45 protein-coding genes and 2 riboswitches (2 of these 47 running past the window's edge) are annotated in these 57,671 nt (G+C 59.4%); of the genes, 22 read left to right on the top strand and 23 right to left on the bottom strand.

Annotated elements, in window-relative coordinates; translation table 11 throughout:
- From ASD60_RS04290 to ASD60_RS04325, 8 genes are all read right to left on the bottom strand, one after another.
- Nucleotides 1-92, bottom strand: partial view of an IclR family transcriptional regulator gene (locus ASD60_RS04290; protein WP_056852801.1) — the 5' end (the start) only. It extends 673 nt beyond the left edge of the window; the window shows 92 of its 765 coding nt (coding positions 1-92); the start codon lies at nt 90-92; its stop codon lies beyond the left edge, outside the window.
- Nucleotides 93-263: 171 nt separating this feature from the next.
- On the bottom strand, nt 264-653 hold the full coding sequence (locus tag ASD60_RS04295) for a RidA family protein (RefSeq protein WP_056852802.1): 390 nt from the start codon (nt 651-653) through the stop codon (nt 264-266).
- A 30-nt stretch (nt 654-683) separates the two neighbouring features.
- Nucleotides 684-1,478, bottom strand: coding sequence for an amino acid ABC transporter ATP-binding protein (locus tag ASD60_RS04300; protein WP_056852803.1), 795 nt, complete (start codon nt 1,476-1,478; stop codon nt 684-686).
- Entirely contained in the window at nt 1,475-2,137 is a 663-nt protein-coding gene (locus tag ASD60_RS04305) for an amino acid ABC transporter permease (protein ID WP_056852804.1), read from the bottom strand. Before ASD60_RS04305 ends, ASD60_RS04300 begins: the two co-directional genes overlap by 4 nt.
- An 8-nt stretch (nt 2,138-2,145) precedes the next feature.
- Nucleotides 2,146-2,808, bottom strand: coding sequence for an amino acid ABC transporter permease (locus ASD60_RS04310; protein ID WP_056852805.1), 663 nt, complete (start codon nt 2,806-2,808; stop codon nt 2,146-2,148).
- 51 nt (nt 2,809-2,859) lie between these two features.
- Nucleotides 2,860-3,708 carry a transporter substrate-binding domain-containing protein gene (locus tag ASD60_RS04315; protein ID WP_056852806.1) on the bottom strand — a complete coding sequence of 283 codons (849 nt, stop codon included), beginning with the start codon at nt 3,706-3,708 and terminating at the stop codon, nt 2,860-2,862.
- Nucleotides 3,709-4,095: 387 nt separating this feature from the next.
- The gene (locus ASD60_RS04320) at nt 4,096-5,655 is read right to left on the bottom strand and encodes a TerC family protein (RefSeq protein ID WP_056852807.1); all 1,560 of its coding nucleotides are present in this window, start codon (nt 5,653-5,655) and stop codon (nt 4,096-4,098) included.
- A 312-nt stretch (nt 5,656-5,967) separates the two neighbouring features.
- On the bottom strand, nt 5,968-6,834 hold the full coding sequence (locus tag ASD60_RS04325; RefSeq protein ID WP_056852808.1) for a LysR family transcriptional regulator: 867 nt from the start codon (nt 6,832-6,834) through the stop codon (nt 5,968-5,970).
- Nucleotides 6,835-6,938: 104 nt separating this feature from the next.
- On the opposite strand from ASD60_RS04325, the gene ASD60_RS04330 reads away from it, so the two are divergent.
- Nucleotides 6,939-8,483: an MFS transporter gene (locus ASD60_RS04330; protein WP_056852809.1), complete on the top strand. Its 1,545-nt coding sequence runs from the start codon at nt 6,939-6,941 to the stop codon at nt 8,481-8,483.
- On the opposite strand, the gene ASD60_RS04335 is transcribed toward ASD60_RS04330, so the two are convergent.
- Entirely contained in the window at nt 8,469-8,873 is a 405-nt protein-coding gene (locus ASD60_RS04335; RefSeq protein ID WP_056852810.1) for a MerR family transcriptional regulator, read from the bottom strand. The genes ASD60_RS04330 and ASD60_RS04335 overlap by 15 nt on opposite strands.
- A gap of 77 nt (nt 8,874-8,950) precedes the next feature.
- Between ASD60_RS04335 and ASD60_RS04340 the strand changes: the two genes are divergently transcribed.
- Complete coding sequence (locus tag ASD60_RS04340) at nt 8,951-10,174, top strand: NADH:flavin oxidoreductase/NADH oxidase family protein (protein WP_056852811.1); 1,224 nt, start codon at nt 8,951-8,953, stop codon at nt 10,172-10,174.
- Between the two features lie 72 nt (nt 10,175-10,246).
- On the opposite strand, the gene ASD60_RS04345 is transcribed toward ASD60_RS04340, so the two are convergent.
- The 4 genes from ASD60_RS04345 to cobW all read right to left on the bottom strand — a co-directional run bounded on the left by ASD60_RS04345 (nt 10,247) and on the right by cobW (nt 17,136).
- Nucleotides 10,247-10,858, bottom strand: coding sequence for a vWA domain-containing protein (locus ASD60_RS04345; protein ID WP_442965978.1), 612 nt, complete (start codon nt 10,856-10,858; stop codon nt 10,247-10,249).
- Between the two features lie 53 nt (nt 10,859-10,911).
- Nucleotides 10,912-11,919: an ATP-binding protein gene (locus ASD60_RS04350; protein ID WP_056852908.1), complete on the bottom strand. Its 1,008-nt coding sequence runs from the start codon at nt 11,917-11,919 to the stop codon at nt 10,912-10,914.
- Nucleotides 11,920-12,228: 309 nt separating this feature from the next.
- Complete coding sequence (cobN, locus tag ASD60_RS04355; RefSeq protein WP_056852813.1) at nt 12,229-16,071, bottom strand: cobaltochelatase subunit CobN; 3,843 nt, start codon at nt 16,069-16,071, stop codon at nt 12,229-12,231.
- 3 nt (nt 16,072-16,074) lie between these two features.
- Nucleotides 16,075-17,136, bottom strand: coding sequence for a cobalamin biosynthesis protein CobW (cobW, locus tag ASD60_RS04360; protein WP_056852814.1), 1,062 nt, complete (start codon nt 17,134-17,136; stop codon nt 16,075-16,077).
- A 99-nt stretch (nt 17,137-17,235) separates the two neighbouring features.
- Nucleotides 17,236-17,447, bottom strand: a riboswitch (cobalamin riboswitch).
- Between the two features lie 289 nt (nt 17,448-17,736).
- Nucleotides 17,737-17,961, top strand: a riboswitch (cobalamin riboswitch).
- A gap of 121 nt (nt 17,962-18,082) precedes the next feature.
- Between cobW and ASD60_RS04365 the strand changes: the two genes are divergently transcribed.
- The 4 genes from ASD60_RS04365 (at nt 18,083) to cobM (ending at nt 20,242) form a co-directional block, all read left to right on the top strand.
- On the top strand, nt 18,083-18,277 hold the full coding sequence (locus tag ASD60_RS04365) for a CbtB domain-containing protein (RefSeq protein ID WP_056852815.1): 195 nt from the start codon (nt 18,083-18,085) through the stop codon (nt 18,275-18,277).
- An 11-nt stretch (nt 18,278-18,288) separates the two neighbouring features.
- On the top strand, nt 18,289-19,002 hold the full coding sequence (locus ASD60_RS04370; RefSeq protein WP_056852816.1) for a CbtA family protein: 714 nt from the start codon (nt 18,289-18,291) through the stop codon (nt 19,000-19,002).
- Nucleotides 18,999-19,412, top strand: coding sequence for a cobalamin biosynthesis protein (locus ASD60_RS04375; protein ID WP_056852817.1), 414 nt, complete (start codon nt 18,999-19,001; stop codon nt 19,410-19,412). The genes ASD60_RS04370 and ASD60_RS04375 overlap by 4 nt, the downstream gene beginning before the upstream one ends.
- A gap of 83 nt (nt 19,413-19,495) precedes the next feature.
- Nucleotides 19,496-20,242 (top strand): precorrin-4 C(11)-methyltransferase, encoded by a 747-nt coding sequence (gene cobM, locus ASD60_RS04380; RefSeq protein WP_056852818.1) that lies wholly within the window; start codon nt 19,496-19,498, stop codon nt 20,240-20,242.
- Between the two features lie 163 nt (nt 20,243-20,405).
- On the opposite strand, the gene nfuA is transcribed toward cobM, so the two are convergent.
- A complete protein-coding gene (gene nfuA / locus ASD60_RS04385) occupies nt 20,406-20,990 on the bottom strand; it encodes a Fe-S biogenesis protein NfuA (RefSeq protein ID WP_007959519.1) in 585 nt (194 codons plus the stop codon).
- Between the two features lie 199 nt (nt 20,991-21,189).
- Nucleotides 21,190-23,499 (bottom strand): fatty acid cis/trans isomerase, encoded by a 2,310-nt coding sequence (locus ASD60_RS04390; RefSeq protein ID WP_056852819.1) that lies wholly within the window; start codon nt 23,497-23,499, stop codon nt 21,190-21,192.
- A gap of 155 nt (nt 23,500-23,654) precedes the next feature.
- Here ASD60_RS04390 and metH point away from each other — a divergent pair, with 155 nt between their 5' ends.
- Nucleotides 23,655-27,365 carry a methionine synthase gene (gene metH, locus ASD60_RS04395; RefSeq protein WP_056852820.1) on the top strand — a complete coding sequence of 1,237 codons (3,711 nt, stop codon included), beginning with the start codon at nt 23,655-23,657 and terminating at the stop codon, nt 27,363-27,365.
- A 61-nt stretch (nt 27,366-27,426) separates the two neighbouring features.
- On the opposite strand, the gene ASD60_RS04400 is transcribed toward metH, so the two are convergent.
- Complete coding sequence (locus ASD60_RS04400) at nt 27,427-34,488, bottom strand: NEL-type E3 ubiquitin ligase domain-containing protein (RefSeq protein WP_056852821.1); 7,062 nt, start codon at nt 34,486-34,488, stop codon at nt 27,427-27,429.
- A gap of 152 nt (nt 34,489-34,640) precedes the next feature.
- On the opposite strand from ASD60_RS04400, the gene ASD60_RS04405 reads away from it, so the two are divergent.
- Entirely contained in the window at nt 34,641-34,859 is a 219-nt protein-coding gene (locus ASD60_RS04405) for a DUF2970 domain-containing protein (RefSeq protein ID WP_056852822.1), read from the top strand.
- A gap of 6 nt (nt 34,860-34,865) precedes the next feature.
- Here ASD60_RS04405 and ASD60_RS04410 read toward each other — a convergent pair whose 3' ends face one another.
- The gene (locus ASD60_RS04410; RefSeq protein WP_056852823.1) at nt 34,866-35,951 is read right to left on the bottom strand and encodes an ABC transporter substrate-binding protein; all 1,086 of its coding nucleotides are present in this window, start codon (nt 35,949-35,951) and stop codon (nt 34,866-34,868) included.
- Nucleotides 35,952-36,470: 519 nt separating this feature from the next.
- Here ASD60_RS04410 and ASD60_RS04415 point away from each other — a divergent pair.
- Nucleotides 36,471-38,129: a nitrite/sulfite reductase gene (locus ASD60_RS04415; RefSeq protein WP_056852824.1), complete on the top strand. Its 1,659-nt coding sequence runs from the start codon at nt 36,471-36,473 to the stop codon at nt 38,127-38,129.
- The gene (locus tag ASD60_RS04420) at nt 38,113-38,607 is read left to right on the top strand and encodes a DUF934 domain-containing protein (RefSeq protein ID WP_056852825.1); all 495 of its coding nucleotides are present in this window, start codon (nt 38,113-38,115) and stop codon (nt 38,605-38,607) included. Before ASD60_RS04415 ends, ASD60_RS04420 begins: the two co-directional genes overlap by 17 nt.
- Nucleotides 38,608-38,666: 59 nt before the next feature.
- Here the strand turns inward: ASD60_RS04420 and ASD60_RS04425 are convergent, their stop codons facing one another.
- From ASD60_RS04425 to sohB, 3 genes are all read right to left on the bottom strand, one after another.
- Nucleotides 38,667-42,518: a leucine-rich repeat domain-containing protein gene (locus tag ASD60_RS04425; RefSeq protein ID WP_056852826.1), complete on the bottom strand. Its 3,852-nt coding sequence runs from the start codon at nt 42,516-42,518 to the stop codon at nt 38,667-38,669.
- A 176-nt stretch (nt 42,519-42,694) separates the two neighbouring features.
- Entirely contained in the window at nt 42,695-43,000 is a 306-nt protein-coding gene (locus tag ASD60_RS04430; protein ID WP_056852827.1) for a hypothetical protein, read from the bottom strand.
- Between the two features lie 193 nt (nt 43,001-43,193).
- Nucleotides 43,194-44,216, bottom strand: coding sequence for a protease SohB (gene sohB, locus ASD60_RS04435; RefSeq protein ID WP_056852828.1), 1,023 nt, complete (start codon nt 44,214-44,216; stop codon nt 43,194-43,196).
- Between the two features lie 201 nt (nt 44,217-44,417).
- Here sohB and ASD60_RS04440 point away from each other — a divergent pair, with 201 nt between their 5' ends.
- From ASD60_RS04440 to ASD60_RS04460, 5 genes are all read left to right on the top strand, one after another.
- Nucleotides 44,418-45,128 carry a histidine phosphatase family protein gene (locus ASD60_RS04440; RefSeq protein ID WP_056852829.1) on the top strand — a complete coding sequence of 237 codons (711 nt, stop codon included), beginning with the start codon at nt 44,418-44,420 and terminating at the stop codon, nt 45,126-45,128.
- Nucleotides 45,129-45,207: 79 nt separating this feature from the next.
- Nucleotides 45,208-45,522, top strand: coding sequence for an SCP2 sterol-binding domain-containing protein (locus tag ASD60_RS04445; RefSeq protein ID WP_007987439.1), 315 nt, complete (start codon nt 45,208-45,210; stop codon nt 45,520-45,522).
- Between the two features lie 141 nt (nt 45,523-45,663).
- Entirely contained in the window at nt 45,664-46,527 is an 864-nt protein-coding gene (locus tag ASD60_RS04450) for a LysR family transcriptional regulator (protein WP_056852830.1), read from the top strand.
- 106 nt (nt 46,528-46,633) lie between these two features.
- Nucleotides 46,634-47,779 carry a sterol desaturase/SRPBCC family protein gene (locus ASD60_RS04455; RefSeq protein WP_056852831.1) on the top strand — a complete coding sequence of 382 codons (1,146 nt, stop codon included), beginning with the start codon at nt 46,634-46,636 and terminating at the stop codon, nt 47,777-47,779.
- Complete coding sequence (locus ASD60_RS04460) at nt 47,776-48,864, top strand: SMP-30/gluconolactonase/LRE family protein (RefSeq protein ID WP_056852832.1); 1,089 nt, start codon at nt 47,776-47,778, stop codon at nt 48,862-48,864. The genes ASD60_RS04455 and ASD60_RS04460 overlap by 4 nt, the downstream gene beginning before the upstream one ends.
- A gap of 54 nt (nt 48,865-48,918) precedes the next feature.
- On the opposite strand, the gene ASD60_RS04465 is transcribed toward ASD60_RS04460, so the two are convergent.
- On the bottom strand, nt 48,919-49,152 hold the full coding sequence (locus ASD60_RS04465) for a DUF465 domain-containing protein (protein ID WP_056852833.1): 234 nt from the start codon (nt 49,150-49,152) through the stop codon (nt 48,919-48,921).
- A gap of 242 nt (nt 49,153-49,394) precedes the next feature.
- Between ASD60_RS04465 and ASD60_RS04470 the strand changes: the two genes are divergently transcribed.
- Nucleotides 49,395-49,913, top strand: coding sequence for a DUF4142 domain-containing protein (locus tag ASD60_RS04470; RefSeq protein WP_056852834.1), 519 nt, complete (start codon nt 49,395-49,397; stop codon nt 49,911-49,913).
- A gap of 60 nt (nt 49,914-49,973) precedes the next feature.
- Here ASD60_RS04470 and ASD60_RS04475 read toward each other — a convergent pair whose 3' ends face one another.
- Nucleotides 49,974-50,198 carry a hypothetical protein gene (locus ASD60_RS04475; protein ID WP_056852835.1) on the bottom strand — a complete coding sequence of 75 codons (225 nt, stop codon included), beginning with the start codon at nt 50,196-50,198 and terminating at the stop codon, nt 49,974-49,976.
- 262 nt (nt 50,199-50,460) lie between these two features.
- Here ASD60_RS04475 and ASD60_RS04480 point away from each other — a divergent pair, with 262 nt between their 5' ends.
- From ASD60_RS04480 to ASD60_RS04505, 6 genes are read left to right on the top strand one after another with little or no spacing between them, the layout of a single operon-like run.
- Nucleotides 50,461-51,312: an STAS domain-containing protein gene (locus ASD60_RS04480; RefSeq protein WP_056852836.1), complete on the top strand. Its 852-nt coding sequence runs from the start codon at nt 50,461-50,463 to the stop codon at nt 51,310-51,312.
- A 4-nt stretch (nt 51,313-51,316) separates the two neighbouring features.
- The gene (locus tag ASD60_RS04485; protein ID WP_056852837.1) at nt 51,317-51,679 is read left to right on the top strand and encodes an STAS domain-containing protein; all 363 of its coding nucleotides are present in this window, start codon (nt 51,317-51,319) and stop codon (nt 51,677-51,679) included.
- Complete coding sequence (locus tag ASD60_RS04490; RefSeq protein WP_056852838.1) at nt 51,676-52,080, top strand: anti-sigma regulatory factor; 405 nt, start codon at nt 51,676-51,678, stop codon at nt 52,078-52,080. The genes ASD60_RS04485 and ASD60_RS04490 overlap by 4 nt, the downstream gene beginning before the upstream one ends.
- Complete coding sequence (locus ASD60_RS04495; protein WP_177336553.1) at nt 52,071-53,087, top strand: ATP-binding protein; 1,017 nt, start codon at nt 52,071-52,073, stop codon at nt 53,085-53,087. Before ASD60_RS04490 ends, ASD60_RS04495 begins: the two co-directional genes overlap by 10 nt.
- Complete coding sequence (locus ASD60_RS04500; RefSeq protein ID WP_056852839.1) at nt 53,080-53,955, top strand: sensor histidine kinase; 876 nt, start codon at nt 53,080-53,082, stop codon at nt 53,953-53,955. Before ASD60_RS04495 ends, ASD60_RS04500 begins: the two co-directional genes overlap by 8 nt.
- A complete protein-coding gene (locus ASD60_RS04505; protein WP_056852840.1) occupies nt 53,945-55,888 on the top strand; it encodes a response regulator in 1,944 nt (647 codons plus the stop codon). The genes ASD60_RS04500 and ASD60_RS04505 overlap by 11 nt, the downstream gene beginning before the upstream one ends.
- Before the next feature lie 108 nt (nt 55,889-55,996).
- On the opposite strand, the gene uvrA is transcribed toward ASD60_RS04505, so the two are convergent.
- Nucleotides 55,997-57,671, bottom strand: partial view of an excinuclease ABC subunit UvrA gene (gene uvrA, locus ASD60_RS04510; RefSeq protein ID WP_056852841.1) — the 3' portion only. It continues 953 nt past the right edge of the window; 1,675 of the gene's 2,628 nt are visible here — the last part of the coding sequence; the start codon falls outside the window, past its right edge; its stop codon occupies nt 55,997-55,999.

Raw genomic sequence — 57,671 nt, forward strand, 5'->3', positions numbered from 1 at the left:
CGCAGGGGCTGGCCGACTTCCTTGAGGAAATCGAGGATATCGAACGCCCGGTCCAGACCGCGTGCCCGGCGCTTGATGGTGTCTTCAGTCATGTCAGTGCTTCCCCTTCAAAATGCCGGGAGTTTACCGAGTGTGCAGTGTTGACTGTGAGGCCGCCATCGCTGGCAAGCCAGCTCCCACAGGGATTTAGGGTGTGCCGACAATCTGTGGCAATACACAACACCTGTGGGAGCTGGCTTGCCAGCGATGCAGTCACCGCCGGTTCAGGCCTTTTTCTTGTAGGCAATGCAGTCGATCTCGACCTTGCAGTCGACCATCATGTTCGCCTGCACGCAGGCACGGGCCGGGGCGTGTTCCGGTTTGAAGTACTCGGAAAAGACCTTGTTGAAACTGCTGAAATCCCGCGGATCCTCCAGCCACACGCCGGCACGCACCACATCTTCCAGGCCATAACCGGCCTCTTGCAGAATCGCGATCAGGTTCTTCATGGTCTGGTGGGTCTGTTCGACAATGCCGCCCACAATGATCTCGCCATCCACCGCCGGCACCTGCCCGGAAACGTGCAGCCAGCCATCGGCTTCAACGGCGCGGGCGAAAGGACGGGGCGCGCCGCCAGCGGCGGTGCTGCCGGTGCCGTAACGAGTAATGCTCATGAGTGTTTCTCCTGATTGATAGTTGAAAGATCAAAAACGCGTATTTTTGAGAAATTCCGCCAGACGCGGCGATTGCGGGCGTTCGAACAGTTCCTTGGGTGGCCCCTGCTCTTCGATCCGCCCCTGATTCATGAATACGATTTTGTCCGAGACCTCGAAGGCAAAGCGCATTTCGTGGGTCACCAGCAGCATGGTCATGCCGTCTTCCGCCAGGCCCTTGATCACGTTGAGCACTTCGCCCACCAACTCAGGGTCGAGGGCCGAAGTGACCTCGTCGAACAGCATCAGGCTCGGGTTCATCGCAATCGCCCGGGCAATCGCCACGCGTTGTTGCTGGCCGCCGGACAACTGCCCGGGAAAGTGGTCGCGGCGTTCCAGCAGGCCGACCCGCTCCAGCCATTTCTCCGCCAGGGCCACGGCCTGGTCCTTGTGCAGCTTTTTGACCTTGAGCAACCCGAGGGTAACGTTCTGCAACGCAGTCAGATGCGGGAACAGATTGAATTGTTGGAACGCCATGCCGGTCATCGCGCGATGGCGGGCGATGACTTTTTCCGGGTGACGAATGCGCTTGCCATTGACTTCGTCATAACCAATGGACTCGCCGTCGAGCAGGATCTGCCCGCCCTGGAATTCTTCAAGCATGTTCACGCAGCGCAGCAAGGTGGTCTTGCCCGAACCGCTGGAACCGATCAGCGTCACCACGTTGCCGCGCTGCATGCTCAGGTCAACGCCCTTGAGCACTTCGAGCTGGTCATAACGCTTGTGCAAGCCGCGAATGTCCAGCAGCGGCTGGCCGTTTTGACTATTGGATTGAGTTTGAGTCATGGCAAGGCCACCCGCTTTTCAATGTGCCGGCCGAGTAATTCGATGCCGTAGTTGATGACGAAGAACAGAAAACCGGCGAACAGATAGAACTCCAGGGTCATGAAGGTTCGGGCAATGACCTGCTGGGTGCTGAGCAGCAACTCGGCCACGCCGATCACCGACAATAGCGTCGAGGCCTTGACGATCTCGGTGGACGAGTTGACCCAGGTCGGCAGGATTTGCCGCAACGCCTGAGGTAACAGTACGTAGCCCAGGGTCTGGTTGAATGTCAGGCCTATGGCCTTGCTCGCTTCCATCTGCCCACGGGGCAGTGCCTGCAAGGCACCGCGCACGATCTCGGCGACGTGGGAGCCGCAAAACAGCGTCAAGCCCAATGCACCGGCCTGAAACGCACTGATCTGCCAGCCCAATGCCGGGGCCATGTAAAAGCAGGCGAGCACCAACACGAACACGGGCGTGCCGCGAATCACGTCCACATAAAAACGAAACGGCGCGCGCATCCAGAACTTGCCGTAGGTCAGCACCAGTCCGGCAAACATACCGACCACCGTGCCCAGCAAAATCGCCAGTGCCGACACCTGCACACTGGTCAAGAAGCCTTGCCAGAGCGGCTCGCGCGCGATCCACAACTCATGCAACCAACTGGGGGATTCGTACATGGAGCCTCCTATCGGCGGATTGCCAGACGCTGCTCGAGATAACGCAGCAGCATGGCAATGAGGTAACAGGCCGCGACATACAGCGCCGTAGTCACCAGCCAGGTTTCGATCACCCGGTAGCTTTCGACATTGATCTTGCGCGCGTAATAGGTCAGCTCCGGCACGGCAATCGCCGCCGCCAGCGAGGTGTCCTTGAACAGCGAAATGAAGTTGTTCGATAACGCTGGCAGTACGTTGCGCAGCATCACCGGCACGGTGACATAGGCCTTGACCTGCCATTCCCCCAGGCCGATCGCCAGACCCGCTTCGCGTTGGCCCTTGGGAATGCTCAACAAACCACCGCGGAACACTTCGGTCAGGTACGCCCCGGCATACAACGACAAGGTAATGATGAACGAGGGAATCTTGTCCAGACGAATCCCCAGGCTCGGCAATGCAAAGTAGATCAACAGAATCAACACCAGAATCGGCGTGTTACGGATCACCGTCACATACACCGAAGCCAGCACCCGCAACGGGCGGTGCTTCGACAACAAAGCAAACGCCATCAGCAGGCCGATCACGCAGCCGATGGCGATCGACACCAGCGCCAGCTCCAGGCCCAGGACGAGCCCCGCCAGCAAGGTGTCGAAATCGCGCCACACGGCGGCAAAGTTCAACTGATAGTTCATGGTCAGCAGTACCTGAACGGGGCGATTCAGAACCGCCCCGCTCTCACGGGATCATTGAAATTCGACGGGGAAACCAATCTTTGGCGAAGGCAGATCCACACCGAACCATTGCTTGAATGACGCGGCGTAAGTCGGGAACTCGACGCCGGTCATGGCCTCATGCAAGGTGGTGTTGACGAAGTTCAGCCAGTCCTGATCGCCGCGCTTGACCGCACAGGCATAGGTCTGCGGGCTCCAGGCGTAAGCCGGGCTGCGGTAGCGACCGGCGTTCTGCACCATCAGGTATTTCACCGAAGACTGGTCGGTGGCCGCCGCGTCGGCGCGACCGGAGTTCACGGCCTGGTACATCAGGTCAACGCTGTCGTATTGGTCGACCTTGGCATTGGGCAATGCCTGATGCACCAGCTCTTCGGCGTAGACATTCTGCAGCACCGCCACGGTCAAGCCGTCGCCAGCGGCCTTCATGTCTTCGATTTCCTTGTACTTGCTGTTGGCCGGCAACAGCAGGCCAACGCCTTCACGGTAGTAAGGCAGAGTAAACGCCACTTGCTGCGCACGACTGGCGGTCACGGTGATGAACTGGCAGCTCATGTCGACCTTGTCGGTCAGCAGGTTGGGAATCCGCGCATCGGATGACTGCACAACAAACTCGACCTTGCTCGGGTCGTTGAACAGCCCTTTGGCCACCATGCGCGCGATGTCGATATCAAAACCCTGCAATTTGCCATCTGCACCCTGGAAGTGCCACGGCGCATTAGTGCTGCCGGTGCCCACGATCAACTTGCCGCGGGCCAGGACACTATCGAGCTTGCCGTCTGCCGCCTGGGCCACGCCCATGGCAGCAGCAGAAGCCGCGAACAGAAAAACACACGCTTTGAACAACGAAGGTCGGCGATGCATGGCAAGCACTCCAGAATGATGTTTATTCCGCTATACCGGAACGTGGTATGTAACAACGGAATAGACAGCAGAAAGTGTGCCACAGGATGTGCAGGGAATGTAGGGAGATTGAAAAGTGTTTTGAATCAGGGGGATGCGTACATGCGAAAGAAAGGGTTACCAAAACGAATCAAATAGAAACCGCTACCATCGGCTACAGCCGTCGGGAATCTGATTCACAACAGGGCCCAAGAGAATCAATCAGGTGCATTTTTGTATCGTGGTGATTGATAAGAGTGAGTCGTCTGGCGGTCTGCAATCGCGGGCAAGCCCGCTTCCACAAGCTCAGCGTATAACTTGTAGGAGCGTGGCTTGCCCGCGATGAGGGCATTGGCATCAATACAACATCTACGCGCCAATGCGCGCCAGCCGAACCCGCGTCACCCGCCGCTCTTCCACCGACAACACGGTCAAGCACCAGCCTTCCCATTCGTGGCTGTCGCCGATCATCGGCAGGCGATCCAGCAAGCTGACCACCAGACCGGCGAGGGTCTGGTAGTCGTCGGTAGGCTCGGCAGCAAACCCGGTGTGCTGTCGAACTCGCGCCAGGTTCAAAGCGCCGCTGACCACAAACCCGCCCTTTTCCTCGACCACGTCCGGCCCTTCGATTTCGCTGGCATCGGGTAATTCACCGGCGATCGATTCGAGGATGTCGGTCATGGTCAGCACACCGACGAAGTCGCCGAACTCGTTGACCACGAATGCGATGTGCGTCGACGCCTTGCGCATCTGCTCCAGGGCGTTGAGGATCGAGTAACTCTCCAGCAGGTTGATGGTCTGACGCGCAAGATGCGCAAGATCCGGTTGGTTACCTGCCAGGAACTCTTTCAACAACTCCTTCTTGTGTACGAAACCCAGCGGTTCATCCACCGCACCGTCGCGGATCAGCGGCAGGCGCGAGTAAGACGAATGCATCAGTCGCGTGCGAATCGCCTCGGCGTTGTCGGCCAGGTCGATATGATCGACGTCGGCGCGCACGGTCATCAACGTGCGGATCGGCCGCTCGGCCAGTTGCAGCACGCCGCTGATCATCACCCGCTCGCGGCGATCGAACAGCGCTTCGCTGGGCGCCTCGCCGTTGTCGAGCATGTCGGCAATTTCCTCGCCGACTTCTTCCACCGCCAGTTTGCGCCCGCCCAGCAGGCGCATCACCGCGTGGGCGGTGCGCTCACGCATCGGTCGCAGGCCCATCATCGATCGTTTGCGGCGAGCCCGGGCGATCTGGTTGAACACTTCGATCAGGATCGAGAAACCGATGGCTGCATACAGATAGCCCTTCGGAATATGGAAGCCCAGGCCTTCGGCAGTCAGCGCAAAGCCGATCATCATCAAAAAGCCCAGGCACAGCATGATCACCGTCGGATGCGCGTTGACGAACCGGGTCAGCGGTTTGCTGGCGACGATCATCAAACCGATGGAAATGATCACGGCGATCATCATCACCGCCAACTCATCAACCATGCCCACTGCGGTAATCACCGCATCGAGGGAGAACACCGCATCCAGCACCACGATTTGCGCGACGATTGGCCAAAACAGCGCATAGGCGGCGTTGGAGGAACGCTCACCGACGTGTCCTTCGAGCCGTTCGTGCAATTCCATGGTGGCCTTGAACAACAGGAACACACCACCGAACAGCATGATCAGGTCGCGCCCGGAGAAGCTCTTGTCGAATACCTCGAACAGCGGTTGGGTCAGGGTCACCAGCCAGGAAATACTCGCCAGCAAGCCAAGACGCATCAGCAACGCCAGGGACAAACCGATGATCCGCGCACGATCGCGCTGGTGCGGCGGTAGTTTGTCCGCGAGGATCGCGATAAACACCAGGTTGTCGATGCCCAGTACCAGTTCCAGCACAATCAGCGTCAACAGGCCCAGCCATGCGGTGGGGTCAGCTAACCATTCCATAAAAACGTCTCGATCTCTTCAGTGGATTCAGAATGCCGGGCACGGCAAGGCACGGCACAGACGCCGAGGAACTGCAATGTCATGGGAAAACGCAAGCCAAAAGACCGGGTGCTTCGCGTGCATCAAGACCGCGCGATGGCGCGTGGGGAAAGGATAACTGGGAGGCTCCGTGAGGGTGTTCATGCAAGTCCTGAAAGGAAAAAGAACTTGGATCGTACAAGCAATAGCGACTGTTCCTACAGCCGGAAATCATTTCAAGATCTGTAGCGGCTATGAATCTTCGGTATTTCGAACAACGCGATGCTTGCGCACTCAAGCATTTTTTACGCGATCGATGTACTTGATCACCGCCGGCGACCTCTCGAACCGCCGATGAACCAAGGCCAACCAGGAAATCACCTGGCAATCCGCAATCTGCCGATACACCACGTTCGGCAAACTGACATGGCCGACCACGGACTCCGGCACCACCGCCACGCCCTGCCCCAGCGAAACCAGGGCAATCACCGCGACCAACCCACCCGGCTGCGCCCCCAGCCTGGGTACAAACCCACCCTGCGCGGCGACTTGCAAGGTGCCGACCACTTGCTCGGGAAGAATGAAGTTTTCGTTCTGCAGATGCACTGAATTGATCATCGGCAAACGGTTGAGCCATGAATCGACCGGTAGCGCCAACACAAAGCCTTCCTCGTTGAGCCGCACACTTTCGATACCGTCGGGCAACGTCAACGGGCAGCGGATGTAGCCGAGGTCGAAACGTCCCTCGAGGATCATGTTCGGCAGGCTGGCCATCGGGCTCTCCCGCACATTGAGGCTGACGTCCGGGAATTGGCAAGCAAACCCCTGCACTTGTTTTTGCAGCACTCCTGAGTACACCGCCGACGCCACATAACCGAGTTCGATGTGTCCGACTTCACCGCGACCGGCACGTTGTGCATTACGTTGGGCAGACTCGAATTGCCGGACCGTGGCTTCAGCCTCGATTACCAGCGCCGCGCCGGCTTCGGTCAGGCTGACGTCCCGCGACTGACGAAAAAACAAGCGCGCGCCCAACTCCGCTTCCATGTCTTGAATCTGCCGGGTCAGGGTCGGCGGCGCGATGCCTAATTGCTCGGCGGCGCGGGTGAAATTGCGATGGCGAGCGACGGCGAGGAAATAGCGGAAGTGGCGGATGTCCATGGGGGGCATTAGCTCAAAGGTAATGAAGTGATGAGGCGCGCCTAACAACTACACTGTCAGCCAGGGATAAGCTGCTCGAACCGTCACAGTAGAGAACCCTTGCCATGCCCGTCAAACCCACGCCAAGTGCACGTCAGACCTTACTGACCGCATCCGCCGTGTGCTCGCTGATCGTGCTCGACACCAACATTGTCGCCGTTACCTTGCCCAGCATTGCGCGTGACCTGGGGGCCAATTTCGCCGACATCGAGTGGGTGGTCAGCGCCTACATGTTGGCGTTCGCCGCGTTGCTGTTGCCGGCCGGTAGCCTGGCCGACCGTTTTGGTCGCCAGAAGACCCTGATGTGGGGCCTGGGAATTTTCATCGTTGCTTCACTGGGCTGCGGTGCGGCTCCGAACGCCCTGTTTCTCGACATCGCACGCGCGATCAAAGGCGTCGGCGCCGCACTGCTGTTGACCTCGGCGCTCGCAGCCATCGGCCACACCTTTCATGATGAAGCCGAACGGGCCAAGGCCTGGACATTCTGGGGTGGCTGCATGGGCGTTGCGATGACCGCCGCGCCGACCCTCGGCGGACTGATCACCGAATTCGTGGGCTGGCGCTGGATTTTCTACCTCAACCTGCCAGTGGGCTTGTTCCTGATGTACAGGGTCTGGCGCGCGGTGCCGGAATCACGCGATGCGCAAGCAGCGCGCCTTGATCCCTGGGGCAGCCTCGCCTTCAGCGCCAGCCTGCTGTGCCTGATCTGGGGCCTGATCGAAGCCAATCGGATCGGTTGGAGCAACCCGGTCACTTATGCGCGCCTGATCGGTGGAGCAGCGTTGTTGGGACTGTTCGTGGTGATCGAACGTCTGCAACAGCGCCCGATGATCGACCTGCAGTTGTTCCGTCATCCGCGTTTCATCGGTGCGCTGCTCGGCATGTTCGCGTACGCCGCGTGTGCTCAGGTCATGATGACCATGCTGCCGTTCTACTTGCAGAACGGGCTGGGGTTCACCGCGATTTCGGCGGGCTTGGGCATGTTGCCGTTCGCCGTCACCCTGCTGATTTTCCCGCGCATCGGTGCTCGGCTGACGGGGCGGATCACGCCGGCAAACATGATGGCCATCGGGCTCACCCTGGTAGGCTGCGGCAACTTGCTCAGTGCCTGGGCGGTCAACAGTGGCGGTTATCTGCCGTTCGCCCTGGCGATTGCCGTCACCGGTGCCGGCGCAGGTCTGCTCAACGGCGATACGCAGAAAAACATCATGGCCTGCGTCCCGCGGCAACGCACCGGCATGGCCTCGGGCATGAGCACGACCATGCGCTTCAGTGCGGTGATGCTGGCCATCGGCGTGTATGGCGCGCTGCTCGCTGGCCACACTGAACAACAGCTGCACTTCGGTTTGTCGAGTCTGGCGCCGGAGTTGCTCGAACAGTCAAAGGATGTCGCCTCGCGGGTGGTCGCCGGTGATATGAACGCGGCGATGAGTCTGTTGCCCGAAATCGCGCGGCCGCTGGTCGAAGCCTTGGCCCGGCAGGCATTCGTCGCGGGGTTCAGTCTGTTGTTGTGGGTGGCAGGACTCGCGGCTTTGCTCGGTGCGCTGGTGGTGGGGACGTTGATGCGCAAGCCGATTCCAACCCCTCAGACTGCTTTAGTGCCTGAATGACCCGAGCACCCGCTCGGCATTCGCGTCACAAGCCATGCCTTCCGGCCGGGCCTGAATGTTTTCGATCAAACCCTGCAACTGCGCCTTGCTTTGCGCCAGGTGCCGTTGCATGGCTTCGATCTGTTCGATTTTGCGATGCAGGCCGACCATCAACTCATCATGCTTGAACGCCCCCGTCACCGTGTCCGGTAACAGTTGCTTGAGTTCTTCGAGGCTGAACCCGGCCTGCTGGGCGCACTGGATGATTTGCAGGGTTTGCAGGACCTGTTGCGGGTATTGTCGATAGCCGTTCGCCGAGCGCTGAACCTGTTGAATCAAACCTTGAGCCTCATAAAAGCGAATGCGCGAGGCGCTCAATCCGCTCAGCAGTGCCAATTCACCGATTTTCATTGCGACCTCATTTGCCTGCTTGACATTAAAGTTAACTTTAAGCTTAGCCTCTACTCTTCACTGATGAGGAGTCAAGCATGTCGCCCTTTCAAGCGTTGAATCTGCCCAACGGCCAGACCATCGGCAACCGCATCGCCAAAGCCGCGATGGAAGAAAACCTCGCCGACATCGATCAGGCACCCGATGGTGGGCTGTTTCGCTTGTACCAGGCCTGGGCAGATGGCGGAGCCGGGCTGCTATTGACCGGCAACGTGATGATTGACCGGCGCGCCATGACTGGCCCAGGCGGTGTAGTACTCGAAGATGAGCGGCATCTGCAACGCTTCCGTCAGTGGGCCGACATTGGGCGCAGCGGTGGTGCGCAGTTCTGGGTGCAATTGAATCACCCCGGCCGCCAGACCATGGCCAACCTTGGCCAGCAAGCGTTGGCGCCTTCGGCGGTAGCACTGGATCTGGGACAGTTTTCGAAGATGTTCGCCGAACCGAAACCCATGAGCGAAGCCGACATCGACGAGGTGATCCAGCGCTTTGCCGCCAGTGCCGCGCTGGCTGAAAAGGCCGGTTTTACCGGCGTGCAGATACATGCCGCTCATGGCTACCTGATCAGCCAGTTCCTTTCACCACTGACCAATCGCCGAACCGATCGCTGGGGCGGCTCATTGGAAAACCGTGCCCGCTTGCTGCTTGCAGTGGTCGATGCCGTGCGCCAAGCGGTATCACCGCAGTTTTGCGTAGCGGTGAAGCTCAACTCGGCAGATTTCCAGCGCGGCGGCTTCGATGCCGACGACGCCCGGCAGGTTATCCAGTGGCTGAACGAGCTGCAGATCGATTTGCTCGAACTCTCGGGCGGCAGCTACGAAGCACCGGCCATGCAAGGCGAGGCCCGTGACGGGCGGACGTTGGCGCGCGAGGCTTATTTTCTGGAAATGGCCGGTGAGTTGGCCGCAGTGGCATGCATGCCGGTAATGGTCACCGGCGGAATTCGACGCCTGACAGTTGTCGAACAAGTGCTCGCCAGCGGCATCGCCATGGCTGGAATAGGCACGGCCCTCGCCGTTGAGCCCGGCTTGGTCAAGCATTGGCGAGAAGGTCTGAACAGTCACCCGCAACTGCCGCCAGTTCGCTGGAAACGCAAACCGCTGGCAGCATTGGCAAACATGGCGGTCGTGAAATTCCAGCTGCATCGATTGAGTCGTGGGCGTAAGACCCGACCTGGAGTGTCGGCGCTGTGGGCGTTGATTGTCGACCAGTTGTACCTGGGCAAGCGTACCCGGCAGTATCGGCGGGCGATGGCGAAGTAATTCGATTGAGGCTGGCGGGTACACCGCTATCGCGAGCAGGCTCGCCGTGATCGGCGCGCAGCACAGGAAAAATCACCCCGGCAACAACTCATCGATATGCCGATACTCCGACTGCAACTGCTCCGCCATCACCTTGCAGCGACCCAGCCTGATCGGCCCACGCTCGATATCGATCAGCAGCCCGGGACAATTGAATGGCTGCAATGTCGCCCCGTCCTTGATCCGCCCATCCGTGATCACCAGCAAGCGTTGCTGCTCGGCCGGAAAGCGCTTTCGCCGGGCCGCAAGCCACTGCCCCGCTTCGCTCAAGGCCGCCAGCAACGGCGTGCCGCCACCGGCGCCCAGTCCATCAAGCCAGTGACGCAAACCGCTGGACGCTTTCAACCCTTGAACCTGCCACTTCGGCGCAGCGCCACTGGCAGACAGCAAGGCCAGCCGGGCGCGTTGGCGATAGGCGTCATCGAACAACTGCGCGAGCAAACCCTTGGCATCGCTCAAGGCATGGTGCCGACGGGTCGAAGCCGACGCATCGACAATCACCAGCCACAATTGATTAGCCGAACGTGTGCGCACGTGGAACAACAGATCCGCACGCACACGTGGCCGACCAATGAGCAAGGTCCCCGGCCAGTTGATCGAACCGCTGCAGGCAGCGTGACGCTTGCCCTGTCGGCCATGGTCCAGTCGTCCGGCGCGGGGCCTGGCATTCGCCCCCGCGTCGGATCGGGGGCGAATGCCTAGGGCTTTTTTGGCCAGCTCGGCACTTCCCGGCGGGCGCCGACAGGCGATGCCTGAGGAGCCATTTCACCCCACTGCCCCTGGCCTTCACCCGGATTGGTCGTTTGCGGCGAAGACGACTGTGGCGCTTGCGCCGGTTGTGGCGCCGATGCGGCAAGCTCACGGCGACGATGGCGCAAGGCGAACTCGGCGACCGCGTCGATATCTTCGACGCTGATGGCACGAGCGCCACGCCAGGCTGCGTGGGCACGAGCCGCGCGCAGCCAGACCAGATCGGCGCGCATGCCGTCGACTCCGGCGGCGAAGCAGCGTTCAGTGATCTGCGCCAGCGCGTCGTCGTCCAGCGGGATGCTCGTCAACGCAACGCGTGCCTGCTGGCAACGCTCGCGCAGGCTCGCTTGTTGGCTCTCCCACGCGGCGCAAAAGCGCTGGGGATCGCTGTCGAAATCCAGGCGCCGACGGATGATCTGGCCGCGCTCTGCCGGTGCGGTGTGGCCGCTGAGGGCGACATTCAAGCCAAAGCGGTCCAGCAGCTGCGGCCGCAATTCGCCCTCTTCCGGGTTCATGGTGCCGATCAACACGAATTTCGCCGAATGCCGATGGGAGATGCCATCCCGCTCGATCAGATTGGTACCGCTGGCGGCGACGTCGAGTAGCAGATCGACCAGATGATCCGGCAGCAGGTTGACCTCATCGACGTAGAGCACGCCGCCATCAGCCTTGGCCAGCACACCCGGTGAAAATTGCGCCCGGCCTTCACTCAGCGCGGCATCCAGATCGAGGGTACCGACCAACCGCTCCTCAGTCGCGCCCAACGGCAAGGTAACGAACTGACCGCTGGCGAGCAGGTCCGCGAGGCCTCGGGCCAATGTCGACTTGGCCATGCCACGCGGACCTTCGATCAGCACACCGCCGATCTTCGGGTCAATGGCGGTCAGGTACAGCGCGAGCTTCAAATCGTCGGCGCCGACCACGGCGGACAGGGGGAAATGCGGAGTGTCGGTCATGTCGGGTTTCTCATCATGGTCGGTCATTACTCTGTGGCGAGGGAGCTTGCTCCCGCTGGGCTGCGCAACGGCCCCAAAAATCAGATACACCACGGTTTCGGGTTTTTTGTGATCGTTCCCACGCTCTGCGTGGGAATGCCTCAACGGACGCTCCGCGTTCGGCTCTGGGTGGGACGCGGAGCGTCCCGGGCTGCATTCCCACGCGGAGCGTGGGAACGATCAGCTATACGCCACGGTTTCGGGTTTTACGACTGCTTCGCAGCCGAGCGGGAGCAAGCTCCCTCGCCACAGGTGTCCACTGTTCTCTAGTCAACTGTCTTCTTCTATGTCCAGCAGCAGGTTTTCCAGCGCCTCGCGATACTCGCCCGGCGCTTTCCACATGCCTCGCTGTTGCGCTTCGAGCATGCGTTCGGTCATGTCGCGCAACGCGTGGGGATTGTGCTCGCGGACAAAATCCCGGGTGTCCGGATCGAGCAAATAGGCATCTGCCAGCAAGGCGTACTGATGATCGTCGATCAGCTGTGTGGTGGCGTCGAAGGCGAACAGGTTGTCGACAGTCGCAGCCATTTCGAAGGCGCCTTTATAGCCATGTCGCTTTACCCCGTCGAGCCACTTGGGATTGGCTGCCCGCGAGCGGATGACCCGGTTCAGCTCTTCCTTGAGCGTGCGGATTTTCGGCAAGTCCGGCTGGCTATGATCGCCGTGGTAACTCGCCGCCGCGGTTCCGCTGAGGCTTTCCACCGCCGCGAGCATACCGCCCTGGAACTGATAGTAGTCATTGGAATCGAGCAGATCGTGCTCACGGTTATCCTGATTTTGCACAACGGCCTGCACTTGACTCAGGCGTCGACTGAAGGGTTCTCGGGCCAGGGTGCCCTCGTCAGATCCGCCATAGGCGTAACCGCCCCAATTCAGATAGACCTCGGCCAGATCCTCACGGCTTTGCCACAGCCGACCGTCGATAGCGCCCTGCACTCCTGCGCCATACGCGCCGGGTTTGGCACCGAAAATTCGCCAACCGGCCTGGCGTCGGGCCGATTCCTCATCAACCCCCGATTGCAGCAACGCTGCCCGCTCGGCACGGACCTTGGCCGCCAACGGATTGAGATCGTCAGGTTCATCCAGCGCAGCCACCGCTTGTACAGCGGCGTCGAACAAGCGGATCAGATTGGCGAAGGCGTCGCGGAAGAACCCGGAAACGCGCAAGGTCACGTCCACTCGCGGCCGATCGAGCAAGCTCAGCGGCAGGATCTCAAAATCGTCGACGCGCTGACTGCCGGTAGCCCATACCGGGCGCACGCCCATCAACGCCATGGCCTGTGCGATATCGTCGCCACCGGTGCGCATGGTCGCGGTGCCCCACACTGACAGGCCGAGCTGACGCAGATGATCGCCATGATCTTGCAGGTGGCGTTCAAGAATCAGGTTGGCCGATTGAAAACCGATGCGCCAGGCGGTTGTGGTCGGCAGGTTGCGCACGTCCACCGAATAAAAATTGCGCCCGGTGGGCAGCACGTCCAGCCGTCCGCGACTCGGCGCGCCGCTGGGGCCGGCTGGCACGAAGCGGCCGCCCAAGGCATCGAGCAGGCCGCGCATTTCTGCCGGGCCGCAGGCGTCCAGGCGTGGTGCGACCACTTCGCGCAGATTGTCGAGGATGGCCTGGACCTCGGACCAACCCGGCCCCTGCAGGAGCGAGCCTGCTGGCGAGGGTGTGTCAGCTGCGTTGGCGTCGACTGACACGCCATCGCCAGCCGGCTCGCGCCTACACGGATCGGTCAACGCCTGCGAGATCAGTTGTGCGGCGAACAACTCAAGGCGTTCGCGGGTATCGCCAGCGGTGCGCCAAGCTTCTTGGGTGAGGTTGTGCAGTTCAATTGGTCGCGGCCCAGTCCATGGTTCGGCCAACACGCAATCCAGCGGATCGAAACCCAGCGAGAATGCCTTGGCCAAAGCGCGCAGCAAGCTCGATTGCGCACCACGCCCGTCACCCCGGGGGATTCGCAGCAATGCCAGCAACGTATCGATACGCAAGCGCCCGACCGGCGACTCGCCGAAAACATGCAAGCCGTCGCGGATCTGCGATTCCTTCAAGTCACACAGGTAAGTGTCCAGGCGCGGCAACCAGATCGCCGCATCGACATCGCTGTCGAGTTGTTCGTCCAGTTGCAGTTCGCGGTCGATGTGGGTGTCGCGCACCAGTTGCAGGATGTCGCGCTGCAACTCGCGGGCGCGACGCGGATCGAGCAATTGCGCTTCGTAGTATTCGTCGGCGAGCAACTCGAGATTGCGCAGCGGGCCGTAGGTTTCGGCACGGGTCAGCGGTGGCATCAAGTGATCGATGATCACTGCCTGGGTCCGTCGCTTGGCCTGGGCGCCCTCGCCCGGATCGTTGACGATGAATGGATAGATGTTGGGCAGCGGCCCGAGCAATGCATCCGGCCAACAGTGTTCCGACAGGCCTACCCCTTTGCCCGGCAGCCATTCGAGGTTGCCGTGCTTGCCGACGTGGATCAGCGCGTGGGCGCCATAGGTGTTGCGCAGCCAGAAGTAAAACGCCAGATAGCCGTGGGGCGGCACCAGGTCCGGGTCGTGATACACCGCGCTCGGGTCCACCTGATAGCCGCGCGCCGGTTGAATGCCGACGAAGGTCAGGCCGAAACGCAGCCCGGCGATCATCATTCGGCCGTTGCGGCACATCGGATCGTTTTCCGGCGCCCCCCAGCGAGCCAGCACCGCGGCGCGATTAGCTGCGGGCAGTGCGTTGAACATTTTCAGGTAATCATCCATTGCCAGACTTTGCTGGCAGGGACGCTGGTCGAGAGTGGCCAGGTCATTACTGACACCGCCAAGCAATTGCTCGATCAGCGCGGTGCCGCTGGCCGGCAATTCGACGTGTAGCGGATAGCCTTCTTTATGCAGCGCACGCAGAATGTTCAGGGCAGCGGCCGGCGTGTCGAGGCCCACACCGTTGCCGATGCGGCCGTCGCGGGTCGGGTAATTGGCGAGGATCAGCGCCACGCGCTTTTCAGCATTGGGCAGGTGTGCCAGGTCGGTCCAGCGCCGTGCGAGCTCGGCGACGAAGTCCATGCGTTCGGGTTGCGGGCGGTAGCAGACAACATCCGATTGGCTGCGCTCACTGCGCCACGCCAGATCCTTGAAGCTGATCGGTCGGCTGATAATCCGCCCATCCAGCTCTGGCAGGGCAATGTGCATCGCCAGATCACGCGGGCCGAGGCCTTGTTCGCTGGCGCGCCAGCCCGGCTCGTTGTCCTGGGCACAAATCGCCTGGATCACCGGGATATTGCGGCGAAATGGTCGCAGGTGCGGCGCTTCAGGGCTGGACTGGGCGAAACCGGTGGTGTTGAGAATCACCGCCGCTTCAGCCTCGTCCAGCAGGTCCTCGACCACCGTCAGGCAGCCGGGCTCTTTCAAACTGGCCAGCGCGATGGGCAACGGATTCAACCCGGCAGCCTGCAAACGCTGGCAAAAAACATCGATGAAACCGGTGTTCGCCGCTTGCAAATGCGAGCGGTAAAACAGCACGGCCGCCACCGGTTGACCCGCCTGCCATTCAGCCTGCCAGTCATTCAATTGAACGGTGTTTTTTTGCGGATGGTAAATCGCCGTGCGCGGCAACGCTTGCGGTTCGGCCCAGGCGTAATCCCGCGCCAACCAACGATTGGCCAGGCAACGGAAAAAATCCAGGGCATTGCCCATGCCGCCCTGACGAAGAAACTGCCAGAGCCGATCACGATCCTCGGCACCGACGGTGCTCAGGTCACTGAGTTCCGGGTCCGGGCGATCGTCACCCGGCACCAGAATCAACTGCACTCCACGCTGCGACAATTGCACCAGCCGCTCGACGCCGTAACGCCAATAGGCAATGCCGCCGTGCAGCGAGATCAGAATGACCTTGGCGTGGCGCAAGACTTCATCGACATACAGATCAACCGAGGCATGATTCTGCACCTGCATCGGGTTCGCCAGGCGCACGCTCGGATAATCGTCGGGCAACTGCTGCGCCGCTTCGGCAAGCAACGCGAGGCTGGAATCGCCGCTGCACAGGATCACCAGCTCGGCGGGGGTTTGTCCAAGGTCGGCAATGTTGTCATCCGACACGAAACCGCCGGGCTGGGTCCTGAGCAGGTGCATGGCTTACACGCTGAGCGCGGCGCGCAATTGCGCTTCGAGCAGGCTGGCGTCCAGTGCCTGGCCGATCAGCACCAGACGAGTGACGCGTGGTTCCTCAAGGCTCCATTGACGATCGAAGTGCTTGTCAAAACGTGTGCCCACGCCCTGAATCAACAGGCGCATCGGTTTGTTCGGGATTGCAGCGAAGCCTTTGACACGCAGGATGCCGTGCTGGACCACCAGTTGGGTCAGCGCGTCCATCAGCAGGCTTTCGTCGGCTTGCGGCAGCTCGATGGAGATGGAATCGAAAGCATCGTGATCGTGATCGTCTTCGCCTTCATGGTGGTGATCATGATGGCTATGACGGCTGTCGATGTGCTCTTCAGAGCCGGCACCCAGGCCGATCAACACGTCCAGCGGCAAGCGCCCGCTGCTGGCTTCGATGACTTTTACCGCAGGCGGCAGTTCTTCGGCGACTTCCAGGCGCACGCGCGCCAGGTCTTCAGGGCTGATCAGGTCGGCCTTGTTGAGGATCACCAGGTCAGCGCTGGACAGTTGATCGGCGAACAGTTCGTGCAGTGGCGATTCGTGGTCCAGGTTTGGGTCGAGTTTACGCTGGGCGTCGACCTGATCCGGGAATGCGGCGAAGGTGCCGGCCGCCACGGCCGGGCTGTCGACCACGGTGATCACCGCATCAACGGTGCAGGCACTGCGGATTTCCGGCCACTGGAAGGCTTGTACCAAAGGTTTTGGCAGGGCCAGGCCCGAGGTTTCGATAAGAATGTGATCGAGATCACCGCGCCGGGCGACCAGTTCGCGCATCACCGGGAAGAACTCTTCCTGAACGGTGCAGCACAGGCAGCCGTTGGCCAGCTCATAGACACGGCCACTGGCTTCTTCTTCAGTGCAACCGATTGAACACTGCTTGAGGATCTCGCCATCGATGCCCAGCTCACCGAATTCGTTGACGATCACTGCGATGCGGCGACCCTGAGCGTTGTCGAGCATGTGTCGCAGCAAGGTGGTTTTACCCGAGCCGAGGAAGCCGGTAACGATGGTGACGGGGAGTTTGGCCAGTGTTTTCATCGGATGCCCTTTGGCAAGGTGGCGGGCATACGGGACGAGAACCGGCAACGCCTGTGCGCGCCGGAAGCGTTCGCCACCGGATCACCCCGCCCGGTTGTAGTGAGAATCTGTATCGAGGCAGGTCTCCTGGCTGACGGTGTCCCAGTCGCTTGACTGGCGTTGGCTGCGCCTTCCCGCGGGCTCAGGACTTGAGCGTGCAGTGGCGTGGCAGCGAACATCACCGTTCACAGTTGCGGGGGCAGCCGCGGCATTGACCGCGTTCCCTTCTTAGCTTCGACAAACGCCGAAGAACCTCGAAAGCGCAAGGCTACGCATGGTATTGGGGCGGGTCAATGATCAAGCCAAATCGATCGTTCCCGCGCTTTGCGTCGATCGTTCCCACGCTCTGCGTGGGAATGCCTCAACGGACGCTCCGCGTTCGGCTGTGAAAGGGACGCAGAGCGTCCCGGGCTGCATTCCCACGCAGAGCGTGGGAACGATCTAACGAATGATCAACGCAGAGCGTGGGAACGATCAAACGAATGATCAACGCAGCGCGTGGGAACGATCAACTCAAACGAGAACCCTTGCCAATTGACGCCCAACCTCCGCCCATGCTCTCCTATGCATCTTGTTACGGGTGCCCTTCACAGGGTGAAACGGGAAACCGGTGAATCATGTGCTTTACTCCAAGCCATGTCAGTCCGGTGCTGCCCCCGCAACGGTAAGCGAGCGAAGCGTCAGATCCACTGTGCCGATGAGGCATGGGAAGGTGATGCTTGCAGGAACAGGCTCAGGCCTGCGCCCCTCGTGAGCCCGGAGACCGGCCCGCAACACAAGGTGAATACACCATCACTGAATGACAAACCCGCGGTGGGCGGGCGCTGTTCGAAGCTCTGCGCGCCCGTTCGTGCGGGCTTTCTGCATGCGCTTCTGATTCCCCGCTGACAGACCAGAGGGAAACGCCATGTCGATCACCAGCAGCACCGCTCATAGCAACACTGCCAGCGCCACCAATACCCTGACTCAACGTCTGACCGCCGCTGTCTGCGCGTCGATTCTCGGCGCATGCCTGGTGTACTTCGCCGGTTTCTCGCACATCGAAGCCGTGCACAACGCCGCGCACGATACCCGTCACAGCGCCGCGTTCCCGTGCCATTGAGACCTTCAGACATGATCAAGCGTATTGCGCAAACCGCAGGTTTCAGCGGGCTGCTCGCCGCCCTGCTGCTCACTCTGCTGCAAAGCTTCTGGGTCTCACCGCTGATCCTGCAGGCCGAGACCTACGAGAAATCCGAACCCGCCGCTGTTGAAGCCCACGAACACACCCACTCCGAAGGCGCCGTTGCCGCGCACACCCACGATGGCGAAGCCTGGGAACCGCAAGACGGTTGGCAGCGTGTGCTTTCGACCACTGGCGGCAATCTGGTGGTAGCCGTCGGCTTCGCCCTGATGCTCGCCGGGCTCTACACCTTGCGCGCACCGACCAAAACCTCCCAGGGCCTGTTCTGGGGCCTGGCGGGCTACGCAACCTTCGTGCTGGCGCCAACCCTGGGCCTGCCGCCTGAATTGCCGGGCACCGCTGCCGCCGATCTGGCGCAACGGCAGTTCTGGTGGATTGGCACCGCGGCCTCCACCGCGGTGGGTATCGCCCTGATCGTGTTCAGCCGTCACTGGCTGATGAAAGTCCTCGGCGCGGCGATCCTTGCGGTTCCCCACGTGATCGGCGCGCCGCAACCGGAAGTGCATTCGATGCTGGCACCCGAAGCACTGGAGACCCGTTTCAAAATCGCTTCGCAGCTGACCAACGTGGCGTTCTGGCTGGCCCTGGGCCTGATCAGCGCCTGGTTGTTCCGCCGCAAAAACGATGGCCAATACCGCGCATGACTGAAGTCAGCACAGTGCCGACCCTGGTGGTCGGCCTGGGCTGCCAACGCGGCTGCCCGGTGAGCACGTTGCGCGCACTGCTCGATCAGGCGCTGCAAGCACACCGGATCGAGCTTCATGACATCAAGGCCCTGGCCAGCATCGACTTGAAGCGCGACGAACCGGCTCTGATCGAATTGGCCACGCAACTGGCGTTGCCGTTGATGTTTTTCAGTAGCGAACAACTGGCTGGTTATCAGCCACACCTCAGTCACCATTCACAGATCGCCTTCGAGCGCACGGGTTGCTACGGCGTGGCGGAAAGTGCCGCCCTGGCCTTGGCCGAACAACTGGGCCATGCACCGGCAAAACTGCTGATCCGGCGACAAAAATATGCCCAGGCCACTCTGGCATTGGCCTGCGCTGCGTAAAATCCCCGATAATCCGCGCAATCGATCATGAGCAATCTTCATTTGAAGCCTTGCCCAGCCCCTTTTTTCCACAGGAACCGACGATGACCGTCTATTTCATTGGCGCAGGTCCCGGCGACCCGGAACTGATTACCGTCAAAGGCCAGCGCCTGATTCGCAGCTGTCCGGTGATCATTTATGCCGGCTCATTGGTACCCGCCGCTGTTCTTGAAGGCCATCACGCCGAGACGCTGGTCAACAGCGCCGAACTGCATCTGGAACAGATCATCGAGCTGATCAAGCGCGCCCACGCCAACAACCAGGATGTGGCGCGGGTGCACTCGGGCGATCCGAGTCTGTATGGTGCCATCGGCGAGCAGATTCGCCACTTGCGCGAACTCGGCATTCCTTTCGAGATCATCCCCGGCGTCACTGCGACCGCCGCCTGTGCCGCGCTGCTTGGGGCGGAACTGACGTTGCCGGACGTGTCACAGAGCGTGATCCTGACCCGCTATGCCGACAAAACCGCGATGCCGACGGGCGAAGAGTTCTCCAGCCTGGCGCAGCACGGGGCGACCATGGCGATTCATTTGGGGGTTAATCACCTGACGAAGATTGTCGAAGAGCTTGTGCCGCATTACGGCGCAGATTGCCCGATTGCGGTGGTTCATCGAGCGACCTGGCCGGATCAGGATTGGGTGCTCGGAACGCTTGAGGACATTGCCGACAAGGTTGCCGCCAAAGGGTTTCGTCGTACGGCGTTGATTCTGGTGGGGCGCGTGCTGGGCAGTGACCAGTTCAGCGAATCGTCGCTGTATCGCGCCGGGCATGCGCATTTGTACAGGCCCTGAAACACCTGTGGCGAGGGAGCTTGCTCCCGCTGGACCGCTAAGCGGTCCCTCCATCAGCCATTGCACTCATCACGGGAAATGCATCGGCTGACAGGCGACTGCTTCGCAGTCGAGCGGGAGCAAGCTCCCTCGCCACAGTGTTTTTCATGTCGCAGCGAACACCTTAGTAGTAGGCGTTTTCTTTCTGCGTGTGGTCGGTCACGTCACGGACGCCCTTGAGCTCCGGGATGCGCTCGAGCAAGGTGCGCTCGATACCTTCCTTCAGGGTCACGTCTGCCTGGCCGCAGCCTTGGCAACCGCCGCCAAACTGCAGAACGGCGATGCCGTCCTCGACCACATCGATCAGGCTGACCTGGCCGCCGTGGCTCGCCAGCCCCGGGTTGATCTCGGTTTGCAGGTAGTAATTGATACGCTCGTTGATCGGGCTGTCGGCATTGACCATCGGTACTTTGGCGTTTGGCGCCTTGATGGTCAGCTGGCCACCCATGCGGTCGGTGGCGTAGTCGACAACCGCGTCGTCCAGGAACGCTTCGCTGAACGAATCGATATAAGCGGTGAAGCTCTTGAGCCCCAGCGCCGTGTCTTCGGGTTTTTCTTCGCCAGGTTTGCAGTAGGCAATGCAGGTTTCTGCATACTGGGTGCCAGGCTGGGTGATGAAGACGCGGATGCCGATACCCGGGGTGTTCTGCTTGGACAGCAGATCAGCCAGGTAATCGTGGGCGGCGTCGGTAATGGTAATAGCGGTCATGGAAACTCCTCGCAGGCTTGGGCGCAGTTTACGCCAATCATCGCCGCGGACAAAGTCCTAGTATTTTTGTCGGGAAAGATTCCGACGCTACTCCTCTGTAGGAGCAAAGCTTGCTCGCGATAGCGTCAGGCCAGCCAGCGTTGAGTCTGAATGTGCCGACGTCATCGCGAGCAAGCTTTGCTCCTACAGAATGGGTGTTTCAGAGGTTTTCGTAGCGGTTCATGTCGAGTACGCCCTCTTCCAACGGTTCGGTCTCGTGGATGTAGCGGCTCAAATCATGGAAGTACTGCCAGAATTGCGGGTGACTGCGGCGGATTCCCCAACGCTCGACGATTTTCTCGAAACGATCGGCGTCCTTGGCGTTCTCCATGGCTTCGACGAACGCAGGCACCTGCCCGGCGGGAATGTTGAACATGAAGTTCGGATAGCTGCTGAGTACTCCAGGAAAAATAGTCAACGTGTCCAGGCCTGGCTGATAGCGCAACGACTCGCCGAGCATGAACGCCACATTACTATGGGCTCGATTGCGCAACATGCTGTAGACCACGCGTTGGCCGCTGGCCGTTTCGATACGCAGCATGGTCGCTTCCGGCAGTTGATCGATAACCTTGAGCCCCGCGGCGGGTCGTGCCGTGAGCGTGCTCAGGGCTTGTTCGGCGTTTTGCAAGTCAGGGTCGATGTTCGGCCGGGAACAATAGGCTCCGTTACAGCGGTTGATCGGATCAGGGTTGGCATTGAGGTCGCCATAGCGTGCCAGCAACTGCAGGGCAAAGTCGCGCTTGGGGTCTTTTTCGTCGAGTTTCAGCGCGGTGGGCGTATCGTCGTCGATGGCTTCATAGTTCAACCACATCTTGAATTTGCCGCCGCTCTGATACCAGTCGCTGAGGTAATCGTCCCGCGAATCCGCAGGCATCAGGCGCAGGAAGTTCTGCTCGGCACCATTGCGAATCAGATCGAAATACAGGCGTGTCTGAGCCTGATGGGAAACGTTGCCGAACACGTCAAAATTCACCGCCAGCTGATAGTAAGTACGTTCCAGCAGCGGGAAATCGAACAACCACATGGTTTGCGGCACATCGCCAATCAGGCCTTTGGTCACGGCAGCACTGTCGAAATGACGGAAAATGCTCAGCAGCGCATTGTCGTTACCCGCCCACAGGGTCGACCAGCTCGGTGCCGGCATTTCGGCGTAGTTGTCCCGGCGCAAGGCCTCGTATTCGTTGCGTTTGTCGCGGTAGTCACGCCACAGACTCAAGACACTGCCGACATCGTCGTTCTGCCCCGGCATCGCCAGCAGCGGCGTGGCCTGGCCGCGATAGTTCGGGTCTGTAATGTAAAGGTCATGTTCCGGTGCCTGGAACAGCGCCCAGAAGTTGTCCCGGATCACGTCGGTAGCGATCTGCCCCCGACAAACCGGGCCGCGAATGAAGGTGCGCACGAAATACTCGGCGTTATCGAGCATGAACTGGTAACGCGCCTGGGCCGGGATTGCCTCGAAGGTGGCAAACGGGTTGGCCCGGCTCTGCGGTCCATAGCCGGGCAGCGCATTGGCCTGCCAGTTGCCGCTGTAGAACAGGCTTTTGACCCGCGCCATTTTCGCGGCACTCAAGGGGTAAGTGATGTGGGTCTTGTGGACGATCACACCCTGTACCGGCCACAGCCGGTAATAAAACTGGTTACCTGGGTCATCGTTCGGGCGACGGGTATTGATCAAATCGATGGGCTGGCCAGTCGGTGTGCGCGAGCGCACCCACTGAAAGAAATGACCCGCTTCACCGTCCTTGAAATAGAGGTGCGCGAGAAACCAGTGCTCATACAACCAGCGCCCCACCAGGCTTTGCCGGGCGCCCGCCGAGTTGAGCAGGTTCTCCCACTGCACCACCTGCAACGCTTCTTTGGCGCTCGGCACCAGGCCCTGTTCATCGATCGGCGCACCGGAAGCCAGCCAACGTTGCAGCGTCTGGTACTGCTGATCGGTCAGGCCGGTGACTGCCAACGGCATGCCTTCCTTTGGATGGGCGCTGGCGTACCCATCAAATTCGCCGGGCATCGCGCACATGTTGTCCCGGTTCAAGCCCAGGACGATCTCTGCAGGCAATTTGGCGTTGGGCTGCAGTGGCGTTCGATGACCCAACTCCAGCATCCGCGCCATCAAGGCAGCCTGATTGCTCTGGGCATCGAGCACCGAGTAAAAACCCAGTTCCTGCCAGGCCTGTTTGCCGCTCGCGTCATAAAACAAACGGGTTGGAGTTACCGCCTGGCCACGATCACCGTCATACACCGGGACTTTGGTCGCGCCGCGTGCCGCACCTTCGCCGCTGCCGAGGTTGAGCTGGCAGGCCGCGTCATTACAGGCGTGGCAGGCCACACACTTTTCAGTGAAGATCGGTTGAATGTCACGGGTGTAGGAAATGGAAGAGGAACTGCCAGCAGTAACCGCCGGGTCTTGCGCCGTTGCGCCCCAGCTTAAAAACAGCAAAACACTGCTGATGACGACGCGATACGACATGTCCCTGGTCCCGATCCTTTAAAAAACGCCGCGATTCTACCGGTCCGGCGCCCTCTCCAACATGAACGATATTCATGCAAAACCCGAACATGCTCTAAAAGCGCACAGGTTTGCTATTATCCGGCCCTTCGTCATGGTCTTTCCGAGTAGTCCCAATGTCCGATCGCAGTGTTCGCCTTCAAGCTCTCAAGCACGCCCTCAAAGAGCGCATTCTGATTCTCGATGGCGGTATGGGCACGATGATCCAGAGCTATAAGCTCGAGGAGCAGGATTACCGTGGCAAACGCTTCGCCGACTGGCCGAGCGATGTCAAAGGCAACAACGACTTGTTGGTGCTGACTCGTCCCGACGTGATTGGCGGCATCGAGAAGGCTTATCTTGACGCCGGCGCCGACATTCTGGAAACCAACACCTTCAACGCCACCCGGATTTCCATGGCCGATTACGGCATGGAAGAACTGGCCTACGAATTGAACGTAGAAGGCGCACGCCTGGCCCGCAAGGTCGCCGATGCGAAAACCCTCGAGAACCCGGACAAGCCGCGCTTCGTCGCTGGCGTGCTCGGCCCGACCAGCCGCACCTGCTCGCTGTCACCGGACGTTAACAATCCCGGCTACCGCAACGTGACGTTCGATGAGCTGGTGGAGAACTACACCGAAGCCACCAAAGGCCTGATCGAGGGCGGCGCCGACCTGATCCTGATCGAAACCATCTTCGACACCCTCAACGCCAAAGCGGCGATTTTCGCCGTGCAAGGTGTGTTCGAAGAGCTGGGCATCGAGTTGCCGATCATGATTTCCGGCACCATCACCGACGCCTCCGGCCGTACCCTGTCCGGCCAGACCACCGAGGCGTTCTGGAACTCCGTGGCCCACGCCAAACCGATTTCGGTCGGCCTTAACTGCGCCTTGGGCGCCAGCGAACTGCGCCCGTACCTGGAAGAACTGTCGAACAAAGCCAACACCCACGTTTCCGCGCACCCGAACGCCGGTTTGCCAAACGAATTCGGCGAGTACGATGAACTGCCGGCGCAAACTGCCAAGGTCATCGAAGAATTCGCCCAAAGCGGCTTCCTGAATATTGTCGGTGGTTGCTGCGGCACCACGCCGGGCCACATCGAAGCCATCGCCAAAGCCGTGGCCGGTTATGCCCCGCGCGAAATTCCGGACATTCCCAAGGCCTGCCGCCTGTCGGGCCTGGAACCGTTCACCATCGATCGCAACTCGCTGTTCGTCAACGTCGGCGAGCGCACCAACATCACCGGTTCCGCCAAGTTCGCCCGCCTGATCCGTGAAGACAACTACACCGAAGCCCTGGAAGTCGCCCTGCAGCAAGTCGAGGCCGGCGCCCAGGTGATCGACATCAACATGGACGAAGGGATGCTCGATTCGAAGAAGGCCATGGTGACCTTCCTCAATCTGATTGCCGGCGAGCCGGACATCTCCCGCGTACCGATCATGATCGACTCCTCGAAGTGGGAAGTGATCGAAGCCGGCCTCAAGTGCATTCAGGGCAAGGGCATCGTCAACTCGATCAGCATGAAAGAAGGCGTCGAGCAATTCATTCATCACGCCAAACTGTGCAAGCGCTACGGCGCCGCCGTGGTGGTGATGGCCTTCGACGAAGCTGGCCAGGCCGACACCGAAGCCCGCAAGAAAGAAATCTGCAAACGCTCCTACGACATCCTGGTCAACGAAGTCGGCTTCCCGCCGGAAGACATCATCTTCGACCCGAACATCTTCGCCGTGGCCACCGGCATCGAAGAACACAACAACTACGCTGTGGACTTCATCAATGCCTGCGCCTACATCCGCGACGAACTGCCGTATGCGCTGACCTCGGGCGGCGTGTCCAACGTGTCGTTCTCGTTCCGGGGCAACAACCCGGTGCGCGAGGCGATCCACTCGGTGTTCCTGCTGTACGCAATCCGCGCCGGCCTGACCATGGGCATCGTCAACGCCGGTCAACTGGAGATCTACGACCAGATCCCGGTGGAACTGCGCGACGCCGTCGAAGACGTGATCCTCAACCGCACCCCGGATGGCACCGACGCCCTCCTCGCCATTGCCGACAAGTACAAGGGCGATGGCAGCGTCAAGGAAGCCGAGACCGAAGAGTGGCGCAACTGGGACGTCAACAAGCGCCTGGAACATGCACTGGTCAAAGGCATCACCACGCACATCGTTGAAGATACCGAAGAGTCGCGCCAGTCGTTCGCCCGCCCGATCGAAGTGATCGAAGGTCCGCTGATGTCGGGCATGAACATCGTCGGCGACTTGTTCGGGGCCGGCAAAATGTTCCTGCCGCAGGTGGTGAAATCCGCTCGGGTGATGAAGCAGGCCGTGGCCCACTTGATCCCGTTCATCGAACTGGAGAAAGGCGACAAGCCGGAAGCCAAGGGCAAGATCCTCATGGCCACGGTCAAGGGCGACGTGCACGACATCGGCAAGAACATCGTCGGCGTGGTGCTGGGTTGCAACGGCTACGACATCGTCGACCTCGGCGTGATGGTGCCGGCGGAGAAAATCCTCCAGGTGGCCAAGGAAGAAAAGTGCGACATCATCGGTCTGTCCGGGCTGATCACGCCGTCACTGGATGAAATGGTCCACGTCGCTCGAGAGATGCAGCGCCAGGACTTCCATCTGCCGTTGATGATCGGTGGCGCTACCACCTCCAAAGCGCACACCGCGGTGAAGATCGAGCCCAAGTACAGCAACGATGCGGTGATCTACGTCACCGACGCCTCCCGTGCGGTGGGCGTGGCGACCCAGTTGCTGTCCAAGGAACTCAAGGCCGGTTTCGTCGAGAAAACCCGCCAGGATTACATCGAAGTCCGCGAACGCACGGCCAACCGCAGCGCCCGCACCGAACGCCTGAGTTATGCCGCAGCAATCGCGAAAAAGCCACAGTTCGACTGGAGCACCTACACGCCGGTCAAACCGACGTTCACCGGCACCAAAGTGCTGGATAACATCGATTTGAAAGTGCTGGCCGAGTACATCGACTGGACGCCGTTTTTCATTTCCTGGGACCTGGCCGGCAAGTTCCCGCGCATCCTGCAGGACGAAGTGGTCGGTGAAGCCGCCACCGCGCTGTACGCCGATGCCCAGGAAATGCTCGCCAAACTGATCGACGAAAAGCTGATCAGCGCCCGTGCGGTGTTCGGCTTCTGGCCGGCCAACCAGGTGCGTGACGATGACATCGAACTCTACGGCGATGACGGCAAGCCGTTGGCCAAACTGCATCACCTGCGCCAGCAGATCATCAAGACTGACGGCAAGCCAAACTTCTCCCTGGCTGACTTCGTTGCACCCAAGGACAGTGAATTAACCGACTATGTGGGTGGCTTCATCACCACCGCCGGTATCGGCGCCGAAGAAGTGGCCAAGGCTTATCAGGACGCTGGCGACGACTACAACTCGATCATGGTCAAGGCCCTGGCCGACCGTCTGGCCGAGGCCTGCGCCGAATGGCTGCACCAGCAGGTGCGTAAAGAACACTGGGGTTATGCCAAGGACGAAACCCTCGACAACGAGGCGCTGATCAAAGAGCAATACACCGGCATCCGCCCTGCCCCGGGTTACCCGGCGTGCCCGGATCACACCGAGAAAGCCACGCTGTTCGCCCTGCTCGACCCCGAGGCTGCCGAAATGCGCGCTGGGCGCAGCGGAGTGTTCCTCACCGAGCACTATGCGATGTTCCCGGCCGCCGCGGTCAGCGGATGGTATTTCGCTCACCCGCAGGCGCAGTACTTTGCCGTGGGCAAGATCGACAAGGATCAGGTCCAGAGCTATACGTCGCGTAAAGGCCAGGAGCTGAGCGTGACCGAGCGGTGGTTGGCGCCTAACCTGGGTTACGACAACTGAGGCTGATCCCGGGAGTCGACTCGTGCGACTCCCGGGGTTGTTTCAACGCTGCGGGTTTACGTTACAACCCCACCAGCGTCCGCTCTATTTCAGACAGTTCGCGCAACAGCTTTCCTTGCTCGAAGACAAGGTCTGCCTCGATCGCCTGCATGGCGATCTTGTACTGCTCCTGCGCGCCTTCGCCGTAATTCGGAAACTGCTCATCCACATCGTGCTCTCTGCCTGCGAAACCCTCACGCAACTGGGCAAACCGTTCAGGGTATTTTTCTTTCAAATAATCGCTCCAATATTGGCGGCCGACCAACTCATCAATCAATGCCGGTGATTGTTCTGCCGCGATCACTTCAGCATGGGCCGCCTCCAGCATGGCAGACGAAACGTTGCCGCTGTAGCGCATGCCTCTGGGTTGTCCCGGCAGTTCAAGTCGCTCGGCAAGGCCGATACGATAAGCCAGACGCACTTCAGCCGGATCAGTCGAGCGGCGCTGTGCCCGGCGCTGGGCAATATCGCGGTTGGCGATCTCCTCGACCTTGCCAAGTCGAAACAGATTCCTGCCGAGCCGGAACAAGACTTGGCCATGCTGCCCCGGTGCAATTGACTTCGAGGTTTCGAACTCGAAAACCTTGACCTCTATATTGCTGAACAACAGGATTTGGCCATCGACGCAGGTTGCGCCGGCTCTCGCCAATTCGAAAATCGTATCCCTCAGACCTGCGTCGCTATCGGCCACCCTCAATACGGTGTGGACCCGCCGCACAAGATCAGCACGTCCTGTCATGAAGTCTGTCGTACCTTCCAGCCGGGTCAGCAGATTGAAAAAGAACTGATTGTTTTGCGCTTGCTCAAAATCATTCCAGATCCGTATCAACTCCTCGGCATCTGCAGCTGACGAATCGATCCAACGTTCACGAGCCTCGGCACCCGTCACCTCATCCATATCCACTTCAACGTCACTCACGATCGAGTCATCGCTATCGCTGTCGTCAACACTGCTGCTTTCGCTACTGCTGTCAAACCGCTCCAGTGCCTCGTCAATCTCTGTTGAACGCCATCCCACTATCTGCTCGCCTTCCTGCACTTGATTATGCAACATCAGCAAGCTTGTACCATCGAGGGTCTCGTTGCCGGCCAGATTGGTGCCCGCACGCAATACCCTGTGCGCGTCGGCCATCAGGGCTGGCGGAATGAACTCGATCATGTTGTCGCGCAAATCCAGGGTGCTGAGTGAAGGGAGCTCAAGTGCACCCTGCGGCCAGATGACCAGACGATTGCCACTCAGATCGAGGGTTTGCAAACTTCCAAGGCCGCTGACATCCAGTGACTCGAGCCAGTTTTCTGAGAGGCTCAACGACTCCAGGTTGCTCAACCCGGCAAGCTGACGCTCAAGCTCAGCTGCATTGGAGAAACGGTTATTGGCCGCCGAAAGTCGCTTGAGGCGGCGCAAAGAGGTCACTGACGCTGGCAAGGCATCCATCGCGTTGGCATCCAGCGCCACGGTATGAAGGTGAGTAAACGCGCCAAGAAATTCGCTTAGCCCGTCTTCACTCAGATACACATTATTGAGGTTCAACTCACCGACATGAGCGAAGTCGGCAGTTAGCGTCGGGAGATGGCCCAATGGGATATCGGACAAATCAAGGGTAATGCCTGCCGATGTACCACGCAGGTTCTGCCTCCAGCACGCCATTATCCGGTCAGCTGCCTGGCGGCGTTCGGTGGCGGCGATCCACACAGGAGGTGACGATTCAACGCGGTGCTGTGGCGGGGTATCGATCCATGTGTTCAGGGACTTCGTCAATGCCTGGTGTTGGCTGTCCCACTTGGCCAATTGCTCGTACAGAGGGCCAGCCCCGCCATGGCGCGTGGCGAGCACATCGATGATCCGTATCGCCTCGGCCGCCGGCAAATCCGGATCAAGCCTTTGCAGGCGGGCTTGCGGGGTCAAGCGTGTCAGGTCATTGCCAGGTACAACGGGCAGCGGCAACAACAACTCCGGATTCTGCGCGACCAGCACCGGAAAATACTCGGGTTCGCCCTCTGTAAAGCCTGTCTGCAAGCTGGCCCTGGAAATGCCCATAGGGTTTTCCGACGAACTGCTTGCCAGCAAATCGCTGCGGGCCTTTGCCGTCAATCGGCAACCCTGCAAATCGATTTTTGAAAGGTGTTGAGCGGTCAGAGCCGTCTCGGGAATCGTCGTGATAGCGCTGTTGTTCAGCTCGATCCTGTCGAGGCTGGACAAGCCCCACAAACCCGATGGCCAGTCTTTGATGGCGGTATGCCCCACACGCAAAGTCTGTAAGCGGGACATGGCACTCACGTCCAGCGAATCGACCCGGTTATAGCGCAAGTCCAGGCTTTCCAGGGCAGATAACCGGTTCAGGCGCTGCTGCATGCTCGGGGTGATGGTCAGGTGATTGCGGCTCAGATTCAGCTCACTGAGTTTTGTCAGGTTGCCCAGTGTCGTCGGCAGACTCTGCAGCTGATTGCTACTCAGGTCCAACCGGCGAATGTCGGTGAAGCCGCGCAAAAATCCACTGACATCTTCGGATGAGGCCATGACCCCCGACATTTGCAAGGTTTGCACATGAGCAAAATCTGTTGCCGACAACGTCGGCAGTTCAGGCAGGTCGCCCAGCGCCCAGCCTGACAAATCCAGATTCGATGAAATGATTTGTCCGGGCATGAGGGGCCATGAACGCACCGTCGAAGGGCCGAGCTCCGGTTGCGAAACCGGTACCTCCTGCGCGCCGCCATAACGTTTACGCAGGCCATCACGCCAGCACTCGCGGATTCGCCGGGCAATGACCTCCCGCTCCCGAAGGTTGACTTGCCGGCCATTGGCTTTTGTCGTTTGCTGCTGCCACCGCTCCAGTTGCAGGCGCAGCGCCTGTCCATCCTCGCGCAGCCCATTGATCCGTGCCAGCAATGCCCGCCCTGCCAACCCTTCTGCCTTCATTCGCCCAAGGGCAGCCTTTGAAAGCTCTTCGCTGGTTTCCAAGGCATCATTCAGCGTGCCTCGGCAATATCGATCGAGCATGTGCCCGCTATCCTGCAAATGCGCAGGATGCTCGTGCACATACTCGTACGCCCTCACGAAGTCCTCGGTACTCAGCCTGGCCCAATTGAGTTTCATGCCGGGCCACAGTGCTTCGTGACCGGCAAGCCATTGAGCGGGGAGTGTCTTGACGCTTGAGTGAGTGAGGTCCAGCGCTCTGAGCTGAGGCAATTGCTGGGCGCCCTTGGGCCAAACCTCTGTCGTTCCGTACACACTCAACGAATGCAGGCGAGTCAGACCACTCACATCCAGTTCGCCCGCCATGCCGATCACGTCCAATTGTTGCAGTTGCGGCATGGCGTCTATCGCCGCTTGGACAGTTGCGCTGTACTCCTGCCCCAGCGGCCCGGCGATTCGCAAGTCATGTATGCCTGGCAATGCCTTCAGCTTCGCGGCCAACTGAACTCTGTCGACGCCATCCCGGACGCCCAACTTCAACGACCGGGCGTTGGGGAACTGACGTAAAAAGGCTTGCGGTGTCTGACTCAACATTGCACCCGCACTCATATGCAGTCGACTGACGTGAGGAAAGTTGCCAGTCAGTTCCGGCAAGCTGTCTGCAACACCGATATCCAGGTAAACACTGGCAGCGCCATCATAAATTCCCCGCTGCTGCCAGACGCCTTTGATGTTGCGCGCGACCTGATGACGGAGAGTATGCGGACCGCCGCTTTCAACCCACTGGTCCAGTTGCGCCGACAGCGTCTCGTACTCCTGGGCGCGCAAGTTCAGTAAATGGGCAATTTGCGTTTCGGTCATACCATCAAGCGCAAGCTGAATGACCATCGATTCCGCCATCTCATCGGAGACGTTCGGATAGACATCCCGCAACCTGGAGACCAACGACGGATTGACCATTGCGCCGGCACCTCGCCCGCTCATCGGGTAGCCGACCCTGCCGTCCGCCAGGCGTCGCGGCGCACGGAATCGTGAAGTGCTGGCGCCAGGTGCGAGGGTTTGCATCATCTGCTCACGGTGGCCCATGGCATAGGTGGTCACTGCCTCCTGCAACCTGGCACCCTGCGCGACATTGGGCATGCCCAACCGGGCGCGGGCATCGTCTGGTAACGCATGCATGAGCGAAGAAAAAAAGTTGTCGCCTGCTTTCGGTACGCTATTCAACGAATTCTGGTGCTGGTCAAAGGCCTGGTACTGGTTGGCTTGATGGTGCTGAGAGCCGTCCCTCACCAGGTATTTGACCTGCTCGGCGGTTTCGCTACCGATGCTGTCGAGCAATTTTCCGTCGCAATGGCCCAGACGCACTTCCAGACGCAGGTTGTTCGGCCAGCCGGGGAGTCGTTCCAGGCTGTGCAGAGCCAAACGCTGGCTGTCCAATGACGCCATGCTTTCCAGATGCAGTCCGGCCAAGGCTTTGTTCAGCCGAGTCACCCGGGCGCGCGCCCTCCCCTTGAGTAACAAGCTTGTGGGGAGCCGGCCGGTTTGATTGATGTGCAGCCGCTCCTTGGCTGTGGCATTGGCCAGGACTTCTTGCGCCGCGTCCGTCGACAGGCTCGGGAAAGTGCTGCGCAGCGCCTGAGTTTCACGGTTCGTCGACTTGGCGCTCTGGCTGAGTTTGTCGAACAACGCGGTTTTGTTGCCTGCAAGGTGATCGCCCAGCTGTTGTCGAAATACAGCTTCGCGCTCTGCCTCGACTCGCGCACCTTCACTCCCCAGCAAGCGAACGATTTCGCCCTCATCCAATGCTGCAAGTACGCGTTCAGGGAGTTTCCCGGCAGACACATCCTCGCGGGAAATCCTGATGCCCGGCTTCGCCGGTAGTGACGCCTTACCATAGCGGGACGAAGCTCCCGTCAGGCCTGGATTGTCGAACACGTCGATTACACGTCCATGGGGCCAACGGGGCATTGTGATCACTTGCAGCAAAACGTCGTTGTAACGGCTGTCCGGCACCGGCTGATCGAGACGAATCTGTTCAATCAGTTCATTGAGCTGCCGGTCAGTCTGAAACTGCCGCAACGTATCGGACAACGCAGAGGGCAAGCTCAGGTGATCCATATGGATCTTGCGCAACGCGTCGTCGTCAACGCCGCTGATATCGGCAATTTTCTCCAGCGTCGCTGCATCGATACCTTCGGTGACCGGGCCCAGACGTCGCAGTAATGTCGCTCGATCCCACTCCAGCGGTCGCTCGAAACGATGGCGCCACGCGCCCCCTGCGTAGTGTTCAAGCACCGGGGAGTAAGCATCCGAGACTCTCGGGTTTTTTAGTCGCCATTTGTTCAGCACGGGATCGAAGGTCTTCTCGTAGACGTTACCGTCAAGCCTGATATAGGTTTTGCCATCCACTTGATATTGCCCACGCTCGTTGGGCTTGAGGCCCACCGGCAAGACCCTGTCGCTCAAGTAAGGTCTCAAGCCAGGCCGCCACAACTGTTCGCTGCCAAACGGCAATTTGACTTTGACCAAGCCATCGGCGATGGGCGTCGACAGCACTTTCGGCACTTTACCGGCTACCGTACCTACCGCCGCCATGAAGGCAACGTTCACAGCCACCGACTTCAAGTAACTCCAGGCCTGATCCGTGTCGCCAATGCTCCACGCTTCAACGCCGTGATAAACATCCATGGTCAGTTGCACGGCCATCACGGCCATCATGACCTCGCCCAGGCCAGGGACGAAAAATGCTGCTGCGTTGAGTACGCTCAGCCCCCATTCGGCATACCGGGCGAGTCGTTCATACCAGGCCTCATGATCAACTTTGGCGGTCGGCACCGCCAATTGCTCGGCAGTCTCTTTCAGGCGCTTCTGATGCCGCCTGTACAGCTCGCCGAACAGTTCGGTATCAAAGAATTCTTCACTGATATCCAGAACCGGCTCGTCCCGATACACGTGTTCGTAGATGCCGTCGAGGTGCCCCAGCGCGGTTTGTTTGCGGTAAGGAAAATCCGGGTTCCATTTGAGCGTTTGCAGGGCGGTCTTGATCTTGCCGAGGAACTTCCCCGCATCACCGTGGGGAATCAGTCTGAGAAATGAGCGCTGATAATTGACATCGCGCAGCCTGTAGCACAGGTCATTTTCAAAGGACTTGAGCGAGGCATATTCCATGACCGGCGCCAACGGATCACCGGGAATACAGACGATGATCCGCGAGTCCTGATAACCCAGCACGTCAAACAGATTGACTCCCGGATTGCTCCAACCGAAATCGATCTTTTTACCTTTGCGCCGACGTGCACCGATGACAAACAGCTCACTGACAGGCGACCCCAACACATGCAACTGACTGCAAGTGACGCGCTCGCCGTCCAGTGTTGGCGAGGGCTCGCCATTGAGCACGGCCAGCAAAGTACGGTAGGCCGAAGGCGTGATCAGCGACTTGAGGTGAGCGATATCGGCGTGCACTCGCAGACTGGCCTTCCATGCATCGATGGTCTGGGTGCGCACGGTGGCCGCCCGGTGCCCCGCGTCAAACATCGCCGTCAGGTGTTCCTGATACTGTTTGCCGATATCCAGCTCCCGGCATAACGATGCAAAATCGGCAGGTTTTAGCGCTAGCGGCTTGATCCTGTAGCGCGTTGAAGGCCCCGTTTCCGGATAGTCCCAACCGTAAGGTCCTCCTTGAGTTTCCAGATGGGCTGCGCGCAGTCCCCGCTCAGCAATGACGTCACCGGCATTGAATACCTGGTCTTCTTCAAAATTGCGCAGTGCCAGCTGCAGAAGTGACTGGTGCGTGATCAGAGAGTCTGCGAAAGGCTCGTAGAGCCATGTCTGCGTCACATTGACTTTGAGCCCGAACTTTTTTTGCAACGCCGCCTCAAGCAACGGTTGTGCGAATTCGGTGACGCCCTTGAGCCCGGTGAGGGTTTTTGCCAGGGTTTCGTTGCACGTTCGACTGCGTTTCTGCTGGTCTCGCACAGTGAGTCGTTGGTCACTGGCGGCCTTCTGAAACCATTGCGGCATGGCATCTTCGGCCAGCCCTCCGGGTGTTCTTGCCCGATCCAGAGCCCGGATGTTTGCCGGGGTCAAATGTCGTATGCGTTCGTGCAGCTTTTTTTTGATGAAATGGTTATGAAGGCCCTTTTCCTGGGCTTTTGGAATTCCACTCATGTGGCACTACCTGATGCTGTTGTATGAAGCATCAGTCAATCAGCGGGCCTGTCGTCCAGGGCGGTACATATTTATACCGGGGTAGCTCCCGGCCGATCTTCTTTGGCGCGGGTTGTCTATGCTTGTTTTACTCAAACGGGAGACAAGGGTTTATGGACGATCCAGCCGATAACAAGCCGCCCACTTTCTGGCAGATGTTGCACAGCGTCATGGCGGCAGCGTTCGGGGTGCAGAGCGGCAAGAACCGGGCGCGGGACTTCACCCATGGCAAGCCGAGTCATTTCGTGATCCTGGGGATTTTGTTCACCACGGTGTTTGCCCTGACGCTGTTCGGCATCGTCAAACTGGTGCTGCTGCTGGCAGGGATCTGAAACGGGTCAGTGCATCAGGGTTTGCAGGCTGAACGGATAGCGGTATGACGCGGGTCGTCCCTTGGCCGAAAGCTTGTGGAAATCCACCCCGTAGTCCTGCGTGCGACTCATTGCCAACAGTCGTTTGGCTTGCGAACGGTTGATCAGTTGCAACAGTGGAATCTGTCGGTCGCGACCGCCGTACTGGCTGATGTCGATCCCTTCGTCATAATCATGCAGTTCAACCAACGCCCAGCCGCCCAGGCTGAAATGCCCGCCAAGCAATACGCTCAAGCGATTGTCGAGCAGAGCCTGCAATGCCTCGGGTGAATTGTTGATGGCGCCGAACAACGCGTCCTTGCCCGGGACTCCCCCTGATTCGACATACGCCTGCATGACGCCAAACGCCATTTCGTCGTTGGCCGCCCACACCAGTGAAGTCTGCGGATAGCGCTTGAACAACAGCTTGGCTTGCTCGTAGGCGCGCTGACGGGTCCAGCCGCCATACACCAGCTGGCGCAAACGCACTTGCGGGTGTTCCGCCAGCGCCCGACGCATGCCTTTTTCCCGCAACTGCGCCGAGGGCGTCACTTTCAGTCCGGAAAAAGCCAGCAGATCAATCATTTCGCCCGGCGCTACCGGGGGATGCGAGCGGATCAGTTCCTTGAGCATCAGGTAACCGCCCTCCTCGTCATTGGGCACCAGGCTGCCGATCCAGTCGGGATACTTGTTCGGTCGGGCGCCGAGCAGTTTTATCTGATCCACCGTCAGGGCATTGTTGACCATGAATAACTTCACCCCGCTGCCTTGAGCCAGGCGCAGTACTTCGGGGGCGACCGATTGCTCGTTGACGAACACCAGATAGTCGGGGCGATCGCTGCCCTGCAGGGCTTCGCGTGCCTGCTTGATAATGTTTTCAGGAACCCGGTCGGAATACTGGATGCGCAGGTCCATGCCCAGATCAGCGGCGGCCGCCTGCATGAATTGCGAATAGCTGACCCAAAAGGCTTCCCTGGTGGTCCCCGGGTTGAGGAACAGCACTGACGCCGCTTGAGCACACGGTCCCGCGACCATGCCCAGCGCCAGCAATGCACCCCTTAGAAACTTCAACATGTGTCGTCCGAGCCCCCGGAAATTCGCCACGCATTATAGCCAGCGAACGTCCGCAAAACGGCGTTTATTGCGGTTTTTGTCCGACAATCGTCGGAACGAGGCTCGGTCGGGTCGGTTATTGATGACTTACCCAGAATACGGCGGTGCCGACCACAAGAATGATCAGGAACAGAATCGCCCAGGCATCGACTGTGCTGTCGCTTTTCCTTGCTTTGGTTGGGTTGCTCATTGCATCGCCTCTTGTCGGTTTTATCGGTGATTGCATAAGGACTCGACCACAGTTAAGACGATGATTGCCCGCACGACAAATGTGGGTTATCTAACAACCCTTCTCGTTAGGCGATTTGGTTCTTTATATATACTCAAACATCACTTTTGCGCATAACTGCAAACTGGTATCTTGCCCCGGCTCCATTAGGAGTGCGCGGCCGTGCGCGCAGAATTGCAGAGGCTCTTGGACTGCGGCAAGCAAAAAACGCAGCTGCATCCGAGCGACCCAAGCCTGAGAACAGGACTTATATGTACGTATACGACGAATACGATCAGCGGATCATCGAGGACCGCGTCAAGCAGTTCCGTGATCAGACCCGACGCTATCTGGCAGGTGAGCTGAGCGAAGAAGAATTCCGCCCCCTGCGCCTGCAAAATGGCCTTTACATCCAGCGTTTCGCACCGATGTTGCGAGTCGCGGTGCCTTACGGCCAGCTGACTTCGCGACAAATGCGAATGATGGCCAAGATCGCCCGGGACTACGACAAGGGCTACGCCCATATCAGTACCCGGCAGAACGTGCAGTTCAACTGGCCGGCCGTGGAAGATATCCCGGACATCCTCGCTGAACTGGCCACCGTGCAGATGCACGCGATCCAGACCAGCGGCAACTGCCTGCGCAACGTCACCACCGACCAGTTCGCCGGTGTCGCCGCCGACGAACTCATCGACCCGCGCCCATGGTGCGAGATCGTCCGCCAGTGGACCACGTTCCACCCGGAATTCGCCTACCTGCCACGCAAATTCAAGATCGCCGTGAACGGTTCGACCTCCGACCGTGCCGCCATCGAAGTCCACGACATCGGCCTTGAGCCGGTGCACAACGCCGCTGGCGAACTGGGCTTCCGTGTGCTGGTCGGCGGTGGTTTGGGGCGTACCCCTGTGGTGGGCGCATTCATCAATGAATTCCTGCCGTGGCAAGACCTGTTGAGCTATCTCGACGCCATCCTGCGTGTCTACAACCGCTATGGCCGTCGCGACAACAAGTACAAGGCGCGGATCAAGATCCTGGTGAAAGCGCTGACGCCTGAAGTTTTCGCGCAGAAAGTCGATGCGGAAATGGAGCACCTGCGCGGTGGCCAGACCACGCTGACCGAAGCCGAGGTACATCGCGTCGCCAAACATTTCGTCGATCCAGACTACAAGTCCCTCGACAACCAGAACGCTGCCCTGGCCGAACTCGACCAGCAACACCCGGGCTTCGCCCGCTGGCGCGCGCGCAACACCCTGGCCCACAAGAAGCCGGGTTATGTTGCCGTGACCCTGTCGTTGAAGCCGACCGGCGTAGCACCGGGCGACATCACTGACAAGCAGCTGGACGCCGTGGCCGACCTGGCCGAGCGCTATAGCTTCGGTCAACTGCGCACCTCCCACGAACAGAACATCATTCTGGCCGACGTTGAACAGGACAAATTGTTCACGCTGTGGGGCGAGTTGCGCGAGAAAGGTTTCGCCACGCCGAACATCGGCCTGCTGACTGACATCATCTGCTGCCCGGGCGGCGATTTCTGCTCCCTGGCCAACGCCAAGTCGATCCCGATCGCCGAATCGATCCAGCGCCGTTTCGACGACCTGGACTACCTGTTCGATATCGGCGAACTGGACCTGAACATCTCCGGTTGCATGAACGCCTGCGGTCACCACCACGTCGGCCACATCGGCATTCTCGGGGTGGACAAGAAAGGCGAAGAGTTCTATCAGGTTTCCCTCGGCGGCAGCGCCAGTCGCGACGCCAGCCTGGGCAAGATCCTTGGCCCGTCCTTCGCTCAGGAAGACATGCCTGACGTGATCGAGAAGCTGATCGACGTGTACATCGAACAACGTACCGAAGACGAGCGCTTCATCGACACCTATCAGCGTATTGGCATCGACCTCTTCAAGGAACGCGTCTATGCAGCGAATCATTAAGAACAACGCCGTCGTCGACGAAACCTGGCACCTGCTGCCCAAGGATTTCAACATCGACGAGATCACCAACTGCGACGACTACATCGTCCCGCTGCAATTGTGGCGCGAACACAGCCGTATGCTCCTGGCCCGCGACGGCGGCCTGGGTATCTGGCTGGATGCCGATGAAGAAGCCGAGGAAATCGGAGAGGATGTCGAGAGTTTCCAGGTCATCGCCTTGAACTTCCCGGCCTTCACCGATGGCCGCAACTACTCCAACGCCCGTCTGCTGCGTGACCGCTACGGTTTCAAAGGCGAATTGCGGGCGATTGGCGACGTGCTGCGCGATCAATTGTTCTACATGCACCGCTGCGGATTCGATGCATTCGCGATCCGTGCCGATAAAGACCCGTACGAAGCCCTGGAAGGTCTCAAGGACTTCTCGGTGACCTATCAGGCCGCCACCGACGAACCGCTGCCGCTGTTCCGTCGCCGTTGACAGCTGTAGCCCTGCTCCCCATCGGCAGCAGGGCTATTGGCTACCCGCCCTTGAAATCCTTATTGCTGGATGGGAATCGGTTGCCCCAACGCCGCCCAGTCCCGGTATAACTGCGCACGGCTTTCCAATGCCGTGAACACCGCGACAGGGTTATCCAGAGCGCCCGCCGGAATCGGCGTATTGCGGGTCAAGCGCTCCAGCAGTTCATCCGATGCATCCGCATCGACCAGCAGTCGCCAGACCCGTGTTTGAAGATCCAGGTAATTGACCCGGAAATCCGCGGTGAGGGTCAGGGTATTCATCGTTCCTAAAAATCGCCCACCTCCCGGCCTGAGCGCCAGGCGCTGCCAGACCTCAAGCCGAGCGTTTCGCTGCGTTCCTTCAATCCCGTTCAACCAGGCCAGCGGATCCGAATACGCGGGGCCAGGCGCACCCAGCCACAAGTTGATGCCTGTTTGCTCCCGATGCGTGACCAACCGCCGCAAGGTGTCCTCATCATCCAGCGGGTTATTCCACAGCAGCACCCGATCCCTGGCGATGGCTTGATTCAGCACGGCCAGCGGCACTCGGCGAATGCCGTTGTTGCGCAGATCCAGGGTCGTCAGGTAGGGCTGATCCATGACCCCGATGGGGCACGTGGTAATGCGGGTGTTGTTCAAATTGAGCGAACGTAGCTTGTCCATTCCCAGTATCACCGGTGGAACGCGCAACGGGTTTTCGCTCAAGTCCAGCGATTGCAGATTGGTCAGCGAGCTCAACTGCGCTGCCGTGGTTTCCTCAAAGGTCAGTTGGGTGGCACGCAGATTCAAGGTTGTCAGATGCTGCAACTGGGCAACGGCCGGTGGCAACACAGATTCCAGTTCACCATCGAGGTTGAATAACCGCAGGTCAGTGTCTTGCAGATTGAGTGTCCGCAGGTTCGCAAAACACTCCAGAAAGCCATTGAGCGTCTCTCCTTCCGTCAACTGCAACTGCTGCAGATTCAGCCCGATGACATCATTGAAACGCACGTTGAGCGCCGGCAGCCGATGGTAGTCTTCGTGGCTCATGTCCATCACGAAACCATCGACATGATTGCCTGAATAGTGGCTATGTTCCTGCGGTGCGCGTTTTTTCCAGATGGCGATCAACTCTTCGGCCAACTCGTCACGAGTCGCCGTTTCCTGGCGCATGGTGTCCTGGACCATCTGTGCATTGCGCAAAGCAAGTTGCGCGTGGGTCAATCCTTCTGTTCCAGGATCGCCCATGTTCAGGAACGGGATATCCATTTCGTCGATATCCACTCCCACCTGATCGATCCAGGTATCGATGTCCATATGCAGTTGATGCATTTGCTGGCGCAACGTGTCGATGTGGCGTTGCGCACCACTGCCCAGAGGTAGCAGAACGTCATCGGCCTCACTGTCGGTGAATTCAGGATAGATCTCCCTGAGCTGCAACCTCATGATTTCGTGGGTCAATTGCGCGGCGTGGGGCGTATCCGGAAAACCTCCGCCTTTCAAGCCCTGTGCTTCGAAGGGCAAACCGGAGTCCATCCTGCCCAACCCCAGCATGAGCTCTGAACGGGGCAACGGTTGGTCACCGATCTTGAGTTTAAGTTGTTTGCCCGGGTCACTGGATATCAGCCCTAAGGCCGAGCGCTCATCCTCTGACAACAGCTCTGCAACCGCTGAGTAGACATCGGTGGTTGAAGCCGCTTGCGTGGACGGCAGATATCCCGCCTCCACCCTGATCAGGATCCGGCAATCCGGCGCTTCGAGCGGTCCGCTGCGATCCAGCAGGCGTCCGCCGATGGAGGCGTCGCGCACTTCGATGCGCAAACCTTTGGGCCAACCTGGCAGACGGCTCATTGAATGCAGGGCCAGGGTATCCGACGCAGGATTGGCGATTGACTGCAGATAAAGACCTTCATAGGCCCGGTTCAGGCGCACATGCTGCTGGTATTGACGAGCCTTGCCATCGAGTTGTCTGAACAGCCACCGGGCCTGGGAAGCGTCCGGTGCCGCCGTCAAATCAACCCCATAGCGATCGAGCATTTGTTCCACAGCCGTTCTCGGCAATTCGGGATATTGGCGCTGGAACAGCTTCACCCATTCGTATTCGGACTGCTGCAGCGCCTGATACCGCTGATAGAAAAGGTCACCTGGCGCGGTGGATGAACGAGTTTGTGCCATGACTTCCTGATCGATGCTGAAGCGCTCAATGGTGTCCGCCAGCAACGGGGTCGGCGGCCGGCCAGACTGCATCAGGCGCAGCATGTCATTGTCGACCGCACTGACCTTGCCGATCTGTGCCAGCACCTCGTCACTGAATGTGCCCGCAGGCGCGCCGACGCCCCGCAGCAGATCCACCCGTGAGGGCATTGGCCCAGGTGGCGGTGCAGGCAATGCGGTGGGTTCGGGATGGGGTCCGGCTGCGGGTTCGCGCGGTAAGTCTTGCGACGGAATCAGCTTGCCAGCCTGAGCCTCTTCGCCAATGGCCGACGTGGCATCGGCAACCAGAGGCAGCGCGTTGAGCAACCCGAAGACCGTGCGGGTCACCCCCTCGGAACGCTGTTCGGCCGTTTCAGCACTTACTGCCTGATCCAGGCCATAGGCCGCATCGAGCAGCCCGGCCAGGGCCAGAAAACCCTCACCGCCCGGGACGAACAATGCCAGCGGACCGAATCGGTTGACCCATTGCACAATGGGTTCGATGACCGCGTTCAAATTATCGCGGTTGACCTGGGCGTCATCACGAATAGTATCGACGCTGGCCTGAGCGGCCTGCTTCATGCTCGATACCAGTTGCGCGAAAGGGTCGGTTCTCGGGGAAGCCAGGTCGAAGGCAATGTAATCATCGGGGTTCCAATAGCCATCGTCATTGAAGAAGCCGGCCTCCTTCGTCAACCGATGCTCCCTGGGGTATTGCGCCATGCCCTCCAGCGCGGTTAGTACACCGGCGTGAAAGGTGCCGTCGCTGCGATCCTCCTTGGCGAAGTGCGCAGCCAGCGCCTGCCTCGTTTCGGCGTCCTGCGCCTGGTCAACGACCCACCGGCGCAGCTGGGAGGTATCGGTAAACTCGTGCAAGGGTGAAGAGTTGCCCGGGACAAACATCAAAACTCTGCCGCTGGACCGCTCGCGGTAACACCAGATATCCGTTGCGGTGTATCGGTAAAGCCTGAGACGGTTTGCCTGCACATTCGAAGGCATTCGCGTCACGGCTTGCAGCTGCTCGATCGTCAATGTCCCCCAGGTCTGGCCGACAGGCAAACCCGCCGCCTGCATCGCCAGCTCCAGGCCCTCTGGAGACAGGCTGTTTTCTTGCCGTTGCAGCCAGGAGGACATGACAAACGCGGCTTTGGTGGATGTTCTCAGGGCAAAAGGTTCGGCAGCCGCAATCACCTCGTCAGTGGGCCACGCTTTGTCGACATAGTCCCTGTACAAATCCTTGAAAGACAGCTGCCAGACCCATTTCTTGAAATCTGCGGGCCGCACATTGATTTGGGTCTGCGGCCCGAAGGTTTGCGGCACTATCTGCCGATAAATACCTTCATAGGTTTTGTGATTACCGCTACCGTCATCGGCGAATTCATCGACATGCTCAACGACGCGAACGGCCGGCCCGATATCCGGCGGCGTATACAGACCGAAAGCCGTTTCACCGAAATGCCCGTCGCCGACGGTCTGGTAATTGCTGAGCAGCACCTGAACCAGGCTTTGCGAATTCGCGACCTGTCCCTGGTAAATGCCGTCCTGTGCAGGATGGCCGCGGTAATCGTAATCGAGGGTGACAAGCAGGGCATCCTGCGGATCGATAGCCCATTTTTGCTTGATCAGATACTCGGCAAACTGGGTCGGGGTTTGTGGCAGCGTAGTGTCGACAGCGACCTTCAGCGCCTCGTACAGGGGTTGGAGAGGATACTCGTTCATTGCGCAGTCCGTTGCAGTGGAAGGATTTCACTCTAACCAATGTGAACGTTTTGCAATGTGGGAAGAAGCAGATAGCACTTGTAGGAGCGGGCTCGCCTTGTCCACCGTCACCCATAAATAAGTCTTGATGATGTTGATCATCAAGACCTTACTTGAACTTCGCTTCTAAAGAAGGGTTAAAACGCGACTTGCTGCAGTCCTCTTTTCTGAATGGCATATGCCAATGCAGCGACATCTTCAAATAACGTACCGTTCAAACTTCCCCAGTTTGCACCTACGATGAAAACCTTGAAGTCCGGCTTCGACGGACTGGGCTGATGGCGCCTGATAAGGGTGAACAGGATTTCACCATTGGATCGATGGACAACCTTGTGATCCTTTTTGGGCCGTAGATCGATAAGAAACATGGACTCTTCGGGCAATAGCTTTACAAAAAGAGCTAAGTCATCCGGATTACCATTGTATTGAGTGCTTATTTCCATTGTGCAACTTCCTTGCTGCTGATTAGGGAAAGTCGATTCTAATCAATGCACCTGACAAGTAAACGCCATTAATAAGCACAAAATATTTATTGGACTAGAGATTCTAATACTTAATTAACGCACTCAACTTTCCGCCCAAAATAAAACCGCAGCTAATGCTGCGGTTTTATTGAGTGCCGGTGTAGCTCATGCATTACCAGAATCGATTTTGTGTCAGGCGTCCCCACACGTTCATCAGCACACGCTCAACCGAACTGCTGGCTGCCATGCCAATGCGTTCCTGCAGGCTTTTGCGTTCGGCATAGTGCAGGTGATAGAGCTCGGACTGCTTGGCACGCTCGGCCAGGTATTCGTCGCTGGTCTTGAGTTCGTCCACCAGTTGCTTGTCGAGCGCCGCGACACCCAGCCAGATTTCGCCAGTGGCGACTTCGTCAATGGCCAGTTGCGGGCGGTAGCGTGATACGAAGTTCTTGAACAATTGGTGTGTAATGTCCAGGTCTTCCTGGAACTTCTCCCGGCCCTTCTCGGTGTTTTCGCCGAACACCGTCAAGGTGCGCTTGTATTCACCGGCCGTCAGCACTTCGAAGTCGATGTCGTGTTTTTTCAGCAGGCGATTGACGTTGGGCAATTGTGCCACCACGCCGATCGAACCGAGAATCGCGAACGGTGCGCTGATGATCTTCTCGCCTATGCACGCCATCATGTAGCCGCCGCTGGCTGCCACTTTGTCGATGCACACGGTCAATGGCACGCCGGCTTCACGGATACGCGCCAGCTGCGAAGATGCCAGTCCGTAGCTATGGACCATACCGCCACCGCTTTCCAGACGCAGCACCACTTCGTCTTTCGGGGTGGCGAGGGTCAGCAGTGCGGTGATTTCATGGCGCAGGCTTTCCGTGGCCGACGCCTTGATGTCACCGTCGAAATCCAGCACGAACACCCGTGGTTTGGCCTCGGGCTTTTTCTTCTGTTTTTTCTCGGTCTTGGCTTCGACCTTGCGCAAGGCCTTGAGCTGATCCTTGTCGAGCAAGGTTTGCTCCAGGCGTTCACGCAGCCCTTTGTAGAAATCATTGAGCTTGCTGACCTGTAACTGCCCGGCCGATTTACGTCGACCTTTGCTGCGCAAGGCCGCAAAACTGGCCAGGACCACCAGAATGGCGATCACCAGGGTCACAGTCTTGGCCAGAAAAATGGCGTACTCGGAAAAAAACTCCACAGGGACTCCTCAAACGATGCGCGACATCTACGCGCGCGGGATGCCTCCAGCATACCCATGCGCCAGCCTTGCGACCAGCCGTGAAACCTCTGGCAACACGGCTGGAACGAGCATTTCAAACAAGCGTATGTTTTTTCATTGACAGCTCACCGCCATCCTCATAACCTCGCCAAACCTTCAACGTACCGGGATGACGCGGACGTGGGCAGCATCTATTTGATTCGACATGGCCAGGCCTCCTTTGGTGCAGACGACTATGACGTCCTGTCGCCGACCGGTATCCGTCAGGCAGAAATCCTCGGCCAACACCTGGCCGAACTCGGTATCAGCTTCGATCGCTGCATTGCAGGCGACCTGCGTCGCCAGCAGCACACGGCCAACAGCGCCCTGGAGCAATTTGCCGCCGTAGGGCTGCCGGTTCCCATTCTCGAAACCGATTGCGCTTTCAACGAGTTCGATGCCGACGCAGTGATTCGCGCGCTGTTGCCCGCCATGCTGCCGGACGAACCCGAAGCCCTGAACATTTTGCGCAACGCGGCGCAAAACCGCGGCGAATTTCAGCGCATCTTCGCCCTGATCATCGAGCGCTGGCTGGCGGGCACCTACGACACGGCGGGGCTGGAAAGCTGGCTGGGTTTTGTCGAGCGTGTACAGGCCGGCCTGCACCGGATCCTCGAACAGGCCGACAACACACAGAAAATCGCCGTGTTCACCTCCGGCGGCACCATCACTGCCCTGCTCCATCTCATTACGCAAATGCCTGCCAAACAGGCTTTTGAATTGAACTGGCAAATCGTCAACACCTCGCTCAACCATTTGAAGTTTCGTGGTCGCGAGGTGGCTCTGGCTTCCTTCAACAGTCATGCGCACCTGCAACTGCTGAAGGCCCCGGAACTCATCACGTTTCGCTGAGTCCGGACTATTGTGACCCTGGCTGTAATCACCCAGCTCTAATTACCCTGCTCTATCTATCAGAAAAAAGGATCAAACCATGACCTCCGTAGCAGATGCAGTACAAGCAATGAAAGCCAAGTTCAACCCAGCCGCTGCTGCCGGTCTGGACCTGGTCTTCGGTTTCCGCATCGACGACACCAAGAACTTTTCGCTGATCGTCAAGGACCAGACCTGCGAACTGCAGGAAGGCGAGAACCCGGACGCCCAGGTCACTCTGGTGATGGACGGCGAAACCCTGGAAGGCATCGTCAGCGGTGAAACCGACGGCATGCAAGCGTTCATGGGCGGCAAACTGCGCGCTGAAGGCGACATGATGCTGGCGATGAAACTGTCCGAGCTGTTCCCAAGCTAAGCAAGTCGCTCCCGGCTTTTCGGGAGCACGCCTGGCTACAAACGAATCCCGCCCTGGTGGCGGGATTTGTCGTTTTCGGTGCCTGTAGCCTGCGCACAATTACGCTCTTACAATGCCTGCACTCTTCGCACCGGCCGCCCCATGGACATCGACCTAGCCCGCACCTTCCTGGAAATCGTCCGCCACGGCAGCCTTGCCGCAGCCGCCGAAAAACTTCACGTCACCCAGACCGCAATCACCGCCCGAGTGCAGAAACTCGAAAGCCAATTGGGCAGCACCCTGTTCGTGCGCAATCGCGCCGGCGCCCGGTTGACGCCCAATGGCGAAGCCTTCGTGGTGTACGCCAACCAGTTGGTGGAAACCTGGGCAGCGGCGCGGCGCGATCTACCATTGCCCGAGGGTTACCACGATGTGTTGCATATCGGCGGAGAGGTCAGCCTGTGCAACCCGCTGATGCTCAGTTGGGCCGCTGAACTGCGGGAAAAAATTCCTGGCCACGCCCTGCGCATGGAGATTCGTGACGGCGAAAACCTGCTGCGGCAGCTGGAACTCGGTGTGCTGGATGCGGCGCTGGTCTACCAACCCGAGTACTGGCCGCGTCTGCAAGTCGAGCAGATTCTCGAAGAAAAACTCATCCTCGTCCGCCATCCTGCGCGTCCTGACCCTTACGTGTATATCGATTGGGGCCCGGACTTCCGGCGCCAGCACGATGCGGCGTTACCGGAGAAAGCCAAGGCTGCGCTGAGCTTCAATCTTGGCCCGCTGGCCTTGCAATACATTCTGGAAAACGGCGGCAGTGGCTATTTCCGTACCCGCGTCGTGCAGAGCTATCTGGAAAGCGGCGTGCTGGAGTCCGTCGCGAAAGCCCCGGAATTCAGTTATCCCACCTACCTGGTCTACTCCCGCGATCGCGACTCGGAAACCCTGCAACAGGCTTTCGATCTACTGCGCGAAGTGATCAAGTCCGATGACGACTGGTCGCAACGCTGGAACCCGCTGACGTGAGTCCGGTTTGCACCGGATCATGGCCGTTGTGTCCTCAAGGTTCGGCGGGACAACCTGTCGAAATCGTCTAATCTGCTGGAGATAATAAAAACGACAGGTGATTGCAGTGAGGCAGACCACCGAAGCATTCCGCAGCCGCTACCGCGCCGACATCCACCCCCGCTACAACCCTTGGTTACATGGCATTTTTGTATTGTTGTTCGGCATGCTGGCCATCGCCATGTTCTGGACTAGCGTGCACCAGGTGCGCCCGCTGCAATGGCTGGCGGTGCCGTTGACCCTGCTGGCGTTCAGCTTTGGTGTGTACATCGTGCATAGGCACCTGGGGCATCACAAAAAAGCCTTCGCACGGATGTTCTATGCCCGCCATGCCGGCGACCATCACAGCTTCTTCGCCCCCGGGCATATGACTTACGACAACGCCCGCGACTGGCGGGTGATCCTGTTTCCCGCATGGCTGATCGTGTTACACACACTGGTGATCACCCTGCCCCTCTGGTGGCTGCTCAAGCAATTTGACGCCAACGTCGCCGGCCTGGTGGGCGGGTGCATGGTCCTCGGTTATCTCACCTATGAAGTGTTTCATGCCTGCGAACATTTGCCGCCGCACAATCCGCTGACACGCCTGCCGTGGATTCGTCAGATGCGTCGCCTGCATGAACTGCACCATCGCCGCGAGATGATGCAGGAGCGCAATTTCAACATTGTATTTCCGTTGATGGATTACCTGTTCGGCACCCTTTACTGGGAACCGGAGCAGGCCACCCCGTACCTGACGAGAACAGCCATGACCCGCATGCAGCACCAGATCGAGATTGCCGGCAACCCCATCGAGGTTCTCGCCTACGCCAGCACCGTGAGCCTCTGGCCGCAGTGGCATCCATCATCGTTGAAGATCAATGGCCAGAAAGGTTCGTTGCATGCCGGCGCCCGGTTCGAAGAAGACATCCGTGCCGGTGGCCGCGACGGGCATTTGCGTTGGGTGGTCGACGAGTATCTGCCGGGACGGCGTTGGATTGCCCGGGCTGATGGCGACCATGGACTATCGCTGGTGGTGACTTACGAATGCGAGGCCCAAGGCGACAGCACACGATTTGTCCGCACGCTGGAGTATCAATTCAGTGGTCTGGCGATGCGCATTGCCAATCGGTTGCTGCTCAAGCGGCGAATAGATCACGAGTCGGCGGCGTCGATGCTGGCTTTGCGCGAGATGGCACAAAAGCACTTGGCACAATCAGGAGTCGGCGCGTGAGTCGATCGATCAGGTTCCACCATTGGGTGTTGCTGCTGATCGTTGCCATTGGCGGGTTCCTGCTGCTGATGCCGACCAAGGTGCAACCGGTGGCCTGGACGCCGTCACCTGCTCCGCCCCTCACCACAGGTGTCTACGCCGACAATCAGCGCCTCAAAGGCATCGAGCGCGTGGGCGCAGTGGACATCGACGGCCCGGAAGCACTGCTGCTGGAAAATGATGCACTGATCAGCGGTTTGCATGACGGCCGCGTCATCCGCACCAGCCTGGATGGCAAGATCACCAAAATGCTCGCCGATACCGGTGGCCGACCATTGGGGCTGGCCCGCCATCCAAATGGCTTGCTGGTCATCGCTGATGCGGTCAAAGGCTTGCTGTCGCTCGATGCGCAAGGTCGACTGGTGGCGTTGACCACCGAGGCCAACGGTGTGCCCTTTGGTTTCACTGACGACGTGGTCATCGACAAACCGGGGCACTTTGCTTATTTCAGCGATGCTTCCAGCCGCTTTGGCTATGGCAAGGATGGCGAGGCAATCATCGAGCATGGTGGCGACGGTCGATTGCTGCGTTATGACTTTCAGACCGGTAAAACTTCGGTCCTGTTGGACAAACTGGAGTTCGCCAACGGCGTGACGTTGGGTCCCGAAGATGCCTACGTTCTGGTCAATGAAACGGGCGCCTATCGCATCAGCCGCTATTGGTTGACCGGACCGAACGCCGGTACCCACGAGATATTCATCGACAATCTGCCGGGCTTGCCGGACAACCTGTCATTCAATGGCCGCGACCGCTTCTGGGTGGCGCTGTATGCACCGCGCAACGCTCTGCTCGATGCCACCGCACCTCACCCGTATTTGCGCAAGATGATCGTGCGAGCCATGACTATACTGCCCAAACCCGTGGAAAAACGTGGTTTTGTGCTCGGTCTGGATCTGCAAGGCAAGGTCATCGCCAACCTGCAGGACGGCAGCAGCGGCAACTACTCCCCGATTACCACGGTGCGCGAGTATGGAGACTGGTTGTATTTCGGTTCGCTGAAGGCCAGGAACATGGCGCGTTTGCCCTTGAGCAGCGCACTGCAATAACGCCGGAACAATGCGGGAGCGAGCAACCTCGCTCCTGCAACTCTTAAATCGTGATCAGGTCCGCGACTGCAGCTGTCTGACGATTTTGTCCTTGACCTCCAGGCGCTTGGCCTTGAGCTTCGTCACTGCATCATCGCTGGATTTGGCTTGCTCGGCCTTCACCACCTCGGCGTCTGCCAGGGAATACTTGTTGATCAGTGAATCCAGTAACGGATCCTTGGTGCGTTTCTGCTGGATTTCTTCCTTTGTGCAACTCAGATCCTGAAAAAGGTCGTGTGGCACCGGCATGGAACACCTCCGTTTGTTAATCGGCAGCGAACGCGACTGATTGCGCTCGCCAACTATCAGAATGGCCTTGCTTGGACGGTTCTGTCGACCACCTGTCAGACCAGCGGCGTCCGTTCGTCGTCCTGTCGCAAATGCGATAAAACCTTTGCCGGTAAATCCGCCTCCACAGCTTAACGATCACTGCGGATCGCCCATCAAACCTGCCCTTGAAACCTGACCTTGAAACCAAGCGGAGAAAACCAATGGACGGATTCAAAATGCGCCACCTCGCCCTGGTCGTAGCCCTGAGCACCAGCATGGGCGCAGCATTCGCTGCCACTTCCAATGATTTCGTCGACAAAGCCGCAGCGGGTGGTATTGCCGAAATCGAAACCAGCCGGCTGGCGCTGGAAAAAAGCCAATCGGCGGACGTCAAGGCATTCGCCAACATGATGATCACCGATCATGGCAAGGCCAATGACGAACTGGCGGCCATCGCGAAGAAAAACGACATTGAAGTGCCAGACGAAACCACCTTGGTAAAGCAGGCCAAGGAAAAAATCCTCGACATGCGCGATGAATCGTTCGATGCGGCCTACGCAAACAATCAGGTCAAAGCCCACGAAGAAACCATCGAACTATTCAAGAAAGAAGCAAATACGGTAACGGATGACAAAACCAAAGGCGCCGTCGAACTTAAAGGCTTCGCCCAGAAAATGTTGCCGGGACTGCAAAAACACCTGGACATGGCGAAGAAACTGCAAGCTGCGCATGCCAAGTAAATGATCGCAGCGCAAAAAAGAAAGCCGCACGTTAGATGCGGCTTTCTTTATTTGCGGATTTCAGCCGCCATCGGTGTCGATATCGGCATCGGTGTCATCGCTGGGTTTTGGGCGGTCCGGGTTGGGTTTGAAGCCCGGGCTGAACTCATTGTCGTTATCGGTATGGCGGTTTTTCTGGTCAACCGCGTCATCGCCGCTTTGCGGCTGCGGGGTGTTTTCCACGGGTTCGCCAAGGTTGTCGCTTTGCGGTCGATCCTTTTGCGGCGTTATCGATTGCTCTTTCATGGTTACGTCCTCGTCACTGCATCCGCGCGGCCTGACTCAATAGCCGAGCCTTGAAGTTTCGAAGTCGGCTGAGCTTCAGGGTTCCTTCGGAGCACTGATTCTCTGTGAAAAACTACCGAAACGGCCTTCGCCGACTAAAGTCCATGTGCCGAAATGAAAAAAAGCCCTGGAAAACCAACAACTATTTCATCCGGCAAAGGTCATTCAACTGCGCCGGTCATTTTTTGGGGAGTCGGCGCTTAAACTCAAGGAGTCAAGTCTCATGGCGGCACTGCAATCCACCACGCTCGATGCAATGAAAAAGAACTCGGCACAATTGCTTGCCCAATGGACAAACGACCTCGAAACCAGTGGTGCCACACGCAATCTCAAAGTCCAGGACTTGCAGCAGCAAGCGTCGCAATTCCTCGAGCTGATCATCTCGGGCCTGCAGAGCGGCAACACCCAGAATATCGCCGCCCCGGGCTGGGACGACATTCGCCAGTTTCTCGAAAAACTCTCCCATAGCCGTGCCCTGCTGGGCCACGACTCTCAGCAGACCGCCAGTTTTATCTTCGCCTTGAAAGGGCCGTTGTTTGCCCTGCTGCAAAACCACTATCAGGACAGTCCGGCGCTATTGGCCGAACAGCTTCTGGAAGTCTCCGAACTGCTCGACGCCCTGGGCCTGCACACTATCCGCACCTTCCAGAAATCCCGCGAGGCGGTGATCAAGCGTCAGCAGGAAGAACTGCTGGAACTGTCGACGCCGGTGGTCAAGCTCTGGGATGGCGTATTGGCGCTGCCGATGATCGGCACCCTGGATTCGCAACGCACTCAGGTGGTCATGGAATCGCTGTTGCAGCGAATCGTCGACACTGGTTCGGAAATTGCCATTATCGACATCACGGGTGTGCCCACCGTCGATACGCTGGTGGCGCAACACCTGCTCAAAACTGTCACGGCGATTCGCCTGATGGGCGCCGATTGCATCATCAGTGGTGTGCGTCCGCAGATTGCCCAGACCATCGTGCACCTGGGCCTGGACCTGCAAGGCGTGGTGACCAAAGCCAATCTGGCCGATGCCCTGAAACTGGCACTGACCCGGTTGGGAATGACCATCAGCAAGGCGGTGTGAGCTTATGGAGCGAATCCCGATATTACAGATGGGCGACTTCTTGCTGGTGACCATTCAGGTCGACATGCACGACCAGTTGGCGCTGACGCTTCAGGACGACTTGTCCGAGCGGATCAGCCGCACTTCCGCCCGGGGCGTACTGATCGACATCTCCGCCCTGGACATGGTCGATTCCTTTATCGGCCGGATGATCGGGACGATTTCCGGTCTCTCGAAAATCATGGATGCCCAGACCGTGCTGGTCGGCATGCAACCGGCGGTGGCGATCACCCTGGTGGAACTGGGCCTGACCTTGCCCGGCGTCAGCACCGCGCTGAATGTCGAACGCGGGATGAAACTGCTTCAGGAACGAGTACGTGAACAATGATCGTACGCAGCAGCGGCACTCATCCGATTCACATCGAGCAGGACGTGGTCCTGGCTCGGCAACTGACACGCAAGCTGGCCCAGGAATGCGGCATGCGCCTTATCGACCTGACCAAACTGGTGACCGCTGTCAGCGAACTGGCGCGTAACACCATGGTGTACGGCGGAGGCGGCGACATGGACTGGCAGATCCTCGACGACCAGGCCCGTTGCGGCCTGCGCCTGGTTTTTCGCGATGAAGGCCCCGGCATTCCCGACATCAAGCTGGCAATGACCGATGGCTGGACCTCCGGCAGTGGTCTTGGACTGGGCCTGACCGGCGCCAAGCGGCTGGTCAACGAGTTCGAACTCGACACCGCGCCTGGTCAGGGCACTCGCGTGACGATCACGCGATGGACTTGAATATTGGCGGATCGATGACCCAGGTGCTGGTGATCGAAGACAGCAGTCAGATCGGGCACGCACGGCGCACCGCCCAACAACTCGCCGAAAAACATGACTTCGACAGTACCGATGCAGGTCGTGTAGCACTGGTGGCGACCGAGCTTGCCAGCAACATTCTCAAACATGCCACCCATGGCGAACTGCACCTGCGGGTATTACCCCGCGGGAAGAGTACCGGCATTGAAATGATCGCAATAGACCGCGCCAGAGGCTTTGACCTGCAAGCGTGCCTGGCCGATGGTTTCTCCACCGGCGGCACTCAGGGCATCGGGCTGGGCGCCGTTTCGCGTCAGACAGAAGTCTTCGACGTGTATGCAGACTCACGCGGCACCGTGCTGCTGACGCGCTTGTATCCACGCCAGGACAAGACGGCTGATCGCCGCGTCGGCATCAGCCAGCACTCGTTGCACAACGATCCGGCCTGCGGCGATGTCTGGCACCTGGCCTTCGACGGGCCACGCATCAGCGCGCTGGTGATCGATGGTCTGGGCCATGGCGAAGAAGCCGAACGAGCCGCCCGCGCCGGCGAAAAAACCTTCGCACTGGCGCCATTTGCTTCGCCGGTACTGGCGCTGCAAGAGATGCATCTGGCCATGGTCGGTACTCGCGGCGGTGCAATGGCCATTGCGCAGTTCGATGCTGGCAACGATGCGTTGAAATTCGTCGGCATCGGCAATATCGGCGCCTGTCTGATTGCAGCGGACAAGTCTCGCGGACTGGCCTCTCATCCCGGCATCGTCGGCGGCCAGTATCGAAAGGCACAAGCCTTTGACTATGCTCAGGTCAACGGACAGTTGCTGATCATGTACAGCGACGGCCTGCAGTCGCGCTGGAACCTGCAGGATTACCCCGGCCTGGTGCATCGCCATCCCGCCGTGATTGCCGCGATTTTGCACCGCGACTTCTGCCGTGGACGGGACGACGTCACGGTATTGGTCATTGCTCTGGAGGCCGCTCATGCCTGACGCACCTGCGACTCAGATTGACGAACAAGCAGCACTGATCGCCCAGTTGCAGGGGGAAGCCGATGCCCTGCGCGCCGAACTCGATGAAACCAACCAGGGTGTGTTGGCGCTGTACGCGGAACTCGACACCCAGGCCGAACAATTACGCCAGGCCTCGGACTTGAAAAGTCGCTTTCTGTCGTACATGAGCCATGAGTTTCGCACCCCATTGGGCTCGATCCTGAGCATCGCCAGTCTGTTGACCGATGAGCTTGATGGCCCGTTGAGCGCCGAGCAACACAAGCAAGTGGCATTCGTCAGCAATTCTGCGCGCGAGCTGAGCGATATGGTCGACGACCTGCTGGATCTGGCGAAGATAGAAGCCGGGCGCATCACCATATCGCCGGCCTGGTTCGATATGTTCGACCTGTTCGCCGCCCTGCGCGGCATGTTTCGACCGATTGTCGACGCGACCGCCGTGGACCTGATATTCGAAGAACCGGTGGGACTGCCGCGCCTGTACACCGATGACAAGAAACTCGCGCAGATCCTGCGCAATTTTATCGCCAATTCGCTGAAATTCACCACCCATGGTGAAGTCCGGGTCTCGGCACGCCTTGAAAACAGCTCCCACGTGCGTTTTGCCGTCAGCGACACCGGAATAGGTATCGCTCCGGAGCTACATGGCGCATTGTTCGAAGACTTCTCCCAGGTCGATTCACCGCTGCAAAAGCGCCTGCGCGGAACCGGGCTCGGGCTGTCCCTGTGCAAACGCTTCGCCGGTTTGCTGGGCGGCGAAGTCGGCGTCCAGAGTACGCCAGGCACGGGCTCGACCTTTTACGTGATCATCCCGCTGGCGATCGCCACGGAGTCCACCGATGAAACGTGACCTTCGCTTATTGATTGTCGACGACAATGTCGCCACCCGCTACGCCCTGCGTCGACGCCTTGAGCGTCATGGCTATGAAGTGCTCGAAGCCGGCACCGGCAACGAAGGCCTGGAGTTGATCGACAGCGTCAACTTCGATGCATTGATTCTCGACGTCAATCTGCCGGACATGAGCGGGTTCGACATCGTGCGCAAACTGCGCTCCGACCCCGCGACCGCCTTGCTTCCGGTGATCCACGTATCAGCCGCTTCGATCCAGACCGGGGACATCATCACCGGCCTCGACGCGGGCGCCGATGCCTACCTGATCCATCCAGTAGACCCGGACGTGCTGCTGGCGACGCTGCGCACCTTGTTGCGGGTGCGCGAAACCGAGAATGCGCTACGCGAAAGCGAGGCGCGTTTTCGCGAGATCTTCGTCAACGTGTCGGCGCCTATCGCGGTGCTGGATGCCGGGCTGAAGATCCATGAGTGCAACCATGCCTTTGCCCAACTGACCGTGGACAACCTCGCGTCCGATACACTTCACGAGTGTTTCGCCGACGATCAGGCCTCGATCATCAACGAACTGCGTCTGCGGCTGTCATACGGCGAACGCTGGAAAGGCACCCTGAACATGCGCGTGCAGGGCCAGATCCGTGAAACCGAGTGGCAGATTTCGCCGTATCGCACACCGCAACTGAGCCTGGTGTTTGTCGAGGATGTCACCGAGCACCGCCACCGCGAACGCTCACATCTGGCACGGCTGGACGACGCCACCACCCAGTTGGCCAAGGAAGTGGCGGAACGCGTGCGCACCGAGGCGCAGTTGTTGCAGGTGCAAAAAATGGATGCGCTGGGCAAATTGACCGGCGGTATTGCCCACGACTTCAACAACTTGCTCACCGGCATCATCACCAGTCTGGAACTGATCCAGAAGCGTGTGGCCGATTCACGCACCGACAAGGTCCAGTTCTACACCGAAGCGGCGTTGAACTCGGCGATGAGTGCAGCTTCCCTGACCCATCGCCTGCTGGCATTTGCCCGGCAGCAACCGCTCGATACAAGGCCAGTGGACATCAACGAGCACATCCGCTCCCTTGAGGAACTGCTGGTGCGCACCATCGGCGAACGCATTGCCCTGAAGCTTGAGCTGACGAGCAAAGCGGCGATTGCCCTGGTCGACCCGATCCAGCTGGAAAGTGCCGTCCTCAATCTGGTGATCAACGCGCGCGACGCTCTGCCACAGGGTGGCAACATTTGGGTCAATACGTATGCCGCGTATTCCCACGGAGATCCCAACCTCGCCGATGGCGCTTATGTCGCCTTGTCCGTGCGTGACGACGGCACCGGTATTGACCACAGCGTGATCGACAAGGTGTTCGATCCGTTCTTCACCACCAAACCGCTGGGCCAGGGGACCGGGCTCGGATTGTCGACCATCTACGGTTTCGCCAGGCAATCCGGTGGCGATGCACACATTCGCAGCGTGGCCCGGCGCGGCACCGAAGTGACCATCATGCTGCCGGCCAGCTCCGACCCTACCTCCAATGAAATCCTGCCCACTACCGTCGACCCGCAAGGGGCGGGCGAACACATATTGATCGTCGAAGACACTCCGTCGGTGCGCATGTTCGTCGCCGAGGTTTTGGTGGACGCCGGTTATCGCTGCACGCAGGTCGCCGAGATCGAGGAAGCCCTGGAGCGCTTGCAGAATGATCAATCCATTGACTTGTTGCTCACCGACGTCGGCCTGCCACGCATGACCGGTCGGGAGTTGGCCGATGTTGCCCGTGGATGGCGCAGTACCTTGCCGATCCTGTTCATGACCGGCTACGCCGAAACCGCAATCAACCGCCAGGTGTTCCTCGGTGACGGCATGGACATGCTGATCAAGCCGTTCCAGATCAAGGAACTGCTGGACAAGGTGCGGCGTACGATCGACGGCACCTGATGACCTTCAAACCCTGTAGGCGATGGGCGTCAACGGTAACGTGCCCTGTCTGAATGATCGTGGTGTCGGGAGATTTTTCGCCGGCAGGCGGGCTGCCACAGGGATTGATCACAAGGCACGACCCAAAAACGGCGCTGTCCGGCTCTTTTTGTTCTTCGCGACTTTCTGCGGCGTCCCTGCCACGACAATCTTGCCGCCCTGATCTCCGGCTCCCGGTCCGATATCGATCACCCAGTCACTCTGCGCGACCACACGCATTTCATGTTCGACAACGATCACCGTATGCCCGGCCGTCACCAGGTTGTTCAACTGTTCCAGCAGGCGATCGACGTCCCGCGGGTGCAGGCCGGTGGTCGGTTCATCGAGCACGTACAGCGTCGCCCCGCGTTGATTGCGCTGCAACTCGGTGGCCAGTTTGATCCGCTGCGCTTCGCCGCCTGACAGTTCGGTGGCCGGTTGGCCGAGACGCAGATAACCGAGGCCGATGTCGCGCAGCACTTCCAGTGAGCGTCGAATTGCAGCTTGCTCGGCGAATACCTCCACGGCTTCGTCCACGGTCAATTGCAGCACCTGGGCAATATTGCGCCCCTGCCAACTGATCGCCAGCGTCTGCGGGTTGTAGCGCGCACCGTGGCACGTCGGGCAAGGCGCATAGACGCTGGGCATGAACAGCAACTCAACGCTGACAAAACCTTCGCCTTCACAGGTTGGGCAACGGCCCTTGGCGACGTTGAACGAAAACTGCCCGGCGTCGTAACCCGCCGCCTGAGCCTCAGGTGTGGCGGCGAAGAGCTTGCGCACGTTGTCGAACAGCCCGGTGTAGGTCGCAAGGTTGGAGCGTGGTGTGCGCCCAATGGGTTTCTGATCGACTTGCACCAGTCGCTTGATCGAATCCAGGCCTGCGCTGACCTGCCCGCCACTGACTTGCGGCGCGTCGTCTTCCAGGCTCAGTTCTTGCGGATCATGGTCGACCGTCGGGCGTCCCAGGTGCGCGCCGACCAGTTCCAGCAGCGCCTGGCTGACCAGACTGGATTTGCCAGACCCTGAGACACCGGTGACCGCGGTGAAGCAACCCAATGGAAACTCAACACTGAGGTCGTTGAGGTTATTGCGCGTGATGCCCTCCAGGCGCAGCCAGTCGCTGGGCTTGCGGCTGGCTTGCGATTGGCGGGTTTTGTCGGCGAACAGATACGCACGGGTTTGCGAGTCAGCAACATCGGCCAAGCCGGCCGGCGCGCCGCTGTACAGCACGCGACCGCCAAGCTCACCCGCGGCCGGGCCAACATCGATCAACCAGTCGGCGCGACGCATGGTTTCCAGATCGTGCTCGACCACAAATAACGTATTACCCGCCGCTTTCAAGCGTTGCAGCGCCTCGAACAGCGCCTCGCCATCCGCTGGATGCAGGCCCGCAGAGGGCTCATCCAGCACGTAGATCACACCGAACAGTTGTGAGCCCAGTTGCGTCGCCAGGCGCAAACGCTGCAATTCACCCGAAGACAGCGTCGGCGTACTGCGCTCCAGCGCCAGATAACCCAGGCCCAGGTCGGTCAGGGTGCTGACCCGTTCCAGCAGATCCTGGGCGATCCTTTGTGCAGCCAGGCGTTTCTCCACCGACAGGTTTGGCGTGTGGCGCACATTCGGGGCGTTGGCATGGCCGCTGGCCCCGTGGGCCATGCGTTGTTCCCGGGCCTGGCGGGTCTGGTCGTGAGTCAGCACTTCCCCTGCCTCCTCGCCTTCTTCCAGGTAGTGTTGGGCCGCCACCGGCTTGAGCACTTCAGCG

The organism is Pseudomonas sp. Root562, from assembly GCF_001427125.1.
Taxonomy (GTDB): Bacteria; Pseudomonadota; Gammaproteobacteria; order Pseudomonadales; family Pseudomonadaceae; genus Aquipseudomonas.

Bases quoted from the DNA above. Each gene is read 5' to 3' on its own strand.
- ASD60_RS04475 (WP_056852835.1), bottom strand. From the start codon at position 50,198: ATGAAAGAGCAATCGATAACGCCGCAAAAGGATCGACCGCAAAGCGAC.
- cobM (WP_056852818.1), top strand. From the start codon at position 19,496: ATGACCGTCTATTTCATTGGCGCAGGTCCCGGCGACCCGGAACTGATT.
- ASD60_RS04335 (WP_056852810.1), bottom strand. From the start codon at position 8,873: ATGAAAATCGGTGAATTGGCACTGCTGAGCGGATTGAGCGCCTCGCGC.
- ASD60_RS04490 (WP_056852838.1), top strand. From the start codon at position 51,676: ATGATCGTACGCAGCAGCGGCACTCATCCGATTCACATCGAGCAGGAC.
- ASD60_RS04420 (WP_056852825.1), top strand. From the start codon at position 38,113: ATGCAGCGAATCATTAAGAACAACGCCGTCGTCGACGAAACCTGGCAC.
- ASD60_RS04305 (WP_056852804.1), bottom strand. From the start codon at position 2,137: ATGTACGAATCCCCCAGTTGGTTGCATGAGTTGTGGATCGCGCGCGAG.
- ASD60_RS04310 (WP_056852805.1), bottom strand. From the start codon at position 2,808: ATGAACTATCAGTTGAACTTTGCCGCCGTGTGGCGCGATTTCGACACC.
- ASD60_RS04410 (WP_056852823.1), bottom strand. From the start codon at position 35,951: ATGTTGAAGTTTCTAAGGGGTGCATTGCTGGCGCTGGGCATGGTCGCG.
- ASD60_RS04430 (WP_056852827.1), bottom strand. From the start codon at position 43,000: ATGGAAATAAGCACTCAATACAATGGTAATCCGGATGACTTAGCTCTT.
- ASD60_RS04450 (WP_056852830.1), top strand. From the start codon at position 45,664: ATGGACATCGACCTAGCCCGCACCTTCCTGGAAATCGTCCGCCACGGC.
- ASD60_RS04500 (WP_056852839.1), top strand. From the start codon at position 53,080: ATGCCTGACGCACCTGCGACTCAGATTGACGAACAAGCAGCACTGATC.
- ASD60_RS04485 (WP_056852837.1), top strand. From the start codon at position 51,317: ATGGAGCGAATCCCGATATTACAGATGGGCGACTTCTTGCTGGTGACC.
- ASD60_RS04300 (WP_056852803.1), bottom strand. From the start codon at position 1,478: ATGACTCAAACTCAATCCAATAGTCAAAACGGCCAGCCGCTGCTGGAC.
- ASD60_RS04340 (WP_056852811.1), top strand. From the start codon at position 8,951: ATGTCGCCCTTTCAAGCGTTGAATCTGCCCAACGGCCAGACCATCGGC.
- ASD60_RS04295 (WP_056852802.1), bottom strand. From the start codon at position 653: ATGAGCATTACTCGTTACGGCACCGGCAGCACCGCCGCTGGCGGCGCG.
- ASD60_RS04425 (WP_056852826.1), bottom strand. From the start codon at position 42,518: ATGAACGAGTATCCTCTCCAACCCCTGTACGAGGCGCTGAAGGTCGCT.
- ASD60_RS04400 (WP_056852821.1), bottom strand. From the start codon at position 34,488: ATGAGTGGAATTCCAAAAGCCCAGGAAAAGGGCCTTCATAACCATTTC.
- ASD60_RS04480 (WP_056852836.1), top strand. From the start codon at position 50,461: ATGGCGGCACTGCAATCCACCACGCTCGATGCAATGAAAAAGAACTCG.
- metH (WP_056852820.1), top strand. From the start codon at position 23,655: ATGTCCGATCGCAGTGTTCGCCTTCAAGCTCTCAAGCACGCCCTCAAA.
- ASD60_RS04330 (WP_056852809.1), top strand. From the start codon at position 6,939: ATGCCCGTCAAACCCACGCCAAGTGCACGTCAGACCTTACTGACCGCA.
- ASD60_RS04315 (WP_056852806.1), bottom strand. From the start codon at position 3,708: ATGCATCGCCGACCTTCGTTGTTCAAAGCGTGTGTTTTTCTGTTCGCG.
- ASD60_RS04470 (WP_056852834.1), top strand. From the start codon at position 49,395: ATGGACGGATTCAAAATGCGCCACCTCGCCCTGGTCGTAGCCCTGAGC.
- ASD60_RS04350 (WP_056852908.1), bottom strand. From the start codon at position 11,919: ATGACCGACACTCCGCATTTCCCCCTGTCCGCCGTGGTCGGCGCCGAC.
- ASD60_RS04495 (WP_177336553.1), top strand. From the start codon at position 52,071: ATGGACTTGAATATTGGCGGATCGATGACCCAGGTGCTGGTGATCGAA.
- ASD60_RS04375 (WP_056852817.1), top strand. From the start codon at position 18,999: ATGACTGAAGTCAGCACAGTGCCGACCCTGGTGGTCGGCCTGGGCTGC.
- nfuA (WP_007959519.1), bottom strand. From the start codon at position 20,990: ATGACCGCTATTACCATTACCGACGCCGCCCACGATTACCTGGCTGAT.
- ASD60_RS04405 (WP_056852822.1), top strand. From the start codon at position 34,641: ATGGACGATCCAGCCGATAACAAGCCGCCCACTTTCTGGCAGATGTTG.
- ASD60_RS04445 (WP_007987439.1), top strand. From the start codon at position 45,208: ATGACCTCCGTAGCAGATGCAGTACAAGCAATGAAAGCCAAGTTCAAC.
- ASD60_RS04325 (WP_056852808.1), bottom strand. From the start codon at position 6,834: ATGGACATCCGCCACTTCCGCTATTTCCTCGCCGTCGCTCGCCATCGC.
- ASD60_RS04465 (WP_056852833.1), bottom strand. From the start codon at position 49,152: ATGCCGGTGCCACACGACCTTTTTCAGGATCTGAGTTGCACAAAGGAA.
- ASD60_RS04505 (WP_056852840.1), top strand. From the start codon at position 53,945: ATGAAACGTGACCTTCGCTTATTGATTGTCGACGACAATGTCGCCACC.
- ASD60_RS04390 (WP_056852819.1), bottom strand. From the start codon at position 23,499: ATGTCGTATCGCGTCGTCATCAGCAGTGTTTTGCTGTTTTTAAGCTGG.
- ASD60_RS04370 (WP_056852816.1), top strand. From the start codon at position 18,289: ATGATCAAGCGTATTGCGCAAACCGCAGGTTTCAGCGGGCTGCTCGCC.
- cobN (WP_056852813.1), bottom strand. From the start codon at position 16,071: ATGCACCTGCTCAGGACCCAGCCCGGCGGTTTCGTGTCGGATGACAAC.
- cobW (WP_056852814.1), bottom strand. From the start codon at position 17,136: ATGAAAACACTGGCCAAACTCCCCGTCACCATCGTTACCGGCTTCCTC.
- ASD60_RS04415 (WP_056852824.1), top strand. From the start codon at position 36,471: ATGTACGTATACGACGAATACGATCAGCGGATCATCGAGGACCGCGTC.
- ASD60_RS04365 (WP_056852815.1), top strand. From the start codon at position 18,083: ATGTCGATCACCAGCAGCACCGCTCATAGCAACACTGCCAGCGCCACC.
- ASD60_RS04320 (WP_056852807.1), bottom strand. From the start codon at position 5,655: ATGGAATGGTTAGCTGACCCCACCGCATGGCTGGGCCTGTTGACGCTG.